We start from the raw sequence: 56,426 nt of genomic DNA on the forward strand, positions 1-56,426 counted from the left end.
AGTACGTCCAGTACGAGGACTTCCGGCCGGCACACCGAGAGCACGCACCGGACGCCGCTCCTTGACGGGCAAACGTTGCCTGCCGCGGCACTAGGACGGGCCGAGGGCATGCTCCTTGAGGAAGGCGCCCACGTGGGCCGCGGCCTCTTCCTTCGTCGCGTACCAGGTGTCGTCGTCGGCCGGGCCGGGCGTTCCGTCGGCGCCCCGGCCGGTCCATGTCCAGCCGCCGGACGAAGGGTCCTGCCTCAGTTCGGCCGCCCCGCCGCACAGTTCGAGCGCGGCGCTCGGCCGCGCTGCCCCGACCGCCGAGCGGCTGACGGCGTCGGGCCACTTCTTGCGGGCGCCCTGCCGGGTGATGCCCCAGACGGCGCCCAGCTGTTCGTAGCTCGCGCCGTAGGCCCCGGCGGTCCCCGCCGCGACGGCGGTCAGCCGCTTGACCTCCGCGTCCACCGCCTTCCAGGCGGCCAGTACGGACAGCGCCACCTCGACCGGATCCGCCTCCCACATGCGGTCCGCGGGCAGCCCTGAGGCTCGCGAGCGCAGCGCCGACGCGAGCGGATGGAGAGCGTCGTAGAGGGCCTTGTCGAGCTCTGTCTGTTCCTCGGGGGTGATTTCGAACGAGGTCATGCGACAACTTTAGTTAACGGAGGGCGACTTGTAAACTTTTGTTTCCGAGTCGGGTCGCCGCGACGTGGGGCCGTGGCCTGCTGAGCGCTGTCGGGAAGTGCTGTCACGAAATGTGTGAGTGGCTGTGTCGATGGTTGCGTGATGGGATCGACCCGTCCCGTCCCGTACGTCGCGTCGGCCGCACGGCGCGTCGACCCCGGTGGAGGAGGGTTGCCGTGAGCGATCGTCAGCACCCGACCGGGCCGGACGACGGTTTCGAACCGCGGTCGGCGTCGGCCGAAGGGTCGAGCGCTCGGGACGTCGTGCGCCTCGCCGTGGTGATCGGCGCCCTCGGCGTCGTGTTCGGCGACATCGGGACCAGCCCGATCTACACCCTCCAGACCGTGTTCAACCCGGACGACCCGCACCCCGTCCCGGTCAGCACGGCGAACGTGTACGGGGTCGTGTCCCTGGTGTTCTGGTCGGTGATGGTCATCGTCATGGTCACCTACGTCCTGCTGGCGATGCGCGCCGACAACGAGGGCGAGGGCGGCATCATGGCGCTGATCACGCTGCTGCGGCGGCAGAGCGCACAGCGAGGACGGCGGGCCGCCGCCTTCCTCGCGGCGCTGGGCATCTTCGGAGCCTCGCTGTTCTTCGGAGACAGCATGATCACCCCCGCGATCTCGGTCCTGTCCGCGGTCGAGGGGCTCAAGGTCGTCGAGCCGTCCATGGACGACATGGTCGTCCCGATCACCGTGGTGATCATCGTGGCGCTGTTCCTGGTGCAGCGCAGGGGAACCGCGGCCGTCGGCCGGGTGTTCGGACCGGTGATGATCGCCTGGTTCGTCGCCATCGGCGCCTGCGGCGTGTACGGCATCGTCGACCACCCGGAGATCCTCAAGGCGCTGTCGCCGTCATACGCACTGGGCTTCCTGACCGGCCACTTCGGCACCGCGTTCTTCGCCCTGGCCGCGGTCGTGCTCGCGGTCACCGGCGCCGAGGCGCTGTACGCCGACATGGGGCACTTCGGCCGCCGGTCGATCACCCGCGCCTGGCTGCTCCTCGTCTTCCCCGCGTGCATGCTCAGCTACCTCGGCCAGGGCGCCCTGATCCTGGGCGACCAGGCCAACGTCAGCAGCCCCTTCTTCCTCCTCGTGCCCGACTGGGGACGATGGCCCATGGTCGTGCTGGCCACCGCCGCGACGGTGATCGCCTCCCAGGCGGTGATCACCGGGGCCTACTCGGTCGCCTCCCAGGCGGCCCGGCTCGGCTACCTGCCCAGGCTGCGGATCGAGCACACCTCCGAGTCCACGATCGGCCAGATCTACGTCCCGTGGATCAACTGGCTGCTGATGGTCTCGGTCCTCACGCTCGTCTTCGCCTTCCGCACCTCCGCGGCGCTGGCCTACGCGTTCGGCATGGCCGTGACCGGGACCATCACGATCACCACCCTCCTGTTCTTCTACGTCGCCCGGGTCAAGTGGGCGACGCCGCGCTGGCTGCTCGCCACGGGCCTGAGCGTGCTGCTGTTCGTGGACCTGCTCTTCGTCGCGGCCAACATGACCAAGCTCGTCCACGGCGCGTGGCTGCCGCTGCTGATCGGCCTCACCGCGTTCACCGTCATGACCACCTGGCAACGCGGCCGCGCGATCGTCACCGAGGAGCGGGTACGGCACGAAGGCCCGTTGCCCGAGTTCATCGACCGCCTGCGCTCCGGGGAGGCGACGACGTTCCGCGCGCCCGGCACGGCCGTCTTCCTCAACCGCGGCCGACAGACCGCGCCGCTCGCCATGCGGGCCAACGTCGAGCACAACCATGTGCGACACGAGCAGGTCGTGATCATCTCCCTCGAGACCGAGCCCGTGCCGAGGGTGCCGGCCGACCGGCGGATGAGCGTGGACTCCCTCGGCTACGCCGACGACGGGATCATCTACGTCACCGCCCGGTACGGCTACCTGGAGACACCGGACGTGCCCGCCGCACTGGCGACGCTCGACCCGGCCCGGACCGAGGGGCGGCTGGAACTGGACCAGGCGTCCTACTTCCTGTCGAAGATCAAACTTCGGCGCGGAGCGGCACCGACCATGGCCCCCTGGCGCAAGCGGCTCTTCATCGCCACCTCCTACATCACCGCCGACGCCGCCGAACACTTCGGCCTGCCCCGTGACCGGACGGTCATCATGGGAGCGCACATCGACGTGTAGAGGATCCCTCGACCGTGATCGTGGTGTCCGCGGGCCTGACCGGACGTCACCTGCCCCAGATCGTCCGGTACGCCTCCTGGTAGCCCGACGGGTCCCAGGAGGTGGCGCCCTGGCTGTTCTCGGCCGTGGAGATGTGGACGGGGGCCACATACCCACTGGCGGGACGGCCGGAGAAGGCGCGGTTGAACTCGTCGACGATCTGCCAGCCCTGGAGGGTCAGCGGCTCGGGCACGGTGGCGGACTGGTACTGCCTGCTGTCGACGCGCTGGAAGGCCGAGGGGTCGCCGTCCCCCGCGCCGACGTTGAAGGGCGGCCCTGAGCCCTTCCGGCCGGCCGCGCGGAAGGCCGGGGCGGCGTCGGCGAAGTACAGGTCGTTGATGGCGACGGAGTGGGTCCACCTTCCCCGGAACCGGGAGAGCAGGGTGGAGATCTCCCACCGGGTGCGGTTGCTCGCGTCCGCGATCGGGATGTTCTCGTACGAGAGCAGCCGCACGCCCGGGCAGGTGGCGAGTTCCTTGCGGATCAGTTCGGACTTGTGCTTGGCGAACGGGATCGAGGCGTCGGTGATGAGCACGACCCCGGCGCGGCCGCCGGAGTGCGCGATGATCCACTGCGCGCTGATGTCGGCGACGTCCTCGACCCGCGTCGTGACGTTGGTGAAGAGTTCGGGGCGCCGGCTGGGACCCGGGGCGGCGACCGCGTGCCAGCCGATCAGCGGGATGCCCTCGGCGTTGGCCCGTGCGACCTGCCGCGACGTCGAGTCGGGGTCGAAGCCGCCGATGACGATGCCGGACGGCTTGAGCGCCACGGCCTCGCTCATGGCCGCCTGGATGCCCGCGGGCGTGCCTGCGCCGTCGATCACCCGGACGTTCCAGCCGATCGCCCGCGCGGCCTCCCGCACCCCCTTCGCGGCGCCCGCCACCCCGGGATTGATCATGGTCTGGGCCACGTAGACGAGGCTCTTGCCGGACGTGGCGGCCGGGCCGGTGGTGGGGCCGTTCCAGGGGACGTCGGTCTGCTCCGCCCGGATGACGGCGGCCTGCGCCCTGCCGCGAACGGAAGGGCAGCCGCCCCTCGAGGTCTCACCCGCCCCACCTGCCGAGTCGCCCTCGCACCCGCCGAGAAGGCTTGCCGCCGCCGCTGTCACCAGCACACCCGCAAGGAACCGGACCCTCGAGGCACCGGCGGCTGCGGCCGCTCCGCGATCGCCCCGCACGGGAACTCCCCGCGGAGACGAGGTTCGCCCGGTCATGGTGCGGGGCCCGTCGACTCGGCGGGTTCCGGTGCCGGGGAGGGGGCCCGACTCCTCTGCGGGCGGTGGCGGGCCGTGTAGCCGGCCAGGCCGACCGCGACCAGGAGGGTGCCGCCGTAGAACAGGGGGACCGTCCAGAAGTCGGCGCCCAGTTGACCGATGCCGGTGAGGCCCACGGCCAGGACCGCGACGGCGACCAGGGTGCCGAAGGCGTTGGGACGGCCCGGCCTGATCGCCGTGGCGCCGAGGAGCGCGCCGACGAACGCGGGCAGCAGATAGTCGAGGCCGACGCTCGGGTCGCCGATCCGCTGCTCGGCCGCGAGCAGCACACCGGCGCAGCCGACGATCAGCCCCGACGCGGTGAACGCGTAGACGGTGTACCTCCGGGTCGGGATGCCGACGAGGTCGGCGGCGCGCGGGTTCGAGCCGACGACGTACAGGTACCGGCCGAGCGGCAGCCGCTCCAGCATCAGCCACAGCACGACCGCGAGGGCGAGCACGTAGTAGGCGGGGACCGGCAGGCCGAGGAACGTGGCGTCGTACAGCTCGGTGAACGCGGGCGGGAGGCCTTGCGGGCCGGGGACGATCCGGCCGCCGTCGGTGACCCAGCCGGTCACGGCGTACAGCATGCTGCCCGTTCCCAGGGTGGCGATGAAGGAGTCGATCCGGCCGAACACGACGATGACGCCGTTGACGACGCCCATGACCGCCCCTGCGACGATCACCGTGAGGCAGGCGAGCGGCCAGGGCCACCCCGCGTGGACCACGAGCTGCATGACCATGACGTGCGCCAGGCCGAGGGCGTAGCCGAGGGAGAGGTCGAAGGAGCCGGTCACGATCGGGACCATGGCGGCGAGCGCGAGGACGGCCGGGATCGACTGGGTGTAGAGGATCGAGTCGACCGTGTCCAGCGTGGGGAAGGTACGGGGCAGGGCCAGGGAGAAGACCAGGAAGAGCAGGGCGGTCAGGGCGAGCAGACCGTACGCGCTGACCAGTTGGCCGACGGAGCGATGCCCCCACGGGCGCCCGCGCGGGGCCGTCATGCCCCCGCCGGGGGGTCGGAAGGGGGCATGTCCGGCGGCACGGACGGCGGCACGGCGGGTACGACGGCAGATGGCACGGCCGAGGCCGTTCGGGTCAGTTCGGCGACCGTGAGGGCCGTACCGCTCAGTTCGGAGGCAACGGCTCCGCGCACGAACACCAGGGCGCGTCGGCACACGGTCGCGACCTCCTCGAAGTCGGTGGAGACCAGCAGGACCGCGAGGCCCGCCGCCACCGCCTCGTCGAGCAGGCGGTGGATCGTGGCCTTCGCGCCGACGTCGACACCGGCGGTCGGCTCCTCGAGGATCAGCAGCCGCAGGTCCACGCGCAGCCATCGGCCGAGCATGACCTTCTGCTGGTTCCCGCCGGAGAGGGTGGCGATGGCCGCCTCGCTGTCGCGGGGGCGCACCGAGAACCGTTCGATCAGGGCGGCGGCCTCGGCGCGTTCGCGGCGGGGGAGGAGCGGGCGCAGCGCGGGCAGGCCTCCCGCGCGGGGATTGGCCAGCAGGTTCTCCCGGACGGTCAGTCCGGCGGCGCAGCCCTCCCGCACGCGGTCGCCCGGCACGAAGCCGACTCCGAGGCCGGCCGCCTGCGCGACCGTGCGGGGGCGGTACGGCCGCCCGCCGAGCAGGGCCCGTCCGCGGAGGAGGGGCCCGGACCCGGCGAGGGCCCGGCCCAGCTCCAGGTGTCCGGCCCCCGAGAGGCCGACCAGACCGAGGACTTCCCCGGCCCGCAGCTCCAGACCGACCGGCCCCACGCCCACGGTCCGTACCCCGTCGAGGGTCAGCAGGGCCGGCCCGTCGACCGGAGCCGTCGCGGGTCGCTGACCGGTCGGTTCCACACCGAAGCCGCCGCCGCCGTTGTCGTCGCCGATGATGTCGTTGACCAGGCGGACCGGGCTGTGGCCCGCCAGTGGGCCGTGGCTGACGAGACGGCCGTCCCGCAGCACGGCGAAGGAGTCGGCGACCCGGTACACCTCGTCCAGCCGGTGCGTCACGTAGAGGATGGCGTGCCCCCGGTCCCGCAGGGCGTGCAGGACGTCGAACAGCCGGGCGCAGTCCGCGGCCGGGAGGCGGGCGGTCGGCTCGTCGAGGACGATGAGCCGCGCGCGGGCCGCCAGTGCCCTGGCGATCGCGACCAGCGAACGCTCGGCCGGGTCGAGCACGGCGATGGGCGCGTCGGGGTCGAGATGTCCGGCGACGGTCCGCAGGGCGTCGGCGCAGCGCTCACGGGTCCGCCGCCAGGAGATCAGTCCGGCGCGGCGCGCATAGCCGGTGCTCAGGGCGATGTTCTCGGCGACCGTCATCCACTCCACGAGACCCAGGTCCTGGTGGATGAAGGACATGCTCCGGGAGGCGGCGTGAGTGCCGAGCGGGTGCCCGTCCACCGTGATCCGCCCCGCGTCGGCGTGGTGGACGCCGGCCAGCACCTTGATCAGCGTCGACTTCCCCGCGCCGTTCGGACCGAGCAGGGCGAGCGTGCGGCCGGCGTGCACGTCCAGGTCGACGTCGTCCAGCGCGACTGTCCCGCCGAACCGTTTGCGGAGCCCGCGGACGCGGACCAGGGGCTCCGACGCGAAGGGACGCATGAGGCGATCCTATAGGGATCATTCATGATATTTAGGACATTCACCTCACGTGCCTGCCGCGCGTGCCTGCCTCACGCCGCGTCGAGCGCGCATTCGGCCCAGATGACCTTGCCCTGCGCGAGGTAGCGGGTGCCCCAGCTCTGGGACAGCTGCGCGACGAGGAACAGGCCCCGGCCGCCCTCGTCGGTTGCGGCGGCCCGGCGCAGGTGCGGGGCGGTGTTGCTGGCGTCGGAGACCTCGCAGATCAGGGCGCGGTCGTACAGCAGCCGCACCCGGATGGGTCCGGAGCCGTGGCGGACGGCGTTGGTGACCAGCTCGCTCAGGATCAGCTCCGCGGCGAACGACGCCTCGTCGAGTCCCCAGTCGGCCAGCTGCCGCATGGCGGCCCCACGGACGTCGCTGACCAGGGCCGGGTCGGCGGGCAGCTCCCACGTCGCGATCCGGCCGGGGTCCAGCGCGTGGGTGCGCGCCACGAGCAGGGCGATGTCGTCGCACGGATGGGCGGGCGCCACGGTGTCCAGGATCGCCTGGCAGGTCTCCTCGGGCGTGCGCCCCGGCTGGGCCAGGGCCACCCGCAGCTGTTCGAGGACGACGTCGACGTCGCGGTGCCGGTCCTCGATGAGCCCGTCGGTGTAGAGGACGAGCTGACTGTCCTGGGGGACGTCGATCTCGACGGCGTCGAAGGGCAGCCCGCCGAGGCCGAGCGGGGGCCCGGCCGGCAGGTCGGGATAGGTCACGGTGCCGTCGGGGCTGACCAGTGCGGGCGGCGGATGGCCGGCGCGGGCCATGACGCACCGCTGCGTGGTCGGGTCGTAGACGGCGTAGAGGCAGGTCGCGCCGATGATGCCGGCGCCCTCGCCGTCGGGGTCCTCCCGGTCCAGCCGTCCCACGAGGTTGTCGAGGTGGACGAGAACGTCGTCCGGCGGGAAGTCGAGTTCGGCGTAGCTGCGCGCGGCGGTGCGCAGCCGGCCCATGGTGGCGGCGGAGAGCATGCCGTGCCCGACGACGTCGCCGACGAGGAGGCCGATGCGGCTGCCCGAGAGGGGGATGACGTCGTACCAGTCGCCGCCGACGTCGGATTCGGCGGGCAGGTAGCGGTGGGCGACCTCGACGGCGTCCTGATCGGGCAGACCGTGCGGGAGCAGCCGGCGCTGCAGGGCGAGGACCATGGCGCGTTCGTGGGTGTAGCGCCGGGCGTTGTCGATGGACAGGGCGGCACGGGTGGCGAGTTCCTGGGCGAGCGAACGGTCGTCGTCCCCGAAGGGCTCCCCGGCGCGGTAAAAGCTGGCGATGCCCAGGAGGACCCCCCGGGCGACCAGGGGGACGGCGATGAGGGAGTGGACGTGCTCCAACAGGTGCCGGGTGTGCTCGGGATCCTGGGCGAGCCAGCCCGCCGCGGCCCTCAGGTCCGGCTCCAGCACCGCCCGTCCGCGGGCCAGGCAACGCAGCTGGGGCGCGGTCGGGCCGAACTCGATCCGCTTGCCGACCGGGGTGAAGGGCAGACCGTCGCGGATGCCGTGGACCACGGTGCGGCGCAGGTCGTCGACGGGGTCGGCGGACTCCTCGCCGCGCAGCACGGCCTCGGGCAGATCGACGGTCACGAAGTCGGCCAGCCGCGGGACCGCCGTCTCGGCGAGCTCCTCCGCCGTGCGGCGCACGTCCAGCGTGGTGCCGATCCGGGCGCTGGCCTCCGACAGCAGCTCCAGGCGACGGCGCGCGGCGACGGCGTACGTCCCCACGTGCGGCTCCCCCAGCAGCACGAGCCCTCTGGCCGCGGGCGACGCCGCCACGCCCGCGGTCGGCCGCGCGGCCCGTACGGCGACGGCGCGTTCGGTGGCGGGATCGGTGGTGGGTACGGCGCCGGGTTCGGCGGTGGAGAAGTCCGACACCTCGTCGACCTGGTGCGGGACGAGAAGGGGCGCTCCCGGAGAAGGGGAGGAGCCGGGGAGCAGCGCCTCGATGGCGATGCCCTGCACCCCGGACCCGCTCGTCATCGGACGGCTCACGAGCGTGACGCGTCGGCCGCCGGGCAGGGAGACGTCGACGGCGGCCCGCTGGGCGTCCGAGATGAGCTCGGCGGCCTTCTCCTTGAGGATCGCCCGGTCGCGGGGCCGGAGATCCAGGACCGGCACCCGGTCCAGGCCGTCGGCGGCGTCGGCGCCCGCCGCATCGGTTCTGGTCGCCAGGTACGCCCGCAGCAGGGCGCGTTCGCGCGTGGAGCTCTGCCGCAGCAGCCGCCGCTCCGTGGCCTGGGCCGCCTTGCGGATCACGGCGGTCAGCGCAGGGGTCTCGGCGCTGAGGGGGTAGCCGAAACAGAGGATGCCCTCGATGCGCCCGCTCAGCGGGTCGCGGACCGGCAGCGCGATGCAGGCGCCCCGCTGGGAGCGCTCCGCGAAGTGCTCGGCGCCGTAGACCCGTATGAGCTGCCGTTCCGCCAGGGCGAGGCCGATGCCGTTGGTGCCGGCGACCTGCTCGGCGAACACGAATCCGGGGACGGTCTGGATCGCCGGAAGCCTTCTGAGCAGCGAGGACTGTCCGAAGCGGCGCAGCAGGACCGTGCCGTTCGCGTCGGCGAGGGAGATGTTCATCTCGCTGCCGGAGAACCTGGCCTGCAGCCGGTCGAGCACCGGCGCGGCGGCGCGGACGAGACGGCCGCCCGGATCGAAGTCCTCCTGGAAGGGCAGGTCGGTCTGGTCCGGCGAGAGGCCCAGGGCCCGGCTGCGCTGCCACGAGTTCAGGATGGAGGGGCGGACGCCCGAGTCGACCGGCTCACCCTGGAGGAACCGCTCACGGAAGCGTGTGGGTCCCGTGCCGCCTGTCGCACGCCCCGTCGGTGTCGCCGTCGCTGTCGGTATCGGTGTCGGTTCGTTGTCGGACCGGACCACGCTCTGCCTCGCTCGCGTCTGCCATAAGCCACTTTCCGGAGGAATCCGGCATTGCCGAGGATACGGTTATTAGTGGCACGAGTCACGGCCGTCGCATCACGCCCGCCTCAGGACGGCCGTCACAGGACGGCGACCGGTGCGACGGGCGAACCCGTGCCGCCCGGCACGTTCAGCGGCGACACGACGAGCAGGAACGTGTAGCGCCCGGCCTCGGCGGTCGCGGCGGACAGGGCCTCCAGATCGAGGTTGTCCAGCAGCGGCACCCCCATCGCGGCGACGGCCAGGGTGTGGACCGGCGAGTGCACGCCGGCCACCGGGGAGGGCCGCACATCGCTGTCGCCGTCGCCGCCGAGCAACGCGATCCCGCGCTCGGCCAGCAGCGGCACGGCGTCCACATGGAAGCCCGCGCTGCCCGCGCCGGAGTCCCAGGCGCCGAGTTCCGTGCGACGGCGGACGTGCCCGGAGCGCAGCAGCACCGCGTCGCCCTCGCCGATCGTCACGCCGAGCGCCTCCTCCGCCGCGACGACGTCCTGCGCGTGCACCGCCTGCCCCGGTTCCAGCCACGGGACGCCGAGGGCGGCGGGCAGGTCGAGGAGCACGCCCGTAGTCACCAGGGGGCCGAGCGCCGACACCGCGCCGAAACGGGCGCCCGCGGCGTCCACGACCTCGTGCGCCGTCCGGCCGTCGTAGAGCCGCCCCCGGTAGGCGATGTGGCACAGGGCGTCCAGATGGGTGACGGCCTTGCCGTGGTGGTCGACGGCGATGAAGTCCTTGTAGGTGGACGGCTCCGGGCTCTCCACGTCACCGAGGTCGGTCATGTGGTGCAGGGCGGGCCGGCGGTTGTCGGGGCCGGGCTCGGTGTTCCAGGGCAGCGCCATCGGGACGACCGTCCCCGACCGCACGCGCGCCGTGGCCCGCCGCACATGATCCGCGGTCACCCGGTTCCAGGCGCCCCGGTCGGCCGGGGTCCAGCGACCCCAGGTGCGCACGGCCTCGAAGAGCGCGTCGAACTCCCGCCGGGAGACGGCGGGCCCGTTGCCGGGGCCGGTCAGCTCGATCCCGGGGTCCCCGGCGGAGCCCGGGCTCATCGGCGCGTGCCGGGACGGGAGGCGTCGTCCGGGCCGGCGGGCAGCGCGAGGTGGGCGAGATCGCCCGGCGGGGGACTGGTCACCGGCCACAGCGGCGCGGCGCCCCCGTCGGCGATCGCGGCCGGGGCGTCGGTGAGATTCATGCGCTCGCGCAGTCGGCCGTAGAAGTCCGTCGGACCCAGCCGGACCGCCCGAAGGCGCCGGGGAGCCGCGTACACCCCGATCCAGTCGCCCGGGTCGAGCACTCCGCGCAGCTGGCCGTCGACGCTGACGGCGGCCTGGCCGGACCGTTCGAGGATCCGCAGCGCCACCGGCTCGTCGGGGGCGGCCACCACCGAGCGGTTGAACGTCATGTGCGGGGCGACCGGAGTGAAGACCAGGCCCTCCGCGCGCGGCGAGACGACGGGACCCCCGGCGGCGAAGCTGTACGCGGTCGACCCCGTCGGCGTGGCCACCAGCAGCGCGTCGGCGTAGTAGGACGCCAGGAGCCGGCCCGCCAGATAGACGCCGACCGACACCTGCCGGTCCCGCGACAGCTTCTCCACGACGATGTCGTTCAGCGCGAAGACGTCGAGGGCGACGCCCCAGTCGTCACCGGACTCGCAGTCGGGGCGCACCGTCGGCGCGGGCAGGAGCGGACCGCGGCCGTACCGCAGCAGCGCCGCCACGTCCGGCGGCACCCGCAGCGGACACGAGGCCCGCATGGTGAGCAGCATCCGGCTCTCGACGGTGAGCCGCTCCTCCCGCACGGCGTCCAGCGCCGACCGGACGGCCGTGGCGGGAACCTCCGTCAGAAAGCCCACCCGGCCGAGATCGACGCCCAGGACCAGGGCGTCGTGCGCGGCGGCCAGCCGGGCGCCGCGCAGGAAGGTGCCGTCGCCGCCCAGCGTGACGACGAGATCGGGGTCCCCCGCGGCGGCGACCTCCTCCCGGGCGCCGCGCCGCGCGCCTTCCCACACGTCGATGTCCGCGCACCCCACGGCGTTCTCGGCGCACCACGCCCGTACCGCCCGCGCGGCGCCCACGGCCTCCGCGCGCCCACCGTGCACGACCAGGCCGATCCGGTTCACCGCCACGACTGCCTCCAAGCCGACTCGCACGGACGCCCAGAAAGCCATAGTCACCGTGAAAGCCCTCGGGCGCTCCCCGCACACCGTGCCGCCGCGCGGTGCCGGGCGCCGTCAGGCGGCGTGCTGCTCGTACCAGCCCTCGAGCAGCGTGGTCCCGAGGTCGGGCGACTTCTTGATCAGCTTCTGGGCGAGCAGGAAGTCGACGATCTTCCGGGACGAGGCGATGTCGGAGTCGTCGATGCCGCGCGCGGCGAAACTGATCTCCGGGAGCACCTGAGTGGTCTGCGCCACCGGGAGCTTGGCCTGCCGGTTCGCCGCCTTCGCCGCGGCGGCGGGGTCCTCGGTCACCAGCTTGTCCGCCTCGGCCACGACCTTGAAGATCTTCCCCGCGACGTCCTCGTTGTCCTTGAGCCAGTTCTGGTCGGCCAGCAGCCACTGCGCATACCGCACGCCGAAGTCGCCGATGCGGCCCGCGACGTGCCCGCCGTCTGCCGCGCCCTTGGCCGCCCACGGTTCGAACAGGACGTACCCGTCGATCGAGCCGCGCTTCAGCATCCCGGGCATCTCGGGCGGCGAGCTCTGCAGGATCTTCACGGACTTCGGATCGATGCCGTTGTGCCGCAGATACGTGTGGGTGGCGTAGAGGCCGAGCCCCTGGATCGACGCCATCGTCCTGATCTGCCCGGGCTCGGTGATGCCGTTGCGCAGGACGACCTTGAGGTAGCGGTCGGACGTCTGGAAGACGCCCAGGGCCCGCAGACCGGGGCTGGTCACCATCAGGGGCAGCGCGGTGGAGTCGGCGTTGGCCGAGATCTGCGCGGTGCCCGCCGTCACCGCCTGGGCGGCGGCCGGCCCGCCCTCCGTCTGCACGAGCTGGACGTCCACCCCCGCCTTGTCGAACAGACCGCGTTCCTCGGCCAGGTAGAACGGGGCGTACGAGGCGTCGACGCCCAGCGCGACGCGGACCGTCGGCCGCCCGGCCGACCCCGCGGACGCCGAGTCCGTCGATCCGGCGGTACAGGCAGCGGTGAGGAGCAGCGCCGCGCAGGCGGCGATCAGGGCACTAAGGGTGCCGGTTCTGACAGTGTGCATGGACGTCCTCCCGGGGGCGGAAAGTTCGAGGGCTCGACGGTCCCAGCGCGGGCCTGTACCGGTAAGCGCGACGTCCTGCTCACCGGACCGACAGCTCCACCGTCCCCGTGACGCACGGCGTGCCGTCCTCCTTGACGATCGACACGTCGAGCGACACCCGGACCCCGCCGTCGGATTCGGGAGCGGAGGCGTCGTCGTCGGCGACCGTGCGGACCGTCGCCGTCCAGGTGAGCGGTTCGTCGGCCGTGGCGGTCGCGGCATTGCGCCAACTCACCGCGAGAAGACGGGCGTTGGGGCCCGCCCAGGCCAGTGCGTGCCGGGTGAGAGCCTCGCCGTGGAGGGTGGACTGGACGACGACGTCCGGGAAACCCTCCGAGACCGCGAAAGCGGTGTCGTAGTGGATGCGGTGGGAGTTCCACGACACCGCGCTGAATCGGAACAGCTGCACCCTGCTGTGCGTGTACCGGCGTGGAGCGCAGACCTCACCGGCGATCGGGGCCCTCACGCCGCTCCTCCCTCAGCCCCGCCGACGGAGCCCGACTGCGGGGTCTCGGGCTCCAGGGTCTCCGGTTCCAGGGCCTCGCGGACGACGATCGTCTCGTCCACCGTCGTCAGCTCGCCGCCGTCCGCCGAGGTGAACCGCGTCGTGAGCGCGAGGAGCACGAACGCGCCCGTGCGGCCGTGCTTGCGCTGGGCGGACACCACCGCCCGGGACGCCGTGACGCGGGTCCCCGCGACCGGCGGCCGCATCAGCCGCACCGACTGACCGCCGTGCACCTGACGCACCGGGAGGCCCCGGGTGCACGGCGACTCCCGCACGGCCAGGCCGTCCGGCCGCAGATCCCGTTCCACCGGCCCGTCCTCCCAGCTCATCGTCCCCGCGAGGAACAGCGGCGGGGCCTCGACGGGCTCTCCGGCCGCCTCCCGGGCGCGTGCCCACCGCACGTACTCGTCGTCGCCCAGCGCCGCCGCGTACCGGCAGAAGTCCCGGACCGTCATCGGGCCGCAGTCCTCGTGGTCCCAGCGGTCGACCAGGCGGCGGGCCCGGGTCAGCACCTCGTCCAGCGCGGATCCCCCACCAGCGCTCACAGCGCCGACCGCAGGGCTCGGCTGATCCCCAGACCCGCGGTGCGCAGCGCGCCGGCGTGTGCGGTGGCGTCGACGCGGTAGGTGGGCGCGGTGATGGAGAGCGCGCCCGCCGGAATGTCCTGGCGTCCGAAGACCGGCACGGCCATGCTCGTGTAGCCGAGCCGGACCTCCTCGGCCTCCGTCGCGACGCCCTGCTCCCGGATCCGCTCCAGCTGACCGCGCAGCCGGCCCGGCGAGGTGATCGTGTGCCGGGTGAACGGCTTCAGCCCGCTCCTGACGACCTCGCCGAAGAGCACGGCGGGGGAGAAGGCGAGGATCGCCTTGCCGGTGGCCGTGCAGTACAGCGGCAGCCGGCCCGCCACCCGGGACTCCTCGCTCAGCCCCCGGTGCGGCAGGATCTTCTCCAGGTAGACCACGTCGAGGCCGTCGTGGATCGCGAAGTGGATCGTCTCGCGGGTGGCCAGCAGCAGATCCTCCATGTACGGCTGGGCCACCTCGCGCAGGATGCGCTGCCGGTGCACCCGCTGGCCGATCTCGAACAGCCGCAGTCCCAGCCGGTAGTTGCAGCCCGCGCGCTCCAGCAGCCCCCAGACGACCAGCTCCTGGCAGAGCCGGTGCACCGTCGCCTTCGCCACGCCCGTGCGGCGCACGAGATCGGCGAGGGACAGCGAGTCGTCGTCGACGGTGAACGCCTCCAGGATGGGCCGCACCTTGCCGAGCACGGAGTTCATCGAGTCGGGGTCGGGCACGGAACCGGGGCCGGGGAGTGCGGAGCGGTCGATCGGGACGACGGTCATGGGAGCACCTCGCGATTCAGTCGACGGAGGACGCCTCGGCGAGGAACGCCAGGCTGAGCGGGTTGTAGAGATCGGCCTTCTCATGCTGCGGCCAGTGCCCGCATTCAGGGAAGACCTCCAGGCGGGCGCCGGGAATCGCCGCGGCGATCGCCTCCGCCTCCGGGACGTCCCCGAGCGGGTTCTTGTTGCCCCACACGACCAGCGTCGGCGCCTTGATCCGCGCCATGCGGTCCGGGCGCAGCAGGTTGCGCTCGCGGGCCTCGACCTCCTGGAGCGCCAGCAGATTGTGCAGGTTCCGCTGGAACTCGGGGTGGTGGTAGATCTCGTACCGCACCCGGGTCAGCTCCTCGCCCAGGTCCTCGTCCCACTCCGCCCACAGCAGCCGCAGCCGCTCCCGGGTGAAGGAGACGTCGTCCTCCAGCGCGGCCGCCCGGGTGGAGGTCTTCAGCCGGTCCATCACCTTCGGGTTGATCTTCGTGCCGCCCATGCACAGGAGCTGCAGCGAGGCCACCCGGTCCGGGTGCTCGCTCGCCGCCCACGACCCCACCCAGCCGCCCAGCGACTCGCCGACGAGGTGCGCGCGGTCGGCGCCGACCGCGTCCAGGTAGGACAGCAGGTGCTCGACGTACGCCGGGATCTCACCGGGACGGTCCGGCTTGCCGGTGTAGCCGTGCCCCAGCATGTCGACGGCGTGGCAGCGGTAGCCGGCCTCGGCGTGCGCCGGGATGTTCCGTACGAACGCCTCCAGATGGCCCGTCGTGCCGTGCAGGAACACCACGTGCTCGCCGTCCTGCGGGCCGGCCTGGAGAGCGCGGGTCCTGAAGTCGCCGGTCTCGACGTACGCGTGGCGGTAGTCGAGGCCCGACAGTTCGGTCCAGATGCTCATGACTGCCTTTCATCGGTCGGTGCGGGGTCGAGGACGGCGACGGCCATCCCGGTGAGCCATTCCGGCATCGGCTCGTAGGCCAGCCGCCGCCCCGGGGCGTGGTCGAGGACGGCGGCCATGAGCAGCCAGGTGCGCAGCTCCTGCGCCCCGTTGCCGGCGGCCTTCTCCAGCTCCTCGGTGGTGAACGCGGTCGTCCGGTGCGCCTGGCCGCGTTCGACGAGCGTCAGGAACTCGTCGTCGAACTCCGGGGTGATCGACGCCTCGGCGGCACGGATGATCTCGCGGCGGCGCGCGTCGTAGTCCTGCCAGTTCTCGCGGCCGTTCAGCCAGGCGCCGACCATGAACTCCTCGTCGTCGCCGTGCGGATCACGCCAGTCGGGCCAGGGCAGCCGGTGCGAGAGCCCACCGGAGCCGATCACCGCGATCCGCCGGTCCCCGGGGAACGCCAGCGCCGCCTCCCGGATCGCCCGGCCCAGCTGATCGCAGCGCTCCATGGTGGGCAGGGGAGGGGCGAACACGTTCACGACGAGCGGCACGATCTCCACGTCCAGCCCGTCGAGCAGGTACTGGATCGCGTGCGACTGGCCGTGGTCGATCTGGAGCCGAGCCGAGAACGCGACGTCGAACCGGCCGCCGTCCACCAGCGAGTCGGCGAGATGCCGGGCGAGCGGGACGTCCACCGGCTGCGGACCCTTCGGCGTGCCGGACTCGCCGCTCGCGACGCATTCGCCGACGCCGATCGTGAACGACGGGATCAGGTCGAGCCAGAAGCCCCGGAAGTGGTTGGAGCCGACCAGGAGCACGGTGTCGGGCCGGGCGGCGGCGAGCTCCTCGCGCGCCTCGGCGAGCGCGTCGCGAAAGCGCTCCGCGCGGTCCTTGTGGAGGGTCTGCTCCCAGTGGGTGTTCATCAGCGTGCTGTGCGACGCGCCCACACCCAGGACGATCTCGGTCATGCCGTGGCTCCTTCCAGTTCGGCGCGCGTGCGGGTGACGGTGTCGAGGGCCGTCCGGATCAGATGGCGCGTCAGCTTCTCCATGGCCTGCACGGAGACGGTGTTCATGCCCCGCGCGAAGTCGATCCCGAAGGGCGCCTCGACGACCTTGGGCATGCCGACCCGAACGGTGGGGATGCCTCGCCCGCGCAGGATGTTGGCGTCGGTGGCGCCGCTGTTGCCCCGGACCGCCTCGTGCTCGCGGCCCTCGAACGCGGCCCAGCCGGCCGTCGCGCTGCGGCAGATCCAGCTCTTCGGGTCCGTCCGCGTGCCGGGGATCGCGACCACCATCTCGGCGCTCACGTCGAGGCCGGGCAGCTTTCCGCGGATCGTGTCGATCGCCGCGAGGAACTCCCGCTTGGCCCGCATCGGAGTCATGTCCGGGCCGATGCGCAGGTCGACCATCAGGGTGCAGGAGGCCGGCGTCACCGCCGCCGTCCGCGGCCAGCCGCCGTGCACGGAGGAGACGATGCCCTGCGGGGCGACCGTGCCCGAGGTGTGCCGCTCGGCGTACTCGGCGAACCACTCCTCCAGGTACCGGGTCACCTCACCGGCGCGGGCGATCGCGTTGTCGTAGGGCAGACGGTGACGGGAGCCGACGTAGGTGTGCGTGCCGCGGACGGTGACCTCGAACCAGACGAGGCCGACTTCCTCCCAGGAGACCGTCCAGCCCGGCTTCGCTATGACCGCGTAGTCGGTCCACACGCCCTGCTCCAGCAGGAACGAACAGCCCACGCCCTGGCCCGTGTTGTGCCGGACGCCGACCGGCCGGGCGTTCGTCGGCATACCGCCCGCGCCGAACGCGGCCACCAGATCGCCGGTGAGCGGGATGCCCGCCAGCCCGATCGCCTCGGCGGCCATCATCACGCACGCGGCGTGCCCCTTCGGGTTGGAGGCTCCGAGGCCGACGACGAGATCGTCGTAGACCGTGGCCTGCGGGCGCATGTCGTCCCGCAGCTCAGGGCCGATCCAGGGGACGTCCTCGCTCTCCTCGCCCACCGTGAGGGTGTCGATCGGCGCGTAGAGCATCAGGTCGGGGCCGGTGCCGTCGCCCTCCAGCCGGGCCCAGGCGTTGGCCTGCCGGTCGTCGAGCGGCTGAACTTCCGTGCGGCATCCGGAGATCGCGAGCGTGTCCGCGATGTGCGCGGCGAGCGGCCCCTCCTCGCCGGTGGGGCTCGGGATGTCGACGAGCCCGATGATCAGTTCGCGCAGCCGGTCGCCGGTCACGTGCCGCCAGGCCTCCTCGGCCCAGCCGCGCCGCCGGTCGTCGAGGCCCGCGAGTGCGTCGGCGCTCACTGGTTGATCCGGTGGACCTGGGTCATGGCGGTGCGCGCGAGGCGCTTCCTCGCGAGGGGGATGCCGACGGCGATCGCGGCCCCGGCCAGCAGGGTGAGCAGGGTACGGCCCATGGTCATGCCTTCTTCTCGGTGGGGGAGTTCACGCCAGGCGGGTTCCCGCCCGCCGCCGCGAGCTTCTTGGCGTACTCCTCCTCGCTGAGGTTCCGCCAGGCGGTCAGCGAGATGTCGGGGCGGTAGAGCTTCTCCGGCGGCGCGTCCGTGATGTCGACCATCCACGCGTCCTGGCCGGAGAACTGGCCGTGGAACAGCCAGCGGATCGCGCCCAGGTACTTGGCGTAGAACCGGAGCGTGTTCCAGCCCTCGGTGAAGTTGACCATCACGCCGACGTAGCGGTGGTTGTCCTCGTCGACCGGGACGTAGAACTCGTAGTGGATGAAGTTCGGGTAGGCGATCCGCAGCACCCCCGGCATGGACAGGGAGGCGAAACCGGGGAACTCCTGCGCCTCGATGACCGGGTCCACCTTGTCCGGCTTGCCGGTGTTGCCGATGTTGAAGGTCTCCTTCGGCGGCTGCTGCTTCCACCAGCGCTTGTTGCTCCAGCGGCCCACACCGGGGAAGTCGGCCTCCCAGTGCACCTCGTCCTGCACCCGGAAGATCCACCGGTCCTTCGGCACGATCCGGGTGATGTTCCAGGTCGGCATCGGCTTGAACAGCCGCCACAACGCCGTGCGGTGCAGATACTTGGCGTGCCCCTCGTCGAAGCCGTTCTCGCAGGCGAAACGCCAGTTGCCGGAGCGCGGGTCGATCCGGCCGCCCATCACGAAGGCGTTCTCCACCAGTTCCTCGGGGAGCTGCGAGTCGATCGGGTGCGGTTCCTCGTCGGCGATCGGGATGTACACCCACACCATGCCGAGCCGCTCCTCGACCGGGTACGTGCGCACCGAGACCTTGCCGGTGAGCCGGCAGCCCGGCCCGTCGGTGATGACCGCGCTCAGCTTCCCGGTCGGCAGGTCGAAGGTCCAGCCGTGGTACGGGCAGCTGACGGTGCCGGGAAACTGCTGATCGCCCTCCGACAGCGGCACCCCCCGGTGCGGGCAGCGGTTGTGCAGCGCGTACGCCGTGCCGTTGTCCCTGATCAGGGTGATCTTCTCGCCGCAGAGCGTGAACGGCAACGGTTTCCCGGTGATCTGGCTGGACCAGGTGACCGGATACCAGTAGCCGCGGAAGCCCGCCCCCGCCGCGTCGTAGTGCGGCCAGGACCGCCAGTCCTGGCGGCCGGGCTCGCCGGATGCTCTGCGGCGCCCGCGGACGGGAGTCTGTGCCTCGGGTGAGTCCTCGACCGTCATCGTGCGTGTCCTCCTGCTGCCGTGCGAACAGTCGACCCGAGCATGCGTGCGCCGACGGATCTGCCCAAGGGACCCGTCCCGCTGAGCAGAACGCACCCTCGACGACGGCGGCGGAGGGGTCCTGGGGCCGTGTCCCGCTCAGCGGACCCATGCCGATGCAGGGAGGCCGGGCCGAGGTCTACGGTGCGCCAATTCGGGCCGCTCTTCGACGACCCGCCTCGACCGGCGGTCTCTTCTCAATCACCGAGGTGCGCATGCAGACACCGTCCCGACCAAGACGTCTCCTCGCAGGTTCCGCTGCCCTGACCGCCGCACTCCTCACGCTCGCCTCGTGCGGCGCCGGCACCACCGACTCGACCGCGGCCGGCGGCGAGAAGGACGCCGGCGGCCCCACGATCCGGATCGCCGTCGGCATCGACCCCTCCTTCGCCCCCCTCTTCCTCGCCGACGCCCAGGGACTGTGGGCGGAGCACGGAGTCAAGGTCCAGCTGGTCCAGTTCGGCAAGGGCGGTGAGGGCGTGGACGCCCTGGGCGCCGGCCAGGTGCAACTGGCCGGCAACTCCGACACCACCACCATCGGGGTGCTCCAGCAGACCCCCTCGCTCCGGTCGCTGCTGGTGTACGAGCAGTCCGGCCGCTATCTGAAGGTCGTCCTCGGCCCCGAGATCAAGTCGGCCGCGCAGATCAAGAAGATGGCCGTCGTCCCCGGCCTCTCCGAGCTCGCCGCCACCCGGTTCCTTGAGTCGAAGGGCATCGACCCCGAGACGGTCGACCTGGTCACCGCCGACCCGCCCGAGATCCCGGCGCTGACGCGGAAGGGAGACGTCGACGCCTACGTCCTGTGGGAGCCCTGGCCCACGAAGGGCGTGGCGCTCGGCGAGCAGATCCTGGAGACCACCGGCGACTTCGGCCTGTCCTACTCCCACTGGCTGCTGACGACCGACACCTGGCTCAAGGACAACACCGCGACCGCCGTCAAGGTCGCGCAGGCGCTCCAGGAGGCCGCCGAGAAGACCGAGAACGACCCGGACGCGGCGGCCGAGGCCACGAAGAAGGCCACCAAGATCCCGACGGCCCAGACCGTGAACGCGATCAAGGAGATCGACTTCGCGGTCCGTGACTTCACCGCCGAGGACCTGAAGGCGTACGACGACACCGCCTCCTTCTATCTGGGCACCGGCAAGGTCAAGGCGAAGCCGGACGTGTCCACGGCCGTCCTGCGCGGCTGGTCCACCGAGCACCTGAAGGGATCCTGATGACCAAGGCCATCGAGACCACCAAGACCGAGACCACCGAAGCGGCGAGCGAGCGGACGGTCGGGCGCGGCGCCGCGCTCCGCGCCGACGGCGTCGGCATCCGCTTCGGCTCGTTCCAGGCGGTGCGGGACATATCCCTGGACATCGCCGCCGGTGAATTCCTCTGTCTGCTCGGACCGAGCGGCTGCGGCAAGTCCACCCTGCTGTCGGCGATGGCGGGGTTCGTGACGCCGAGCGAGGGCAGTCTCACCGCGGGCGGCGCCGAGATCACCGGGCCCGACCCCGAACTGGGCATGGTCTTCCAGAGCAGCGAGGCGCTCTTCGACTGGACGACAGTCCGGCAGAACGTGATGTTCGGACCGCGCATGCGCCGAAAATCACGAGCGGTGCAGGCGGAACTCGCCGACGAATACCTGAGGCTGGTCGGGCTGCGGCACTGCGCCGACCACTTCCCCGGCCAGTTGAGCGGCGGCATGCGGCAACGTGTGCAGATCGCCCGCGTGTTGGCCAACGAACCGAGCGTCGTCCTCATGGACGAACCGTTCGGCGCGCTCGACGCACAGACCCGGCAGGTGCTCCAGGAGGAGACGGACCGCATCTGGCGGGCCTCGGGCTGCACCGTCGTGTTCGTCACCCACGACATCGACGAGGCGATCCTGCTCGCCGACCGCATCGCCGTGATGACCGCGGGACCGGCGGCGAGGATCAAGTCCGTCTATCCGGTGGACCTGCCGAGACCACGCGACGAGGCCGACCCCGGCGTCGTCGCACTGCGCCGCAGCCTCCGGGAGGACATCGGCGAAGAGGTGCGCAAGGCCCTGCGCGACCAGGGCCTGGACACGGAGGAGGACGTCCGATGACGGTTGCCACGGCGGGCAGCGCCGCCACCCCACAGGCCCGGCGGCGCTCCGACCGGGCGAGCGCCCAGAGCCTGCGCACGATCGGCCTGTACACCCTGTCCGTCCTCATCGGCGTCGGCGTCTGGCAGTTGCTGGCGATGAAGTACGGACCCTCGCTGGTCGCCTCGCCCGGCGAGACCCTCTCCGCCGCCGAGGAACTGGCCCGGGACGGCACGCTGACCAACTCGATCATCGCCTCCAGCCGGCGCATCCTGATCGGCTGGGGACTCGGGATCGTCGTCGGCGTGCCGGTCGGCCTGCTGGTGGGACAGATCAAGGTCGTACGCCAACTGCTGGACCCGTACATCGAGTTCTTCCGGTTCATCCCGCCGGTCGCCTTCGTCACCCTGGCCGTGGTGTGGCTGGGCATCGGCGAGTCGTCGAAGGTGGTCCTGATCTTCTACACGGCCGTCTTCATCGTCACGCTCAACACGAGCGCCGGCGTCATGGCGGTGAGCGAGTCCAAGCTGCGGGCCGCGGCGAGCCTGGGCGCGAGCCGACGGCAGATCCTCCAGCGGATCGTCCTGCCGTCGACCGTGCCGCACATCATCACCGGGGCACGGCTGGCCATGGGCAACAGCTTCCTGACCATCGTCTCCGCCGAGATCGTCGCCGCCCAGGTCGGTCTCGGCTCGTTGATCTGGACCTCCCGCAACTACGGCCGGATCGACTGGGTCTTCGTCGGAATCATCACCTTGGGCATCCTCGGGTTCGTCTTCGACCGCGTCCTGCGGATCGTCGCCTCCCGGGCCCTGCGTCGATATGGAGTGAAACTGTGAGTCGTGCTCTTGTGCTCGAGACGTTCGGCGCGCTGCCGAGGCTCGTGGAGCGGCCGACACCGGAGCCGAGGCCCGGCCACACCCTCGTACGGCTGAGCGCCGCCGCCGTCACCCACCTCGATCTCAACGTCGTCGACGGCGCGTTCGGCATCCTCCCCGACCTGCCGTCGGTGCCCGGAACCGCGGGCAGCGGAACCGTCCTGGCCTCCGACACCCACCCGGAGGGCAGCCTCGTCCACCTCCGCGGCAAGGCGCTCGGGCTGCGCAGGGACGGCTGCTGGGCGGAGCACGCCCTGGTGCCGGACGCGGCCGTCGAGGCCGTGCCGGCGGGCACGGACCCCGCGCTCGCGTGCAGCTACTTCTCCCCCGTGGGCACGGCCTGGGCGGCGGTGCACCCGGTCGCGGCCGTGCTGCCGGGGGAGCGGGTCCTGGTGACCGGGGCGGCGGGCGCCGTCGGCGCGCTGACCGTGCAGCTCGCCGCGCGGGCCGGGGCGGAGGTGGTCGGCGTCGTCGGCCGCCCGGCCAAGCTCGCGCACGTCCCGTCGCCCGCGAAGGCCGTGCTCGCGGCCGAGCTGTCGCCGGAGACGGTCGGCGGACCGATCGACGTGCTGATCGACACCGTGGGCGGCCCGGTGCTGCGGGACGCGCTGCGGCTGGTCCGTCCGCGCGGACGCGCCGCCCTCGTCGGCTACACCGCCGGACGCGAGTTCACCGTGGACCTCGCGGACTTCCTCCTCGCCGACGTGTCGCTCCGGACCGTCAACCTGATGTCACGGGCCCCGGAGGTCGCCGGCGACGCGCGGCGACTGCTCGCCGATCTCACGGCGGGCGAGCTGACCCTGCCGATGGAGCGGTACGCCATCGACGACCTCGCCGAGGCCGTCGAGCGGCTGCGGACCGGGGAAGCGGTCGGCAGGGTGACGCTCGACCTGGGGTGACGCCCCGGTCCTACGCCGGTACGACCACCGCACGGCCCCGGCAGCACACCGTGCCGCCGGGGCCGCAGTGTTCGACGAGGTCCAGCGTGACCGCACCGCTCGCCGGATCCACGGCACGCACCGAGCCGGTCACGACGAGCCGTTCCCCGGCGTGCGCGGGCGCCCGGTTCTGCCACCCGACCTCCAGGACGCGTCCGGCGTCGCCCGCGAACCGCGCTGCCGCGCGATGGAACAGACAGCCGTGCAACTGCGCCATGACCACCGGCCCGGCCAGCCCCTCCGAGCGCGCGAACTCGCCGTCGTAGTGGATGCGGTGGGCGTTGCGGGTGACCGCGCCGAAGCGGAGCAGGTCGACCGCGCTCGGGGTCAGTTCGACGGCCGGCACCGCCTGCCCCACGGTGATCTGCCGGACCTGAGCCGTCATCGGACGATGAACCTCTCCGTGACGTCGACGACGTCGACGATCTCGACGGCCTCGCCGAGGGCGTCCCGGTGCGCCGCGTACGTCTTCTCGACCGTCAGCAGCAGGAACCCCGCGCCGTCGCCCTTGCGTTCCACTCCCGTGAGGGCCCGGCGCATCCTGATCCGGTCCCCGGGCCGCACCTCGGCCCGCAAGCGCACGTCCTGGCCGCCCGCCATCAGCCGGACGTCGAGTCCGTCGGCGCCGGGCACCTCGTCGCGGTACATGCCGTCCGGCCGGAACTCGGCCGGTTCGGCGCCGGGCGCGCCGCGCAGCAGACTCACCGCGTACAGGGGATGGACGCGGAAGCCGGGATGACCGGGATCGACCAGGTGCGGTGCGCTCTCGCCGGCGGCGCGGGCGAACTCCGCGGCGTCCTCGGCCCGTACGACCCCCAGGGACCGCTGCTCCGGGACCCCGAGCGCCGCCCGGGCCCTGTGCTCGGCCAGTTCCAACGCCGACATACGCCGCCTCCCCGCTCACGTCACCGGCTGTGCACACTAAAGTCCGGTTCCGCGTGACGGACACGGAACCGGACCGTTCAACGGACCGATCCGCTTGGGCGGCGATCACCGCCGCTCCACCATCGGTCCATGGACACGGACAGGGACCTCATGCACATCCAGACGCCCCCGGAGGGCGCCTACGCGGAAGCGGACGGCGTCAAGTACCACTACGTCGAACTGGGGGAGGGCAGTCCGACCGTGTTCCTGCACGGCGGCGGGCCCGGCTGCACCGGCTGGTCCGACTTCGGGCAGGTGGCCCCGCTGTTCGCCGCCGACCGCCGCTGCCTCCTCGTCGACATCCTCCAGTACGGCAAGTCCGCCAAGCCCGTCATCGAGGGGCCCATGTGGGACTACCACGCCGCGAAGACCGTGGCCCTCCTCGACGCCCTCGGCGTGGCGCGCGCCGACTTCGTGTGCAACTCGTGGGGCGGCACCATCGCGCTCAACCTCGCCGCCAAGTACCCCGAGCGCGTGAGGTCGTTGGTCATCACCGGCAGCATGCCCGTGTTCCACGGCCCCCTCGCGCCCCTCCCCGAGGGCGGCCGCCGCGGCCGCAACGCCCGCGACGTGTACTACGGCGGCACCGGGCCGTCCTGGCAGAAGATGCGCGAGCTGATCGCCCGCCTGGAGTGGTACGACCCGCAGGCCGTCCCCGACGCCACCGTGACCCTGCGCCACGAGCAGAGCCTCGACCCCGAGGAGACCGCCCTCGCGGGCGCCTCCGACAACCCGCGCGGCGACTGGCAGGACCTCACCGCCGAACTCGGCCGCATCCAGGCCCCCACCCTCTTCCTGTGGGGCATGTACGACGCGTTCCTCACCCCCGACTACCCGCTGATGCTGGCCCGCATGATCCCCAAGGGCAACCTCCATGTGATCAGCGAGGCCTCGCATCACCCTCAGGAGGAGCGGCCGTACGACTATCACAGCGTCGTCAGCGGCTTCCTGAACCAGCGCCACCAGTGACCTACAGGGGAGGAAACGTGAGCGGACCGGCTCTGCGCGTCGTCGAACTGTCCAGTCCCTTCGTCCGGTTCGCCGGCCGGCTGCTGGTCGGCCTCGGACACGAGGTCGTGCTGGTCGAACCCCCGGACGGCGACCCGACCCGGCGTGAGCTCGACGGAGACGCGTTCGCCCACTGGCACGCCGGGAAGCGATCCGTCGTCGTCGGCTCCGCGCAGGAGCTGCGCCGACTGCTCGAAGGCGCGGACGTGCTGCTCGACGGGACGCCGGACGGCGTGGACGCCCCCGACCATCTGGTGCACGTCCGCGTCACGCCCTTCGGGCTCGTCGGGCCGCGCTCCCACTGGCAGGGCACCGACCTGGTGGTGGCGGCGCTGGGCGGCATGCTGGCGCAGGTGGGCGACCCGGACGGGCCGCCGCTGAGGCTGCCCGAGAACCAGGCCGAGCAACTCGCGGGCGTCAACGCGGCGATCGCCGCCCTCCTCGGACTCCGCGCCCGCCGCCGGGGCCCCGGCCAGCTGATCGACGTCTCCGCGCAGGCCTGCGCGGCCGCCGCCCTGGAGGCGGGCACCCTGGCCTATCTGCACGAGGACCGGGTGCCGCCCCGGCCGGGAGCCGTGCACCCGCTCGTGCCGCACGGACTGTTCCGCGCCGCCGACGGCCACCTGGGCGGCGGGCTCGGCGGCAGCCCCCGCATGTGGGACGCGCTGCTGGAGTGGCTGCGGGAGGAGGGCGCCGAGGCCGATCTCGGCGAACCGCGCTGGCAGGACCCGGTCGAGCGCAAGAAACACCAGGAACATGTCTTCAAGGTCGTCCAGGACTTCGCGGGCGCCTGGCCGAAGGCCGAGTTCGCCGAGGCCGCCCAGGCCAGGAAGCTGCCCTGGGCCGCCGTCGACCTGCCCCCCGAACTGCCGGACAACCCGCAGCTCAGGGCCCGCGGCTTCTTCACCCGGGTGGCCGGGCGGACCGACGTCGGTTTCCCCTTCGCGTTCCCGGAGGGCCGGCGGAGGCAGGAACTCGACGTCCCCGGACTCGACGCCGACCGCGCCCTCCTCGACCCGCCCCGCCCGGCGCCCCGGGTCGTCGCGGCACAGGACCCCGGGCGCCGGGCGCTGGACGGCGTCCGCGTCCTGGACCTGACCTGGGTGCTCGCCGGCCCGTACTGCACGAAGGTCCTCGCCGACCACGGGGCCGACGTCATCAAGGTCGAGTCGGCGGGCCGCCCCGACCCCACCCGGTTCGCCCCCTTCATGCACCTCTCCCGGGGCCCGCACACGGACCCGGACACCAGCGGCTACTTCAACGACGTCAACCGCAACAAACGCAGCATCACGCTGGACACCCGCTCCGCGGACGGCCTCGCCGTGCTGCGCGACCTCATCGCGTCCTGCGACGTCCTCGTGGAGAACTTCAGCTCCACCGTCATGACCCGGATGGGGCTCGGCCCCGACGAACTCGCCCGGATCAACCCGGGCATCGTCTACGTCAGCATGTCGGGCATGGGGCACACCGGCCCCCGCAACGGCTGGGTGTCGTACGCCGACACGGTCTCGGCCGCCTCCGGACTGACCGGGCTGACCGGCTGGGGGCCGCAGGACGTGGTCGGCGTGATCTACGGCCACGGCGACATCGTCGCGGGACTCCAGGCCGCGCTCGCCACCCTCGCCGCCCTGGAACACCGGGAGGAGACCGGCCGCGGACAGCACATCGACCTGTCCCAACTCGAGGCGATCGCCGCGCACATGGGCACCAGCCTGCTCACCGGCACCCCGGCGGAGCCGACGGGCAACACCCACCCCGAGTGGAGCCCGCAGGGCGTGTACCGATGTCTCGGCGCCGACCGCTGGCTGGCCGTCAGCGTGCGCACGGACCCGGAGTGGGCGGCCCTGTGCGAGGTCGTCGGCCGCCCCGACCTCGCCGCCGACGCACGGACCCGGACGGCGCGGGCGCGCCGACGCGAGAGCGCCCTCGTCGACGAAGCGCTCGGCGCCTGGGCCCGAGCGATGCCGGCCGACCTCGCCGCCGAACTCCTCCAGGAGGCCGGCGTCCCGGCCGGGGCCGTGCAGGACGGGCGTGAACTCGTCGAGCACGACCCGCAGTTGCGGGCGCGCGGCTTCTACGTCCGCCGGGAGCACCCGGCCGCGGGCGCCTTCCTGCACGAGGGCGTGCCGATCCGGCTCACCCGCACACCCGGCGCCGTCCGCGAGCCCGCGCCCCTGCTCGGCGCCGACACCGACGCCGTGCTGCGGGAGGTGGCGGGGTACTCGCCGGAGCGGATCGGGCAGCTGCGGGACGCCGGGGTGCTGCGATGATCCGGGCCGTCTCCGTCCCCGGGCTGCTGGAGGCGGCCGCCGAGGAGTTCGGCGACCGGGTCTTCCTGCGCGTGGGCGAGGTGGCCCGCACCTACCGGGAGACCCGCCGGGCGGCGGCCACGACGGCCGGGGCGCTCGCGGCCCGGGGCTGCCGTCCCGGCGACCGCATCGCCGCCATGACCGGCAACCGGATCGAGCTCGTCGACCTGATCCTCGGCAGCGCGTGGCTGGGCGCGGTCCTCGTCCCGCTCAACACCGGCCTGCGCGGCCCCGGCCTGCGGCACGTGCTGCGCCAGGCGGAACCCGCGTTCCTGCTCGCGGAGCCCGAGCCGGCCGCACGCGTGGTCGAGGCCGGCTACCGGGGAACGCTGTGGGTCACCGACGGGCCCGACGCCATCCCCACGCCCGAGGACGGCGCGCCGGAACTCCCGCCCGCCCGGCCCCGCGCCGAGGACACCGCGTTCGTCCTGTTCACCTCGGGCACCACCGGGACCTCGCGGGGCGTGCGCAGCCCGCACGCCCAGTTCGCCTGGTGGGGCCGCAACGTCGCCGACTCCCTGCGGCTGACCGCCGACGACGTCCTGCACACCTGCCTGCCCCTGTTCCACACCAACGCCCTGAACGCGCTGGCCCAGGCCATGACCGTGGGCGCGGCCTACTCGCTCGCGCCGCGCTTCTCCGCCTCCCGGTACTGGACGCAGGTCGCGCAGGCCGAGGCGACCGTCGTCTACCTGCTCGGTGCGATGGTCCCGATGCTGCTCGCCCGGCCCCCCGGCCCCGAGGACCGCGCACACCGCGCCTGGCGCGGCCTCTCACCGGCCACTCCCGGCCCCGCATGGCAGCCGTTCCGTGAGCGCTTCGGCGTCACCCTGGTCGACGGATTCGGCTCCACCGAGACCAACCTCGTCATCGGGTCCACCCCCGAGGAACAACGGCCCGGCCGTCTCGGCACCGTCCGCGAGGGGTTCTCGGCGCGCGTGGTCGACGAGCTCCTCGCCCCGGTCCCCGACGGCACACCGGGCGAACTCGTCGTCCGCAGCCACCAGCCGTTCGCCTTCGCCACCGGCTACCTGGGCGACGCCGAGAGCCCGGCCCCGGCCGACTGGCGGCGCACCGGCGACCGCGTCGTCCGGGAGCCGGACGGCTCGTTCCGGTTCGTCGACCGCGTCAAGGACGTGATCCGCCGCCGCGGCGAGAACATCTCCTCGCAGGAGGTGGAGTCCGCCGTCCGGGCCCATCCGGCGATCGCCGACGCCGCCGCCTTCCCGGTGCCCTCGGAGCTTGCCGAGGACGAGGTCATGGTGGCGGTGGTCCTGCGCCCGGACCGCACGCTCGACCCCCACGACCTCGTACGGCACTGCGAGCGCGAGCTGCCCCCGTTCGCCGTGCCCCGCCACGTCGACGTCGTGGCGGAGCTGCCGCTCACCGAGACCGGCAAGGTCCGCAAGGCCGACCTCCGCGCCCGCGGGATCACGGCGACGACCTGGGACCGTACGGCCCGGCTCAGCCCTTCGCCACCCACTCCCGGATGACCTCGGCGAACTCCTGCGGAAGCTGCTCCGGCACGGGTACGTGACCGCCCGACAGCACCCGGGTCTCCCAGCCGAGGGCCGCGAACTTCTCCAGCGCGGACAGCGAGTAGTGGTCGCCCGGGGCGCAGACCGCGAGGGCACGGGCGGTGACGTACGGCAGCCGCTCCTCCATCCGGTACCGCGTCACCGCCAGGTGGCCCTCCTCCACGCGGTCCAGGACGGTGAGCGCGTCCACCATGAACCGGTGCAGCGCGGCCTCCTCGCCCGGCCGGTAGAAGCCGCGGCGCCGGTTCCACAGCTCCAGCAGGTGCGAGCCGTCGGGTCGCGGGTCGACATGGTCGACCGGCTTGCGCGTCGCGGCCCGGCCGCGTCGCTCCTCGTCGACGAAGGGCGTGCCGGACAGCAGCAGGCTCGCCACCCGGTCCTGGAGCCGGGCTGCGACCTCCACCGCGATCACTCCGCCGGTGTGATGGCCCACCAGGTGGAAACGGTCCAGGCCGAGCGCGTCGACGAGCGCGAGCACACCGTCCGCGAACCGCTCGACGGAATGCGGCCCGGCGGGCTTCGCGGAGGCGCCGAAGCCCAGGGTGTCCATGGCGATCGCCCGGTGCCCGGCCGCCCCCACCAGCGGCAGCACGTCCAGGTACTCGGTCCAGGAGCGCGGCGTCTGGTGCAGCATCAGCACGGGCTCGCCGGCGCCGCATTCGACGTGGTGCAACTGCCCGAAGGGACTGGGGACATAGCCGCGCCGCAGGACGTGCGTCATGGTGACCTTCTTTCGTACAGGGGAGGGCGGACCGCACGACCACTGTGGTGAGCGTCGGAGCGGCGCACCAGGCCGGCGGTCCGGTCTCCGGACCCGTCCTGCGGTCTCCGGATCCGTCGAGGTCTCTGGAATCCCGGGGGACTCCAGAGACCTCGTCCTGCCCTGCCGCTCTTCACGGCCCGGTCGGGGCCCGAGCCGTGACCGGTTCGCCGGCGAAGAACCGGCACCTCGCCCGCCGGATCGCCGATGCCGGATTCGGAGAGACCCGCCGCCGGCTCACCTACAAGACGACCTCCTGTCCGGCGTGCGTGCCGTGGTGTACGAGCGCGCCCTCCCCCTGACCACGCGCAAACCGCCCGTCACCACAGCCCGCCCCGACGGCGCCTGCGCGATCCACGGCGGCATCGCCCTCGCCCTGCGGGACGTGTTCAGCGGGCAGGGCATCGCCCGGATGCTCGTGGACGACCGGAAAGGCTGAGGCCGTCAGCCCGGCGGGGCCGAGCGTGAGGTCGTCGTACTGGACGGCGCCCGCGACGAGCCTGGCCCCCCTGACGTCTCACGCCGCTCCGCTCGGCGCCCGGGGCGTGTCCTGGGGCAGCCGGAGCGGCACGACGCCCACGCTGTGGCCGTCGCGGTCCAGCAGCCGTCCCATGTGCTTGACCGTGCGCAGCACCACCGAGCGGTCCTCGACCGTGAGCCGCGGCAACCGCCGGGACAGATGCGCCTCGAAGGCGTGCACGTCGTGCAGATCGCGCAGCCAGACGTCGACCACCAGGTTGTGCGGGCCGGCCGTGATCGCGCAGGAACGCACCTCGCGCACCCCGGCCAGCACCCGGCTGGTCTCCTCCACGAACTGCCCCGGCACCGAGGCGAAGTACACGGCGGACAGCGGCCAGCCCGACAGCGGCCGGGCCAGGTCGCAGCGCAGGCTGAGCCGGGAGGCGAGCAGCGACTGCAGACGCCGGCGCACGGTGGTCAGGCTCGCGCCGGTCGCCGCGGACAGGTCCCGCAGCGACATACGCCCGTCCACGCTCAGCAGTTCCAGCAGTCGGGCGTCCAACTCGTCCCACCTGGCCTCCGCGTCGGACAGCAGCGCGGGGGCCGCGACGGCCTGCTCGACGCGTGCGACCTGAGCCGCGTCGAGGCTGCGCAGCCGCCAGCGGCTGCCCTCGGCCGGGATCCCCGTCGACACATGCGTGCGCGTCGCCCGCACCCCGGGCGTCCGCTGGAACAACAGCGTGGTCAGCCGGCCCAACTCGTCGAGGCTGCGGGCCTGTACGGCCGCCACCAGGTCCCGGCCGCCGGCCGTGAGCTTGATGTTGGCCACCGACGGGTCGGCCGCCAGCGCCTGCGCCACGTCCTCGGCGACTCCCGGCTCCGTGTCCACCTCCACCACCGCGCTCACCACGAGCCGCGAGTTCGTCAGCCGGGGATAGGCGGTCACCCACGCCAGACCCGCTTCCTCCAGCCGCTGCCAACGCCGGGCGGCCGTCACCGGATTGACCCCCAGTACCTCACCGACCAGTCTCCACGGGGCCCTGGGATGGATCTGCAGGGCATGGACCACTCCCCGGTCGATCTCGTCGAGCCCCGAGGCGGCACAATTCTGCACCCCCCGGTGCGGCGCTTCCCTGCGCACATCGACGGAATCCGGCGTGAAAACTGCACAGTGACACGAGGTTTTCTCGCGCATTCCACACTCCGTTCGCCTGTCCCCGACACCGGAGGAGTGACCGCACCCCATGACGGACACCCACACGAAAACCCGGACCGCCCTGCGGATCCACCACGCCCGGCTGATCGACGGCACCGGCTCGTCCCCGGTGGACGACGCGGTCGTCATCGTCGACGGCGACGGCATCATCTCCTACGCCGGAGCCGCCGCGACAGCCCCCGAGGCCACGGGCGACGCCTGCGACGTCCGGATCATCGACGCCGGCGGCCGCACCCTGCTCCCCGGGTTCTTCGACTGCCACGTCCACCTGGCCTACGCGCAGGGCTCGCCGCCCGGCCGCCGCGCCGAACTCGACCCGGTCCTGGTTACCCTGGACACCGCCGCGCGGCTGCGGCAGACCCTCGACGCGGGCATCACCAGCGCCCGCGACCTCGGCGGCCTCTCCGCGGGCTACCGCACGGCGGTGGAGAGCGGCCGGATCGTCGGCCCGCGCCTGCACACCGCCGTCCGGATCATCAGCCACACCGGCGGGCACGCCGACGTACGGCTGCCCGACGGCACCGACCTGAGCGCCGGCATGTCGGAGATCGCCGACACCGCGGACGAGGCCCGGCTCGCCGTGCGCCGCGTGCTGCGCGAGGGCGCCGACCTGGTCAAGATCTGCGCCACCGGCGGCATGGGCAGTCCCTACGACCAGCCCGACGACGAAGGCCTGCTGGAGGAGGAGATCCGGGCCGTCGTCGACGAGGCCCGCCGACACGGCGGCAAGCCCGTCGCCGCGCACGCCCAGGGCAACGCGGGCATCCTCAACGCGCTGCGCGGCGGCGTCACCAGCATCGAGCACGGCTACGGCCTCGACGCACGCGCCCTGGACATGGCCGGCGAGCAGGGCACCTTCGTCGTCCCCACCCTCTCCACCGTGTACGCCGGCATCAACAAGGACACGATGCCGCACTACCACTACGAGAAGAAGGTCCGCTGGTCCGGCATCACCAAGGAGAACATCGCCCGCGCCATCGAGTACGGCGCCCGGATCGCGCTCGGCACCGACGCCGCCGTCGGCCCGCACGGCGTGAACCTCATGGAGCTGACCTACCTCGTGGACCTGGGCATGGACCCCATGGCCGCCATCGTGGCCGGCACCCGCACCTCCGCCGAACTCCTCGGCGTCGCCGACCGGCTCGGCACCCTCACCCCCGGCCGCACCGCCGACCTCGTCCTGTGCGAGGGTGACCCGCTCACGGACATCGGCGTCCTCGGCGACCCGGCCAACATCGTCTGCGTCGTCCAGGACGGCGTCGTCCGCAAGGACCTCCTCCTCCCAGCGGCCCTCACGGGAAGGCAGCCCTGATGTCCTCACTGACCGACCTCCCGACGCCCGACAGCAAGTCGCCCGACACCGGGCGCCCCGGTCTCCTCGACCGCGTCCTGGCGTTCATCGAGCGGGCGGGCAACGCCCTGCCCCACCCGATCGTCCTGTTCGCGGGACTCTTCGCCCTCCTGGCCGTCGTCTCCACCGGGCTGGAGCTGGCCGACGTCTCCGTCGAGGTCCCCGGCACCGGCGAGACCAAGCAGGTGGGCGGGCTGTTCACCGGCGACGGGCTGCGCTGGCTGGTGGAGAACCTGATCCCCAACTTCGCGACCTTCCCGCCGATCGGCGCCGTACTGGTCCTGATCATGGTGGTCGGACTCGCGGAGCGGACGGGGCTGCTGGAGACGGTCATGCGGGCCACCCTGGCCCGCGTGCCCCGCGCGGCGCTGCCCTACGCGGTCGCGCTCATCGCCAGCCAGGCGCACATGATGAGCGACGTGGCCGCCATCGTGCTGCCGCCGCTCGCGGCCCTCGTCTTCAAGAGCGCCGGACGTCACCCCGTGGCCGGCCTCATCGGCGGCTTCGCCTGCGTCACCGCGGGCTATGCCGCCGGCTTCACCATCGGCTCGCTCGACGCCCTGTACGTCGGCATCACCCAGCAGGCGGCGTCGGTGCTGCCGGCCGCCGACGGGCTCCACATCCACCTGCTCATCAACTACTTCTTCACCGCGGCGAGCAGCGTCGTCCTGGCCGCGCTCGGCGGATTCCTCATCGGCCGCGTCCTGGAGCCGCGCCTCGGGGTGTACGAGCCGACCGGCGAGGAGCCGCAGGAGCAGGAAGACCTGACCCTCACGCCGATCCAGCGCCGGGGTCTGCTGGCCACGACCGTCGTCGTCCTGCTCTACGTGGGCGGGGTCCTCGCCCTGTGGCTGCCGTCCGGGGCCCCGCTGCGCGGCGAGGGCGGCGCGTTCGTGCCCTCGCCGGTCCTCAGCGGCATCGTGCCGGTCCTCTTCGGCGCGTTCCTGCTGGCGGGACTCACCTACGGCTTCACGGTCAAGAAGCTCACCGGCACCGAGGACGTGGTCACCGCGGTGACCGACTCGGTGAAGAGCATGTCCGGCTACATCGTCATGATGTTCGTCGCCGCCCAGGTCATCGCGCTGTTCACCTGGTCCAACGTGGGCATCCTGCTCGCGGTCAAGGCCGCGGCGCTCTTCAACGACCTCGGTGTGACGGGCTTCGGGGCGATCGTGGTGTTCGTGCTGCTGGCGTCCTGCCTCAACCTCTTCATCGTCTCCGGCTCCGCCCTGTGGTCGCTGGTCGGACCCGTCTTCATCCCCGCGTTCATGCTCATGGGCATGAGCCCGGCGCTCAGCCAGGCGGCCTTCCGCATCGGCGACTCCGCGACCGGCGCGATCACCCCGATGAACCCCTACCTCTTCCTCATCCTGGCGATGCTCCGCCAGTACGAGCCCGACGCGAAGCTCGGCACGCTGATATCCCGGCTCGCCGTCTTCGTCATCCCGTTCATGGTCGTGTGGCTGGTGATCCTGGCCGTCTTCTACGGCTTCGACCTGCCGCTCGGCCCGGGTGCGCACATCGGCCTCAAGTGAACGCCTTACGCACGCGGCCGACCCCGCCGGGACGAACCGGTGGGGTCGGCCGCTGCTCATCGGGCGTCCGCGGTTCAGGCCGGGCGGGGGAGGGCGAGCGCCGGCAGCACCGACGATCCGACCGCTTCGATCAGCTCGGTCGGCGGATGGTACGAGCCGACGTGCTGCAGGAGAACCCCGGTGACTCCGGCGGCGTGCAGGGCGCGGAGCCGTTCGGTGAGCTGCTCGGCCGTCCCGAACAGACAGAACTCCTCGGCGAAGCGCAGGGCCGCCGCGTCGCTGATCCAGGCCGAACAGATCTCGACGGCCGCGTCCCAGTCCTCGGCGTGCACCAGGTCCGGGTAGACGCCCGCCACCGTCGCGGGGACGTCCACGTCGATCCCCGCGAGTGCGAGGAACGGCGCTCCGCCGTTCTGGGCGATCGACGCGCAGACGGGCTTGAGCCGGCGCGCCGCGGACTCGACGTCGTCGGTCACCGCGCAGAACGCGGACGCGGTCAACGGGATCGTGTCGTACGCCCGGCCGGCCGCCTCCGCGCCTTCCCGCACCCGGGCGGTCGCGCCGGCGAGGGTCGCCGGTGAGACTCCGCTGAGGAGGATGACGCCGTCGGCGACCTCGCCGGCCAGCCGCAGGTTCCGCGGCCCGCTCGCCGCGAGATGCAGCGGCACCCCGGCCTGCGGATCGCGGAGCCGGGAGCGGACCTTGCCCTCGAAGTCCCATTCCTGACCGTCCAGCAGGGCGCGCAGCATGCCCAGGCCTTCGCGCATCGACGCCGACGTGGTCTGCCGCAGGCCGATCGGCCCGACCGAGCTGTTGCCCACGCCGAGGCCGAGCGTGAACCGGCCCGGGGCGAGCTCCGCGACGCTGCGGGCGGCCGAGGCGACGACGGCCGGATGCCGGGTCGCCAGGTTGGTGACCGCGGTGCCCAGACCGATGCGCCCGGTGCCCAGGGCCGCGGCGGTCAGCGTGGTGAACACATCCCGCCACAGCAGCTGGGAGTCCGGGAACCAGACGTCGTCGAAGCCCAGTTCCTCCGCCCGGCGCACGGTCTCGACCACCCGGTCCGCCCGGTCGCAGGGCGGGACACGGATCCCGATCCGCGGGGCCGTCGCCCCTGCGCCGGTCACCGCGAGCCGCTCGGCGACGCGCTGACGAGGGGCGTGTCGGCGCCCACCGGACCGATCCCTGCGGCACCGCCCGGGGCGCCCAGGGGCGCGCTGCGGCCCGGCAGGGTCTCGTCGAAGAAGCGCCGGTTGTCGGCGCGGAACTCCGGGTCGGCGAGCCGGTCCACGGTGATCGCCAGCTCGGGGCAGGCCGTCTCGCAGGCGCCGCAGTCGATGCACTCCACCGGGTTGATGTAGAGCTTGCGCTCGCCCTCGTAGATGCAGTCGACCGGGCACTCCTCCATACAGGACCGGTCCATGATGTCGACGCAGGCCGGGCCGATGACATAGGCCATGTCAGTGCTCCTTCTCGGTGGAATGCCCGGGGAACAGCTGCGCCTCCGGGTCGATGACGGTGGCGGCGTTGTTGACGGCGGTGGCGACCTCGCCGAAGCCCACCGAGATCAGCCGCACCTTGCCCGGGTAGTCGGTGATGTCCCCGGCGGCGAACACCCGCGGCAGATTCGTGGCCATGCGGGTGTCCACCGCGATCTTCCGGGCGTTGAGGGTCAGCCCCCAGTGCTGGAGCGGGCCGAGGTCGGCGAGGAAACCGAGCGCGGCGACGACCGTGCGCGCCGGCAGCGGACGGGTGTCCTGGGTGACCCGGTGCCGGACCTCCACCCGCTCCAGGCGGTCGTCGCCGTGCAGCGCGCTCACCTCGGAGTCGGTGATGAGCTCGATGCCGAGGGCGCGGACCTTGTCGACCGACGCGCGGTGCGCACGGAACCGGGCGGTGCGGTGGACGAGCGTGACGGACCGGGCGACGGGGGCGAGCAGCGCGGCCCAGTCGAAGGCGCTGTCGCCGCCGCCGACGACCACGACGTCGTGATCGACATGGGCGGCCGCGTCCGGCACGAAGTACACCTGGCCGCGACCGAGGTAGTCCTCACCGGCCGGCAGGGGTCGCGGCGTGAACGTCCCCACACCGCCGGTGATCACCACCGCCCCCGCCCTGACGACCGTCCCCTGATCGCCGCGGACGACGGGCCGCCCGTCGGAGTCGTAGGTCAGTTCCACCGCACGCTCCCCGAGGAGGTAGCGGGGGCCGTACGGCTCCGCCTGGGCGACCAGGGCGGCGACCAGATCCCGCCCGCGCACCGACGGAAAGCCGGCGATGTCGAAGATGGGCTTCTCCGGGTACATCGCGCTGATCTGGCCGCCGCGCAGGGGCAGGACGTCCATGACCGCGACGCGCAGCCCCCGGAAACCCGCGTAGTAGGCGCCGTAGAGGCCCGACGGGCCGGCGCCGATGATCAGGACATCGGTCTCGACCACCCGCGAGGCGTCCGTGGCGACCGGCTCATCTGAAAGAACGCTCATGGGGCAGGAGCGTATGAACGCTCCCGCCGCCGCCCAACGGAACCGGTCCGCCTGCCGGTACGCCCCACCGGAACACATCACAATCTGCGGCGCGTGGCGTGTCTGCGGGCTGGGCGAAACCTGGTGCGGCCTTTGCCGCGCCATTCTTGTACCTGCAACTACTTTGCAGAAGCCTTGTGGGTGCGGCTGAAAACGGCCGTCCGCCGACAGGTAAGGCCCACGTCCCCATGACCACGGTGCACCGCATCCGTACATCGATGACCCGCAAGGAGTGGGCGAGCCTCGGCGGGATGGCCGCGTTCATCCTGGCGTTGCACGTCATCGGCTGGTTCACGCTCGTCGTGCTCGTCGCCCCCGAGCACTACAGCCTGGGCGGCAAGACGTTCGGCATCGGGATCGGCGTCACCGCCTACACGCTGGGCATGCGGCACGCCTTCGACGCCGATCACATCGCGGCGATCGACAACACCACCCGGAAGCTGATGAGCGAGGGGCAGCGGCCGCTGTCGGTCGGCTTCTGGTTCTCCCTCGGCCATTCCAGCGTCGTCTTCGCCCTGACCTTCCTGCTCTCCCTGGGCGTCAGGGAACTGGCCGGGCCGGTCCAGGACGACGGCTCGGCGCTGCACAGCGTCACCGGCTGGATCGGCACGACCGTCTCCGGGACCTTCCTCTACCTGATCGCGATCATCAACCTCGTGATCATGGCGGGGATCTGGAAGGTCTTCCGGCAGATGCGCTCCGGCCACTTCGACGAGGCCGCTCTCGAGGAGCAGCTCGACAACCGGGGCTTCATGAACCGCCTCCTCGGCCGTCTGATGAAGTCGATCACCGCGCCCTGGCAGATGTATCCCCTGGGCATCCTCTTCGGCCTCGGCTTCGACACGGCCACGGAGGTCGCGCTGCTGGTGCTGGCCGGTTCGGGCGCGGCCTCGGGCCTGCCCTGGTACGCGATCCTGTGCCTGCCGGTCCTGTTCGCGGCCGGCATGTCGCTGCTCGACACCATCGACGGCTCGTTCATGAACTTCGCCTACGGCTGGGCCTTCTCCAAGCCCGTCCGCAAGGTCTACTACAACCTCACCATCACCGGCCTGTCCGTCGCCGTCGCGCTCGTCGTCGGCACCGTCGAACTCCTCGGCCTCATCGCGGACCGGGCCGGCCTGCACGGCCCGTTCTGGGACCGGGTCTCCGGCCTCGACCTCAACATCATCGGATACGTCATCGTCGGCCTGTTCTTCGCCACCTGGGCGGTCGCCCTGCTGGTGTGGAAGGTCGGCCGGATCGAGGAGAAGTGGACGACTGGCCTGGCCCGGCCCGCGCCCGTCGAACAGTGCGACGCCTAGGGGGCTTCTGATGGATCTCCGTGGGAGAGTGCGTGCCGGGCGTCGCGACGCCGCGGAGATCCATCAGAAGCCCCCTAGCCCGGCCGCCGTCCCGCCTGTCGGCCGAAGGCGTCCAGGATGCGTTCCGCGGCCAGGGTCGCCGTCAACTCGCCCTCCCTGACCTGCTGTTCCAGGGCAGGCGCCAGGGCCCGTACCGCCGGGTCGGCGTGCAGGCGGCCCAGGAGGTCGTCGCGGACCATGTTCCAGGTCCAGTCGACCTGCTGGTCGCGGCGTTTGGCGGCGAGCCGCCCGGTGGAGTCCAGCAGCGTGCGGTGCTGTTCGAGGCGCTCCCAGACGGTGTCCAGGCCGGACCCTTCCCGCGCACTGCAACTCAGCACCGGCGGTGACCAGAACGCGTCCGCGCCGTGCATCAGGCGCAACGCGCCCGCCAGTTCACGTGCGGCGGAGCGGGCGTCGCGTTCGTGCGGGCCGTCCGCCTTGTTGACGGCGAGGACGTCGGCCAGCTCCAGGACGCCCTTCTTGATGCCCTGCAACTGGTCTCCGGTGCGGGCCAGGGTGAGCAGCAGGAAGGAGTCGACCATGTCGGCGACGGCGGTCTCGGACTGTCCGACGCCCACCGTCTCCACCAGGACGACGTCGTAACCGGCAGCCTCCATCACCACGATCGACTCGCGGGTCGCCTTCGCCACCCCGCCCAGCGTCCCGGCGGTGGGGGAGGGGCGTACGAAGGCCGCGGGGTCGACGGCGAGGCGTTCCATCCGGGTCTTGTCGCCGAGGATCGAACCACCGGTACGGCTGGACGAGGGGTCCACGGCCAGGACCGCCACCCGGTGCCCGAGCCCGGTCAGCATGGTGCCGAACGCGTCGATGAACGTCGACTTGCCCACGCCGGGCACCCCGCTGACGCCGATCCGCCGCGCCCGGCCGCTGTGCGGCAGCAGCTCGGTCAGCAACTCCTGTGCCAGCGACCGGTGTTGGGGGCGGGTGGACTCGACGAGCGTGATGGCGCGGGCGACGACCGCCCGCTTCCCGTCGAGTACACCCTTCACATACGTGTCGAGGTCGAGTGCCATGGTCCGCGCGGGCCTCAGAGTTCGTGCCCGAGACCGGCGGACAACCGCTCGACGAGGTCGTATGCCGCGTCCGGGATCACCGTGCCGGGCGGGAACACGGCCGCCGCGCCCATCTCCAGGAGTGTGGGAACGTCCTGCGGCGGGATCACCCCGCCGACCACGATCATGATGTCCTCGCGGCCCTCCTCGGCCAACTGCTCGCGCAGCGCCGGGACGAGGGTGAGGTGCCCGGCGGCCAGCGAGGAGACCCCGACGATGTGCACGTCCGCCTCGACGGCCTGGCGGGCCACCTCGGCCGGGGTCTGGAACAGCGGGCCGACGTCGACGTCGAAGCCGAGGTCGGCGAAGGCGGTCGCGATCACCTTCTGGCCGCGGTCGTGGCCGTCCTGGCCCATCTTGGCGACCAGGATGCGCGGCCGGCGGCCCTCGGCCTCCTCGAAGGAGTCCACCAGCGCGCGGGTGCGGTCGACGGACGGGGACTCGCCTGCCTCGTTGCGGTACACGCCGGAGATGGTACGGATCTGGCTCGCGTGCCGCCCGTACACCTTCTCCAGGGCGTCGGAGATCTCCCCGACGGTCGCCTTCGCGCGCGCCGCGTTCACGGCCAGCTCCAGCAGGTTGCCCTCGCCCCCGGCGGCCCGGGTGAGCGCGTCCAGCGCGTCCTGGCAGGCCCGCTCGTCGCGCTCCGCCCGCAGCCGCCGCAGCTTCTCGATCTGCTGGGCGCGCACCGAGGAGTTGTCGACCTTGAGGACGTCGATCGCCTCGTCGGTCTCGACGCGGTACTTGTTGACGCCGATGACCGGCTGGCGTCCCGAGTCGATGCGCGCCTGGGTGCGGGCGGCCGCCTCCTCCACGCGCAGCTTGGGGATGCCGGCGTCGATGGCCTGCGCCATGCCGCCCGCCTGCTCTACCTCCTGGATGTGCTGCCAGGCCCGGCGGGCGAGGTCGTAGGTGAGCTTCTCGACGTAGGCGCTGCCGCCCCACGGGTCGATCACCCGGCAGGTCCCCGACTCCTGCTGGAGCAGCAGCTGGGTGTTGCGGGCGATGCGCGCCGAGAAGTCGGTGGGCAGGGCGAGGGCCTCGTCGAGCGCGTTGGTGTGCAGCGACTGGGTGTGGCCCTGGGTCGCCGCCATCGCCTCCACGCACGTGCGCGTGACGTTGTTGAACACGTCCTGTGCGGTCAGCGACCAGCCCGAGGTCTGCGAATGGGTGCGCAGCGAGAGGGACTTGGCGTTCTTCGGGTCGAACTGCTTCACCAGCTTCGCCCACAGCAGGCGGGCCGCGCGCAGCTTGGCGACCTCCATGAAGAAGTTCATGCCGATGGCCCAGAAGAACGACAGCCGGGGCGCGAACGCGTCCACGTCCAGGCCCGCTTCCCGCCCGGCCCGGAGGTACTCCACGCCGTCCGCGAGGGTGTACGCCAGCTCCAGGTCGGCCGTCGCGCCCGCCTCCTGGATGTGGTACCCGGAGATGGAGATCGAGTTGTAGCGGGGCATCCGCTGCGAGGTGAAGGCGAAGATGTCGGAGATGATCCGCATCGACGGCTTCGGCGGATAGATGTAGGTGTTGCGGACCATGAACTCTTTGAGGATGTCGTTCTGGATGGTCCCCGCGAGCTTCTCCGCCGGTACGCCCTGCTCCTCCGCCGCCACGATGTACAGCGCGAGGACGGGCAGCACCGCGCCGTTCATCGTCATCGACACGGTCATCCTGTCCAGCGGGATGCCGTCGAAGAGCTGCCGCATGTCGTAGATCGAGTCGATCGCCACGCCCGCCATGCCGACGTCACCGGTCACCCGCGGGTGGTCGCTGTCGTAGCCGCGGTGCGTGGGCAGGTCGAAGGCGACCGACAGGCCCTTCTGGCCGGCGGCCAGATTACGCCGGTAGAAGGCGTTGGACTCCTCGGCCGTGGAGAAGCCCGCATACTGGCGGATCGTCCACGGCTGGTTGACGTACATCGTCGGATACGGGCCGCGCAGATACGGGGCCATGCCCGGGTGGGTGCCCAGGAAGTCCAGGCCCTCCAGGTCCTGCCCGGTGTAGAGCGGCTTGACCGCGATGCCCTCCGGGGTCTCCCAGAGCAGGTCGTCCCCGTCGGCGGCCCGCTTGACGGCCGAACGCCACTCGTCGGGGCCGCCGTCGGCGGTCGGGGTCCCCAGCTCGATGCCGGAGAAATCGGGGATCGCCCCCATCGGACGGTCTCCCATCAGGACACTCCCATACGGTCGAGGGCGGCGGACAGGACGGCGACCGCGTCACATCCCGCGAAGACATGGCTGTCCACCCCGGTGTACTGCCCGGGGCGGCCCGCCAGGAACACGTGCGAGGCACCGGCGGCCTTCAGCTGCGCGGCCACGGACTCGGCCTGCTCCCCGTACAGCGCGTCGCTGGAGCACAGGCAGGCCTCCCGCGCCCCGCTCTCCTCGAACCCGCCCTCCGTGACGGGCTCGATGCCGCCCGCCTGGAACAGGTTGGCGGCGAAGGTGAGACGGGCGGTGTGCGCGGCCGCCGGGCCGAGGGCGGCCAGATAGACCCGGGGCCGGGCGCCGGTCGCGGCGAGGTGGGCGTCGGAACGGGCGCGCAGCGCCTCGAACGCCTCGTCGCGCCGCACGCGCGGCAGTCCGCCGGACGGCGGCGCGGGCGCGGGCGCGCGGACGACCGGCTTCTCCGCCAGGTGCGGGAACTCGCTGACGCCGGTGACGGGCTCGCGGCGCTTGGCGAGCTTCGCGCTGCGCACCGACCACGTCTCGGCCAGCCGCTCACGGATCGCTCCGGAGCGCAGCGCGGCCGCCTGGCCGCCGGCCTGCTCGATGCCCTGGAAGAACTCCCAGCCCGCGTGGGCCAGTTCGTCGGTGAGCCGCTCCACGTACCAGGAGCCGCCTGCCGGATCGATCACCCGGGACAGATGGGACTCCTCGATGAGGATCGTCGAGGTGTTGCGGGCGATGCGCCGCGCGAACGCGTCCGGAAGACCGAGGGCGTCGTCGAAGGGCAGCACGGTGACGGAGTCGGCGCCGCCGGCCCCGGCGGCCAGCGTGGCGATCGTGGTGCGCAGCATGTTCACCCACGGGTCGCGGCGCGTCATCATCACCGGCGAGGTCACCGCGTGCTGGCGCTGGGCGCCCGCCTCCGGGGCCCCGCAGGCCTGGGCCACCCTGGCCCACAGCCGGCGCGCCGCCCGCAGCTTGGCGATGGTCAGGAACTGGTCGGCGGTGGCCGCGTACCGGAACTCGAGCTGCGCACACGCCTGGCCGACGCTCAGCCCGGCTTCGGTCAGCTCCCGCAGACAGGCGACCCCGGTCGCCAGCGAGCAGCCCAGCTCCTGGGCGGCCGAACCGCCGGCCTCGTGGTACGGCAGCGCGTCCACGGTCAGCGCCCGCAGCCCCGGATACCCCTCGGCGCACCGCCGCGCGAGACGGGCCGTCGGCGCGAACTCCAGCGCCTCGCCCGTACGGGCCTCATGGCCCAGCGGATCCGCGCCCAGGTTCCCGCGCGCGGCCTCCGCGCCGACGCCCCGCTCCGCGTAGATCCGCAGCAACTCGCCCGCGGCCGACTCGACTTCACGGCCGGCGTCGAGGACGACCGGCGCCAGATCGAGATAGACGCCGTCCAGCGCCTTGTCGAGCGACGACACCGGGACGGCGTCCCGGCCGACGACCAGCCAGAGCGAGGTGACGCCGTTCTCCAGGTCGGTCAGGACCGCGGAGCCGTCCGCCGAGGCGTGCCGCTGGCGTACGTCCCAGCCGCCTACGGTGTTCCCCTCCGCGCGGCCCCCGCGCACGAACGGAGCGAAGCCGGGAAGGCCGGGATCCGGGGCGGTCTCGCGCGCGGTGTAGAGGGGTCGGGTGCCGAGCCCGTCCTCCAGCACGGTGGACAGGGCGTCCTCCGCCGCTGCTCCGGAGACCTCCTTGCCCGACTTGCTCAGGACGCCTTCCACGAGACGTTGCCACTGTTCACGTGTCGTGTCGGGGAACTCGGCGGCGAGCGAGAGCCCGTCGTCAGGCAGCACTGTCATGCTCGGATGCTAGGCCAGATCTCTAAAGCCGCAGCAGAGCGCGGGGCTGTGAGCTTGTTCTCCCGAAAAGTGTGGTGTGGATCACCCGTTCGGCCGGTCCCTAGGATTCCTGGCAGAAACCGACGAGATCATGCGCGTCAACGTGGCGCGCGGCCCCTGACGGAGGCGAACCGATGAACGGCCCGACCAGCCCGACCAGCGCGACGAACACGTCCGGAACGATCGCGGACGAGGAACCCGTCCTGCTGCACACCGACGGACGAGCCGCCCACATCACTCTCAACCGCCCCAAGGCCCTCAACGCCCTGAACCATCTCATGGTGCGCCGCATCGACGAAGCCCTCACCGCCTGGGAGCACGACCCGGCGGTCGAGACCGTCGTCATCACCGGCGCCGGGGAGCGCGGCCTGTGCGCGGGCGGCGACATCCGCGCCGTCCACGACGACGCCCGCGACGCGGACGGCGCCGCCTCGGCCGCGTTCTGGCGCGACGAGTACCGCCTCAACGCACGCATCGCCCGCTACCCCAAGCCGTACGTCGCCGTCATGGACGGCATCGTCATGGGCGGCGGCGTCGGCGTGTCCGCGCACGGCAGCGTCCGGATCGCCACCGAGCGCTCGCGCATCGCCATGCCCGAGACCGGCATCGGCTTCGTCCCGGACGTGGGCGGCACCCACCTCCTCGGGCTCGCACCCGGCGAACTGGGCACCCACCTCGCGCTGACGGGCGCGCAGATCGGCGCCGAAGACGCGGTGCTGTGCGGGCTGGCCGACCACTACGTGCCGTCCCCCTCCCTGCCCGACCTAGTCGGCGACCTTGGGCGCCTGCCCGTCCGGGAGGCCCTCGTGCCTCATGTGCGGCCTGCTCCGGAGGGGGCGTTGACCGGCCACCGGGAGTGGATCGACGACTGCTATGCCGCCGACACGGTCGAGGAGATCGTCCGGCGACTGTTCGCGCACGGCGACCCGGCCGCGAAGGAGGCCGCGGAGACCCTGCTCACCAAGTCGCCCACCACACTGAAGGTCACGTTGACGGCGCTGCGGCGCGCCCGTCGGCTCGGCTCGCTGGAGCGGGTGCTGGAGCAGGAGTACCGCGTGTCCTGCGCGGCCCTGTCCACCGCCGACCTGGTCGAGGGCATCCGCGCCCAGGTCATCGACAAGGACCGCACCCCGCGCTGGTCGCCGGCCACCCTCGCCGAGGTCACCGACGCCGATGTCGAGCGCTACTTCCGCCCCCTCGGGGAACGACGGGGACTCGGGCTCGACGGCTGAGAGCCTGGTCAGCCGGAAGCGTCGGCCCGGCCGAGTGCTCGGCGGGGTGCTCGGCCGGGTGCCCGCTCGCCCCCCGCGCGAGGGGCGAGCGTGCCGGCCGGGACGACTCGGGCTAGGTGTTCTGTCCCGGGAGGTTGCGGCCGCGGCGACCAGGTTCTCCAGCGAGGTGCGGGTCTCGGGCCAGCCGCGGGTCTTCAGTCCGCAGTCGGGGTTGACCCACAGCCGTTCGGCGGGGATCGCCCTGAGACCGGTGCGCAGCAGTTCGGCCGCCTCCCGCACGCTCGGGACGCGCGGGGAGTGGATGTCGTACACGCCGGGACCGGCCTCGCGCGGGTAGCCGTGGGCGGCGAGTTCACGGGCGACCTGCATGTGCGAGCGGGCGGCCTCCAGGCTGATCACGTCGGCGTCGAGGTCGTCGATGGCCTGGACGATGTCACCGAACTCGGCGTAGCACATGTGGGTGTGGATCTGGGTGTCCGGACGGACGCCGCTCGTCGTCAGCCGGAACGCCTCCGTGGCCCACGCGAGGTAGGCGGGGTGGTCGGCGGCGCGCAGCGGGAGCGTCTCGCGCGGGTGACGAACTGGGCGGCGACCGACTGCGCGCAACACGGCGCGGTCGTCCGTCCCGTATGTACGCCGACCCGCCCACGAGGTCACCGGGATGTCCGCGCACGAGTGGCTCGCGCGCGGGCAGTCGGCAGGTCTTCGGACTCGCGGGCACGTCCTCCTGGTCGGAGGACACCTAATGGCCGTCGCTTCCCAGATCCCGTTCACGGGGTCCAGTGCTCATGACGGCGGTCGTTCCCGCTCACCGCTGCGGGCAGTCCCGGATTCACACCGGGTTCCCTCTTGCGACGCATCCCGTCCGGCTGACGGGGCGAACCAGCTGCACCGGCCACCCTACGCTCACTTCCCGGCGACCGTCCCCAGGAAGCGGATGAAGGGCCTGTCGTCGCCGGGGTCGGGGCGGGTGACCGTGGCGCGCACGCCGTAGACGTCGGCGATCAGGGACTCGGTGAGGGTGGCGGCAGGGGTGCCGGCGGCCACCACCCGGCCCTCCCGGAGCACGACGACCTGGTCGCAGTACATGGCCGCCAGGTTCAGGTCGTGCAGGGCGACGACGCTGGTGACGGGCAGTTCTGCGACCAGGTTCAACAGGTCGAGCTGGTGCTGGATGTCCAGGTGGTTGGTCGGTTCGTCCAGCAGCAGTTCGCGCGGCTCCTGGGCGAGGGCACGGGCGATCTGGACGCGCTGGCGTTCCCCGCCGGAGAGCGTGTGCCAGGGCTGGTCCAGACGGTCGGTGAGCCCGGTGCGTTCGAGGGCGGTGCGGACAGCCCTCTCGTCCGCCCCGGTCGTCGGCGTCCAGGCGCGGCGGTGCGGGACACGGCCCAGGCGTACGACGTCGGCCACGGTCAACTCGACCAGCGTGTCGGCCTGTTGCTCGACGACGGCCACGCGCCGGGCGACGGCTCGGCGGCCCCAGTCGCCCAGCGGGCGGCCGTCGAGCGTCACCACGCCCGAGGCGGGGGACAGGACGCCGGACAGCACGCGCAACAGGGTCGACTTGCCGGATCCGTTGGGGCCGAGCAGCCCGGTCACGGAGCCGGGCCGAGGGGCGAGGCTGACGCCGTCGAGGATCAGCCGTCCGTCGGCGGAGCGGCTGACCCGGTCGGCGCCGAGGGTGGGTGACCGACCCTCGGCGGCGTGCGTCCCGCTCAACGCGTCCTCCTCATGGGGTCCCCCTCATCGTGTCCCTCTCGTGCGGTACAGGACCAGGACGAACGCCGGGACGCCGACGAGCGACGTCACCACGCCCACCGGCACCTCCTGCGGGTCCAGGACGGTACGGGCCAGGGTGTCGGCCCACACCAGGAACACCGCCCCGGCGAGCGCGCCGACCGGCAGCAGCCGGGTGTGCCCCGGGCCGACCAGGGCGCGGGCCGCGTGCGGCAGGACGAGCCCGACGAAGCCGATCGCGCCCGCCGCGCTCACCAGCACGGCCGTCAGCAGCGCCGTCACGCACAGCAGCACCAGCCGGGTCCGGACCACCGCGACCCCGAGCGTGGCCGCCGCGTCCTGGCCGAAGGCGAACGCGTCCAGGGTGCGCGCGTACCCGAGGCACACCGCCAAGGCCCCGGTCAGGACGGTCAGACAGAGCCACACCTCGGTCCAGCCGGCCCCGCTGAGCGACCCGAGCAGCCAGAACAGCACGCCCCGGGTGGTCTCCGCGTCGGCCGCCGTCATCACGACGAACGAGGTCACGGCCGAGAACAACTGCATCGCGGCCACACCGGACAGCACCACCCGGTCCGTCGTACCGCCGAGCGTGTGGCTGAGCAGCAGCACCAGCGCGAACGAGCCGAGCGCGCCCACGAACGCGCCCCCCGACACGGACACGACGCTCCCGCCGACTCCGAGCACGACCACGACGACCGCCCCGGTCGACGCCCCGGAGGAGACCCCCAGGACGAAGGGGTCGGCGAGCGGGTTGCGCAGCAGCGACTGCAGCACCGCCCCGCACACGGCCAGCCCGGCACCGCACACCGCGGCGAGCAGGGTGCGCGGCAGCCGCAGGTTCCAGACGATGCCGTCCCGGATGGGGGACAGGTCCGAGGCGCCCCAGCCCAGATGGGAGGCGACCGTGGACCAGACGTCCCCGACGCCGATGTCCGCGGGCCCGATCGTGATGGCCACGGCGACGGACACCGCCAGCACCGCGAGCCCGGCGACCGGACCGGCCACGCCCCGCAGCACCCCGGCGGCTGCCCGGAGCCGTCGGACCCCGGGCGACCGCAGGGCGGTGGTCATCCGGCGAGCCCGTACGCGCGCAGCGCCGCGGCGACCTTCTCCACGCCTTCGACCGTGCGGATCGTGGGGTTCATGGCCTGCCCGCTGAGCAGCACGTACCGCTTCTGCTTCACCGCGTCCATGTTCTTGGTCGCCGGGTCGGACTCCAGGAACGCGATCTTCCGCGCGGCGGTCTCGGCCGTCTGCGACTTACGGGTGAGGTCGCCGATGACCAGTACGTCGGGGTTGCGGTCGGCGACGGTCTCCCAGTTGACCTGCGGCCATTCCTGCGTGCTGTCGTCGAAGACGTTCTTCGCGCCGAGCGCGTTCGTGATGATGCCCGGCGCACCGCAACAGCCCGCCAGGTAGGGGGACTCCTGGTTCGCGAACCAGTACAGGACGGTGGCGTTCTCGGCGTCGATCCCGGACGTGGCCTCGGCGACCCGGCCCTCGAGCTGCGTGACCAGCTTCTCGCCGCGCTCCTCCACCCCGAAGATCCGCGCCAGGTCGCGCACCTCGCGGTACACGGTGTCCATGGCCAGCGGCTCGGTCCGTGAGCCGTCGCCGTCGCCGCTGTTGTCCTTGCCCTCGCAGTCGGCGGGCGAGAGATACGTCGGCACCCCCAGCTCCTCGAACTTCTCGCGGGGAGCCACTCCGCCCTTGCTCAGCGTGGACGCGAAGGACGAGGCGACGAAGTCCGGCTCGGCGGCCAGCACCTTCTCGAACGACGGCTGGTTGTCGGCGAGCCGGGGCACCTTCGCGTCGGCCTTCTCCAGCCCCTTCATGACCGGGTCGGTCCAGGTGGCGGTGCCTGCCATCCGGTCGGCCAGGCCGAGCGAGAGCATGATCTCGGTGGTGCCCTGGTTCAGCGAGACGGCCCGCTTCGGAGGCGACTCGACGGTCACCTTCTGCCCGCAGTTGTCCAGCGTGACGGCCTTCGCGGACGCGGCGGCGCCCGAAGCCCCCTCGGACGACGAGCCCGAACCGCAGGCGGACAGCAGCAGTGCCCCGGACAGGAGCAGGACGGAACGGCGGGCGGGGCGTGACAGATGCACGAGGCGGCTTCCTAGGCGTCGAGGCCCATGCGCGGGGCCCGTTCGGACGGTCGGTTGCCAGCAGGTCTTCGGACTCGGGATCACCCCGGCGGGGCACCTTCCCAGACCCGGCCGTGGCCGTCGTCCAGTGGTTGCCGCCCCGCCCGTCACCCTTACCGCTGCGCGTCAGTTCCGGACTCCCACCGGATTCCCTGACCCGTGCACGCGTACGACCGCGTGTACGAATACGACTGGCGTCCGGAAATTACCATAGCCTTACCTAATCGCCCTACCTGCAACGTTCGTTTGCCCTACGGCGCTGCACCGGGGACGTAGTGGGCGTTGCGGTCGACCGAGCGGTAGACGTCGGGCGCGATGGGCCGGCGCAGTTCCTCGGCGAGGTGCCCGAGGAGCCCGGCCGTCCGGGCGAGCAGGGCGAAGCCGCGCAGCAGTTCGAGGGGGAGTCCGAGATCGGCGAGCGCCGCCCCGCAGACTCCGGCGCCGTTGAGGGGCAGCGCACGGCCGAGGACGTCCGGCGCCGTGCGCCCGACGGCCTCGAACAGGGCGAGGTGGGGGCCGTGGACGCCTTCCTCGTGGGCGATGCGGATGATGACCGGCGTCCGTGGGTCGCCCTCCTTGTGCACCGGGTGGCCGAGGCCGGGCACGAGCTGCTTCGCCGCCTTGCGTTCCGTCAGCGCTTCCCGTGCGAGCGCGTCCCATTCGGCCTCGGTGGCGGGGAGGGGCTCACCCGCCGCGTTCACCGCGGCGAGCACCTCGGCGAGGAAGCGGCCGGTGTCCTCGGTGACGCCCAGGAAGCGGGAGCCGCCGCCGAGCAGCCCGGCGGCGAGGGCCCCTTGCACGGACTCCGGCGCGGAGTACAGGGTCATGCGCGCGGCGATGGCGGTGGGGGTGAAACCGTGGTCGGCCAGCGCGACCAGCACCGTTTCGAAGAGCCGCACCTCGCCCGCGGTCGGGCGGCGCTGGGTGGCGAGCCAGAACGCGAGCTCGCCGAAGCCGACCTTGCCCATCAGGTCCTCCGCCAGGTTCTGCCCGAGGAGGCTGATGGTGGCGGCGTCCGAGGTCCCGAGACCGGTCGGGTATCGGGGCGGGTACTCGGGCTGGGGCTGGGGCTGTCCGGCGGTCATCGGTCCGTCTCCCTTTCCTTGTCCGCCGCGAGCCAGGCCCGCAGCTCTTCGCCGTGCTGGTCGAGGGCGGGGGGCGGAAGGTCGTGCCGGGGCGGGGTGCCGCTGAAGGTGATCGGGTTGCGGATCATCGGCACGGAGCCCGGCCCGCTGCCCAGGGTGACCACCGGGTCGAGCCCCAGGTCCGCCGCGAGCGCGACGCCTCCGTCGACGTGGTTGATCGGTCCGCAGGGCACACCCGCCGCGGACAGTCTCCTGAACCAGTCGTCCGCCGGGCGCTGTGCGAGCTTGGCGACCAGCAGCGGACGCAGTTGCTCGCGGTTGCGGGTGCGGGCCTCGTTGCCGGCGAACCGAGGGTCGTCGACCAGCTCGTCCAGGCCCAGTTCGACGCAGAGTCTGCGGAACTGGCCGTCGTTGCCCGCGATGACGATGAGGTCCTTGTCGGCCGTGGGCAGCGGTTCGTAGGGGAACAGGCTGGGATGTGCGTTGCCCATCCGGTGCGGGACGACCTCCCCGGCCACGTGGGCCGAGGTGTGGTTCACCAGTCCCGACAGTGCGGAGGAGAGGAGGTTGACCTCGACGTGCTGTCCGGCCCCGGTCGCGTTGCGGTGGTTGAGGGCGGCCAGGATCCCGATGGCGGCGTGCATGCCGGTCATGACGTCGAACACCGAGATCCCCGCCCGGTACGGCGGACCGTCCGCGTCCCCGGTCAGGCTCATGAGTCCGGACGCCGCCTGGACCAGCAGGTCGTAGCCGGGCAGGGACGCCCCGCCCGCCGTGCCGAACCCGCTGATCGACGTGTAGATCAGCCCGGGGTTGTCCGTGCGGACCGTGTCGTAGTCCAGGCCGAACCGGGCCAGACCGCCCGGCTTGAAGTTCTCGATCATGATGTCCGCACGCGAGACCAGTTCCTGGGCCAGGCGCAGATCCTCGGCGTTCTTGAGGTCCAGGGCGAGGGAGCGCTTGTTGCGGTTGACGCCGAGGTAATAGGTCGACACCCCGTCCCGGACCGGCGGCATCCAGGTGCGCGTGTCGTCGCCGGACGGCGATTCCACCTTGATCACCTCGGCGCCCAGGTCCGCCAGCAGCATGGTGGCGTACGGCCCGGCCAGGATGCGGGAGAAGTCGGCGATCAGCAGCCCGTCGAGGGCGCCGGCTGTGACGGTCATCGAGCGACACCTTTCACTGTGTCCGGCAGGCGGACCAATGTCCGCCAGTGTGGTTCCTCGGTCCGTCCACTGTCAATCACGAGAGGTGCCGGCGCGAGAAGCGGCGATACAGTGGCGGACGACCATCCGCTGGGCGTACGGAGGGACGAAAGATGCGCCGGGACACCGGCCCCGACTTCATCGAGGCCCTCGCGCGAGGGCTCGACGTGCTGCGGGGCTTTCAGCCGGGCAGGCCGTGCATGACGCTGAGCGAGGTCGCCGCCGAGGCGCAGCTGGCCAGGCCCACGGCCCGCCGGATCCTCATCACGCTCCAGGAACTGGGGTACGTGCGCAGCGGCGAGGGCGGTTTCTCGCTGACGCCCCGGGTGCTGGAACTCGGGATGACCTACATCGGTTCGCAGAACATCTGGGAACTGGCGGAACCGCACCTGCGCGCCCTGGTGGCCCGTACCCGGGAGTCGTCCTCGATCGCGCAGCTCGACGGCTCCGACATCGTCTACGTCTGCCGGGTCGCCATGCCCAAACTGGTGACGCTGTCGGTGACCGTCGGCACCCGTTTCCCCGCCGCGCAGACCTCCCTCGGGAAAGTGCTCCTCGCGGCCCTCGACGAAGCCGAACTCGACCGCGTGCTCGCCCAGCCCGGCAGGTCGGGCATCGAGCCCCGGCACCGGCCGCAGCGCGAGGAACTCGACGAGATGCTGCGCGACGTACGGGCCAAGGGCTGGGCGGTCACCGACGAGGAACTCGCCCTCGGCATCCGGTCCGTCGCCGCGCCCATCCGCAACGGCCAGGGCCGGACGGTCGCGGCGGTGAACGTGAACGCCCACGCCGCCGAGACCTCGGTCGAGCACCTCCTGGAGCACCACCTCCCCCCGCTGCTCCGCACGGCCGGCGACATCAGCTCGGACTGGGCGGCATGGGAAGGGCGTCCCATCGCCATGCTCGCCCCCCGGGCCGGCTGAGACCAGATCCTTGTGAAACCCCTGATCGTCCTCGTGCACGGGGCCAACCACGACGGCTGGTGCTGGAGTCCGGTCCTGGAGCGGCTGGACCGGATCGGGGTCGCGGGCCGGGCGATCGATCTGCCGCTCACCTCCTTCGAGGAGGACACCGCCGCCGTGCGAGCGGCGGTCCGCGAAGCCGCGGGGGCACGGCCCGTGGTGCTCGTCGCGCACAGCTACGGCGGCCTCCCGGTGGCGGCCGGCGGGCACGAGGCGGACCGGCTGGTCTTCGTCGCGGCGCGGATGCCGCTGCCCGGAGAGTCGCCCGCGGAGCGCACACCCCGGTGGGGCCACCCGGAGTTCCGGGCGGCCTGGGACACGGACGACGACGGAGCCGTCGTCCTGCGTGCGGAGGCCCGCGAGGTGCTCTACTCGCACTCGCCGCCCGACCTGGCCGAGGCGGCGGCGCGGCGCTGGCGGCCGATGCGGAGCCGGGTGCCGCGGGCGCCGATCGCCCACCCCGCGTGGACGTCCGTGCCCACTGCCTACGTGGTCTGCGCGAAGGACCGCACGGTACGGGTCGAGGCCCAGCGCGCATGCGCGGCGCACGCGAGCGAGAGCGTCGAGATCGACTGCGACCATTCCCCCTTCTTCTCGGCCCCGGACCGGCTGACGGCGATTCTCGCCGAGCAGGCGACCGGTGGCTTCCCCGCCCTGCCGGGCTATTGACAGCGGGAAGAGCCTCGCGCGATCGTCGATCCGTGCCCGCCTGACGGACAGGTGTCCGAAGATTCCTCCGGTTCGGTCGACCGCCGCCGCCCGGAAGCGGGAGATCGCGAAGGAGAGTCAAAGATGACGCAGTCGACGCAGTCACTGCCGACGCGGCTTCACCACAACGCCTACGTCACGCGGGACCAGGAGGCGACCCGGGCGTTCTACGAGGACCTCATCGGGCTGCCGCTGGTCGCGACCTGGAAGGAGTCCGACGAGCTCTTCGGGGCCGTGCGCACCTACTGCCACACCTTCTACGGCCTCGGAGACGGCAGCGCGCTCGCCTTCTTCCAGTTCGCCGACCCCGCCGACCAGGAGGAGTTCGGCCCGCGGATGCCGCACTCGCCGTTCCAGCACATCGCCCTCAAGGTCACCGAGGAGGTCCAGAAGAACCTCGCCCAGCGCCTCGAGGACGCCGGCTGGAAGCCCGACGAGACCTATGTCCTGGAACACGGATACTGCCGCTCGCTCTACACCAGCGACCCGAACGGCCTCCTGCTCGAGTTCACCCTGGACGCCCCCGGCATCGAGGAGTCCGACGAGGAGCGGCGGCGCACCGCACGCGCCGAACTCAAGTCCTGGCTCGACGGCGACCACGTCAGCAACAACACCTACCGCTGAGCCGCCTTCCGGACGAGTTCGCAGATCTGCGCCTCCGTGGCGGCGGTCAGTTCCGTCAGGGCGTAGGCGGTGGGCCACAGGGCGCCCTCGTCGAGCTTCGCCTGGTCGCTGAAGCCGAGCGTGGCGTACCGGGTCTTGAACTTCTGCGCGCTCTGGAAGAAGCAGACGACCTTGCCGTCCCTGGCGTAGGCGGGCATCCCGTACCAGAGCTTCGGCGAGAGGTCCGGGGCGGCGGACCTGACGATCGCGTGGAGCCGCTCGGCGAGCACGCGGTCCGCGTCCGCCATCCCGGCGATCTTCGCGAGGACGTCGCCTTCCGCCTCGGCCTTGGCCGTGCGCGGGCTGCGGCGCGCGGACGTCTTCAACTCCTGCGCGTGCTCCTTCATCGCGTCGCGTTCCTCGGTCGTGAACCCGTCGAACTTCGTGGCGGGCGTGGCGGTGCTCCGGGCGGAATTCCGGGTGTTCGTCATGACAGATTCCCTCTGCTGTGAAGTGTGGTCAGGCCCTGTGAAGTGTGGTCAGGCCCTGTGACGTGTGGTCAGGCCCGGTGGAATGCGGTCAGGCGAGCCAGCGGCCGTCGCGCATCAGCTCGCGGCCCGGCAGTTCGTCCGCCTCGCGCCAGCTCTGGACGCGGCGCGGGGTGATCCGGAACCAGCGGTACGGCGTCGCCGATGCGCGCGGGTCGAAACCGGTGCGTGCGGCGAACCGGTCACCCGACTGCCGGGGCAGCGCGTCGATCTCCAGGACCTCGACCTCGCCCTCGATCATGGACACGTCGCGGGTGTGGCCCAGGCCCAGCCGAGTGGTCCGGCCGGCGGTCAGGTTCCTGCCGGTCGGGCTGCCGGCCGGGGTGGCGACCAACAGCGTCCCGCCGTCCCAGTCGAACGACAACGGCACGAGATACGGCACGCCGTCCGCCGAGGCGCTGGACACCCAGACGTCGACGTCATGGGTGAGCCGGTGCTCGGTGTCCCGGCGACGCACGGCGCGGGGGCGCGCCCGGGTGGACGAACCGGTCATGGTCACTCCTGTGGTCGTGGGTCCCGATCGACCCGGCGGCCGTGCCCTGCCGGGTCGATCGCCGTGGTCAGAGGCTCTCCCGGCCTGGGCACGGGCCGCCTCCGTGCCCACCACGGAAAGCGCCACGGATAATGACTCGGTGTCCAGTCCAGTGGTCCCAGGGGTGCCGGCGGTCTCGAGCCGGGAAGCCGAAGTGCTCGCGCTGCTCGGCGAACACCTCAGCAACGCGGAGATCTCCGCGCGGCTGTTCATCTCCGTGCGCACCGTCGAGTCACATGTCTCCGCACTGCTGCGCAAGTTGGGGGTGCCGGACCGGCGGGCGCTCTCCCGGCGCGCGGCCGAATCCACCCGCGCCGACCGGTCGCGCCCGGCACCCGCCCTCCCCGCGCCGCTGACCGCGTTCGTCGGCCGGGTCCGGGAGTGCGCGGAGCTGGCCGAGGCGGTGAAGACGCGCCGTCAGGTGACCGCCGTCGGTCCGGGCGGCGTGGGCAAGACACGACTCGCCTTGGCGGTGGCGGCGGAGGCGGCCGACGACTTCGCCGACGGCGTGTGGTTCGTCGACCTGGCCCCGATCACCGATCCCGGGCGGGTCGCAGCGGCGGTCGCGGCGGCCGCGGGCGTGGGCGAGCAGCCCGGTCGCGGCATCGACGAGGCGGTGCTCGCCGCACTGGCGGACCGCGAGGCGCTGCTGGTGCTGGACAACTGCGAGCAGATACGCGACGGGGTCGCGCCGTTCCTGGAACGGCTGCTGGTGGCCTGCCCGCGGCTGCGCGTGCTCGCGACCAGCCGGGCCCGGATGATGGTGCCGTTCGAGTGGGCCTTCCCCGTTCCGCCGCTGTCCTGGGCCGGCGGTGGCGACTCCGAGGCCGTGACCCTGTTCATGGAACGCGCGGCGGCGGCCGGCCCGCCCCCGGACCCGGCGCTGCGCGGCCGGATCGCGGCCGTGTGCGAACGCCTCGACGGCATGGCGCTGGCCATCGAACTGGCGGCGGCCCGCTGGCCCACGCTCGGACTGGACGGTCTCACGGCCGGCCTGTCCGACCAGCTGCGGATCCTCTCCGGCGGACCCCGCGCCGACGACAGACACCGGTCGGTGCGGGCCGCGCTGGACTGGAGCCATGACCTCCTCCAGCCGCGGGATCGGGCGCTGCTGCGCCGGATCTCGGTGTTCGTCATGCCGTTCACCGCTGACGCGGCCACGGTGGTGGCCGGCTTCGCCCCGCTGGAGCCGGCCGCGGTCACCGACGGACTCGGCAGACTCGCCGAACAGAGCCTGCTCACGGCGACACCGTCCGCCACCGGCACCCGGTACCAGGCGCTGGAGACCATCCGCCAGTACGGGACGCAGCGGCTCGACGCCGCCGGTGAGCTGACGGACGTCCGCTCTCGCCATGTCGGCTGGTGCCTGGCGGGAGCGTCCGCCCTCACGGGAGGTCAGGGCGCGGACTGGCGTCCACGGTTCGACGCGCTGGCGGAGGATCTCCGAGCAGCCCTCACCTGGGCCGCCGACCGGCCGGAACAGCGCGGGGACGCCCATCGCCTCGCCCTGGCCATGGGCGGGCTGACCTTCACCCGCAACCTGCTCGGCGAGGCCCAGCAACGCTTCGAACAGGCCGCCGCGCTCGCCGCCGAAACCGATGGGTCCGACGGGTCCGACGGATCCGCTGAAGCCGCGGCGCTGCGGGAGGCCGCCGGGGTGGCCGGTTGCCGCCGACTCGGCGACGACATGTTCCGCCTGCACCGGGCCGCCGCGGAGGCCGCCCGCCGAGCCGGCGACACCGCGGGGGCCGGCCGGGACCTCGCCGCCGCCGCGACCGTCGCGTACCGCTTCTCCAGCGAGTTCACACTGATCCCCACGGTGGACGAGGCGACCGCAGTGCTCACGGCAGCGCGCGAGCTGTTCGACGGCGACCGGGACGACGGTAGTGGCGACGGCGATCCGGCTGCCGAGGCGGCCGTCGCGCTGGCCGAGGCGGCGGTGATCGCGGACGCGTTCGGCGCGGTCCAGGGCGCCGCGGACAACACCGCGCACGAGACGGTCGAGTACGCCGAACGGGCCGTCGAACTCGCCCGGGGGACAGGCGACCCGGTGGCCGAGTCCGCCGCCCTCGACGCGCTCTCCGGCGCGCGGACCTGGGCCGGTGACTCCTTCGGCGCGGCGGCCGCCGCCCGGCGGCGGATCGACCTCCTGGCCTCGGTACCGCGCACCCCCGCCGGCACCCACGAGCGGATGGACGCCCTCGCCATGGCCGCCGGCACCGCCCTCGGCGTGGGTCGGTTGCCGCAGGCCCGCCGGTGGGGCAGGGAACTCGCCGACCAGCCGCTGTTCGCCGAGGTGGGCCACCACGCCACGTCCTGGCTCCTGGTCGCGGACGCGTTCGCGGGCCACGGCGACGCAGTACGCGCAGGCAGCGTGCGATTCCTCGACGCGTGGCAGCGGAGCGGTCGGCAGCGGTCGTTCTCGCTCGGCCCGGCCGCCGCGTCGGTCGCGATGATCCACGGCCTGCGCGGC

The 56,426-nt window shown here is 72.5% G+C and carries 50 protein-coding genes, 1 pseudogene and 2 riboswitches (1 of these 53 running past the window's edge); of the genes and pseudogenes, 17 read left to right on the forward strand and 34 right to left on the reverse strand.

Annotation, left to right across the window (positions count from 1 at the left end; all coding sequences use genetic code 11):
* Window positions 1-90: 90 nt before the first annotated feature.
* On the reverse strand, window positions 91-627 hold the full coding sequence (locus AB0J04_RS17370) for a hypothetical protein (RefSeq protein ID WP_363169302.1): 537 nt from the start codon (window positions 625-627) through the stop codon (window positions 91-93).
* 215 nt (window positions 628-842) lie between these two features.
* Here AB0J04_RS17370 and AB0J04_RS17375 point away from each other — a divergent pair, with 215 nt between their 5' ends.
* Complete coding sequence (locus tag AB0J04_RS17375) at window positions 843-2,813, forward strand: KUP/HAK/KT family potassium transporter (protein ID WP_363169303.1); 1,971 nt, start codon at window positions 843-845, stop codon at window positions 2,811-2,813.
* 46 nt (window positions 2,814-2,859) lie between these two features.
* On the opposite strand, the gene AB0J04_RS17380 is transcribed toward AB0J04_RS17375, so the two are convergent.
* The 15 genes from AB0J04_RS17380 to AB0J04_RS17450 form a co-directional block, all read right to left on the reverse strand.
* Window positions 2,860-3,966, reverse strand: coding sequence for a substrate-binding domain-containing protein (locus AB0J04_RS17380; RefSeq protein WP_363169304.1), 1,107 nt, complete (start codon window positions 3,964-3,966; stop codon window positions 2,860-2,862).
* A gap of 95 nt (window positions 3,967-4,061) precedes the next feature.
* On the reverse strand, window positions 4,062-5,108 hold the full coding sequence (locus AB0J04_RS17385; protein WP_363169305.1) for an ABC transporter permease: 1,047 nt from the start codon (window positions 5,106-5,108) through the stop codon (window positions 4,062-4,064).
* Window positions 5,105-6,694, reverse strand: coding sequence for a sugar ABC transporter ATP-binding protein (locus tag AB0J04_RS17390; protein ID WP_363169306.1), 1,590 nt, complete (start codon window positions 6,692-6,694; stop codon window positions 5,105-5,107). The genes AB0J04_RS17385 and AB0J04_RS17390 overlap by 4 nt, the downstream gene beginning before the upstream one ends.
* 71 nt (window positions 6,695-6,765) lie before the next feature.
* Window positions 6,766-9,579: a SpoIIE family protein phosphatase gene (locus tag AB0J04_RS17395; RefSeq protein ID WP_363169307.1), complete on the reverse strand. Its 2,814-nt coding sequence runs from the start codon at window positions 9,577-9,579 to the stop codon at window positions 6,766-6,768.
* A 119-nt stretch (window positions 9,580-9,698) separates the two neighbouring features.
* A complete protein-coding gene (locus AB0J04_RS17400) occupies window positions 9,699-10,667 on the reverse strand; it encodes a cyclase family protein (RefSeq protein WP_363169308.1) in 969 nt (322 codons plus the stop codon).
* Entirely contained in the window at window positions 10,664-11,743 is a 1,080-nt protein-coding gene (locus AB0J04_RS17405; protein WP_363169309.1) for an NAD(+)/NADH kinase, read from the reverse strand. The genes AB0J04_RS17400 and AB0J04_RS17405 overlap by 4 nt, the downstream gene beginning before the upstream one ends.
* Before the next feature lie 105 nt (window positions 11,744-11,848).
* A complete protein-coding gene (locus AB0J04_RS17410) occupies window positions 11,849-12,829 on the reverse strand; it encodes an ABC transporter substrate-binding protein (RefSeq protein WP_363169311.1) in 981 nt (326 codons plus the stop codon).
* 79 nt (window positions 12,830-12,908) lie between these two features.
* Window positions 12,909-13,334 carry an acyl dehydratase gene (locus AB0J04_RS17415; RefSeq protein ID WP_363169312.1) on the reverse strand — a complete coding sequence of 142 codons (426 nt, stop codon included), beginning with the start codon at window positions 13,332-13,334 and terminating at the stop codon, window positions 12,909-12,911.
* Complete coding sequence (locus tag AB0J04_RS17420) at window positions 13,331-13,918, reverse strand: MaoC family dehydratase N-terminal domain-containing protein (protein ID WP_363169313.1); 588 nt, start codon at window positions 13,916-13,918, stop codon at window positions 13,331-13,333. The genes AB0J04_RS17415 and AB0J04_RS17420 overlap by 4 nt, the downstream gene beginning before the upstream one ends.
* Entirely contained in the window at window positions 13,915-14,715 is an 801-nt protein-coding gene (locus AB0J04_RS17425) for an IclR family transcriptional regulator (protein WP_363169314.1), read from the reverse strand. Before AB0J04_RS17425 ends, AB0J04_RS17420 begins: the two co-directional genes overlap by 4 nt.
* A 16-nt stretch (window positions 14,716-14,731) precedes the next feature.
* Entirely contained in the window at window positions 14,732-15,601 is an 870-nt protein-coding gene (locus AB0J04_RS17430) for an alpha/beta fold hydrolase (RefSeq protein ID WP_363169315.1), read from the reverse strand.
* Entirely contained in the window at window positions 15,598-16,554 is a 957-nt protein-coding gene (locus AB0J04_RS17435) for a catechol 1,2-dioxygenase (RefSeq protein ID WP_363169316.1), read from the reverse strand. Before AB0J04_RS17435 ends, AB0J04_RS17430 begins: the two co-directional genes overlap by 4 nt.
* The gene (locus AB0J04_RS17440; RefSeq protein WP_363169317.1) at window positions 16,551-17,888 is read right to left on the reverse strand and encodes a deacylase; all 1,338 of its coding nucleotides are present in this window, start codon (window positions 17,886-17,888) and stop codon (window positions 16,551-16,553) included. The genes AB0J04_RS17435 and AB0J04_RS17440 overlap by 4 nt, the downstream gene beginning before the upstream one ends.
* Window positions 17,885-18,007 (reverse strand): hypothetical protein, encoded by a 123-nt coding sequence (locus AB0J04_RS17445; RefSeq protein WP_351907440.1) that lies wholly within the window; start codon window positions 18,005-18,007, stop codon window positions 17,885-17,887. Before AB0J04_RS17445 ends, AB0J04_RS17440 begins: the two co-directional genes overlap by 4 nt.
* Complete coding sequence (locus AB0J04_RS17450; protein ID WP_363169318.1) at window positions 18,004-19,236, reverse strand: Rieske 2Fe-2S domain-containing protein; 1,233 nt, start codon at window positions 19,234-19,236, stop codon at window positions 18,004-18,006. The genes AB0J04_RS17445 and AB0J04_RS17450 overlap by 4 nt, the downstream gene beginning before the upstream one ends.
* A gap of 254 nt (window positions 19,237-19,490) precedes the next feature.
* On the opposite strand from AB0J04_RS17450, the gene AB0J04_RS17455 reads away from it, so the two are divergent.
* Genes AB0J04_RS17455 through AB0J04_RS17470 form a run of 4 tightly spaced genes read left to right on the forward strand, consistent with a single transcriptional unit; the run spans window position 19,491 to window position 23,108 of the window.
* Complete coding sequence (locus AB0J04_RS17455; RefSeq protein WP_363169319.1) at window positions 19,491-20,492, forward strand: ABC transporter substrate-binding protein; 1,002 nt, start codon at window positions 19,491-19,493, stop codon at window positions 20,490-20,492.
* Window positions 20,492-21,352: an ABC transporter ATP-binding protein gene (locus tag AB0J04_RS17460; protein ID WP_363169320.1), complete on the forward strand. Its 861-nt coding sequence runs from the start codon at window positions 20,492-20,494 to the stop codon at window positions 21,350-21,352. Before AB0J04_RS17455 ends, AB0J04_RS17460 begins: the two co-directional genes overlap by 1 nt.
* Window positions 21,349-22,170: an ABC transporter permease gene (locus AB0J04_RS17465; protein WP_363169321.1), complete on the forward strand. Its 822-nt coding sequence runs from the start codon at window positions 21,349-21,351 to the stop codon at window positions 22,168-22,170. Before AB0J04_RS17460 ends, AB0J04_RS17465 begins: the two co-directional genes overlap by 4 nt.
* On the forward strand, window positions 22,167-23,108 hold the full coding sequence (locus AB0J04_RS17470; protein ID WP_363169322.1) for a zinc-binding alcohol dehydrogenase family protein: 942 nt from the start codon (window positions 22,167-22,169) through the stop codon (window positions 23,106-23,108). Before AB0J04_RS17465 ends, AB0J04_RS17470 begins: the two co-directional genes overlap by 4 nt.
* A 10-nt stretch (window positions 23,109-23,118) precedes the next feature.
* Here AB0J04_RS17470 and AB0J04_RS17475 read toward each other — a convergent pair whose 3' ends face one another.
* Window positions 23,119-23,532, reverse strand: coding sequence for an acyl dehydratase (locus AB0J04_RS17475; protein ID WP_363169323.1), 414 nt, complete (start codon window positions 23,530-23,532; stop codon window positions 23,119-23,121).
* On the reverse strand, window positions 23,529-24,032 hold the full coding sequence (locus AB0J04_RS17480) for a MaoC family dehydratase N-terminal domain-containing protein (RefSeq protein WP_363169324.1): 504 nt from the start codon (window positions 24,030-24,032) through the stop codon (window positions 23,529-23,531). The genes AB0J04_RS17475 and AB0J04_RS17480 overlap by 4 nt, the downstream gene beginning before the upstream one ends.
* Window positions 24,033-24,161: 129 nt before the next feature.
* On the opposite strand from AB0J04_RS17480, the gene AB0J04_RS17485 reads away from it, so the two are divergent.
* The 3 genes from AB0J04_RS17485 to AB0J04_RS17495 are packed head-to-tail and all read left to right on the forward strand — an operon-like array spanning window position 24,162 to window position 28,881.
* On the forward strand, window positions 24,162-25,040 hold the full coding sequence (locus AB0J04_RS17485) for an alpha/beta hydrolase (RefSeq protein ID WP_363169325.1): 879 nt from the start codon (window positions 24,162-24,164) through the stop codon (window positions 25,038-25,040).
* A 17-nt stretch (window positions 25,041-25,057) separates the two neighbouring features.
* The gene (locus tag AB0J04_RS17490; RefSeq protein ID WP_363169326.1) at window positions 25,058-27,349 is read left to right on the forward strand and encodes a CoA transferase; all 2,292 of its coding nucleotides are present in this window, start codon (window positions 25,058-25,060) and stop codon (window positions 27,347-27,349) included.
* Window positions 27,346-28,881 (forward strand): AMP-binding protein, encoded by a 1,536-nt coding sequence (locus AB0J04_RS17495; RefSeq protein ID WP_363169327.1) that lies wholly within the window; start codon window positions 27,346-27,348, stop codon window positions 28,879-28,881. Before AB0J04_RS17490 ends, AB0J04_RS17495 begins: the two co-directional genes overlap by 4 nt.
* Here the strand turns inward: AB0J04_RS17495 and AB0J04_RS17500 are convergent.
* Window positions 28,853-29,647: an alpha/beta hydrolase gene (locus tag AB0J04_RS17500; RefSeq protein ID WP_363169329.1), complete on the reverse strand. Its 795-nt coding sequence runs from the start codon at window positions 29,645-29,647 to the stop codon at window positions 28,853-28,855. The two genes, AB0J04_RS17495 and AB0J04_RS17500, sit on opposite strands and share 29 nt — an antisense overlap.
* A 304-nt stretch (window positions 29,648-29,951) precedes the next feature.
* On the opposite strand from AB0J04_RS17500, the gene AB0J04_RS17505 reads away from it, so the two are divergent.
* Window positions 29,952-30,125, forward strand: coding sequence for a hypothetical protein (locus AB0J04_RS17505; protein WP_363169330.1), 174 nt, complete (start codon window positions 29,952-29,954; stop codon window positions 30,123-30,125).
* A gap of 78 nt (window positions 30,126-30,203) precedes the next feature.
* Here the strand turns inward: AB0J04_RS17505 and AB0J04_RS17510 are convergent, their stop codons facing one another.
* The gene (locus AB0J04_RS17510; RefSeq protein ID WP_363169331.1) at window positions 30,204-31,259 is read right to left on the reverse strand and encodes an Lrp/AsnC family transcriptional regulator; all 1,056 of its coding nucleotides are present in this window, start codon (window positions 31,257-31,259) and stop codon (window positions 30,204-30,206) included.
* Window positions 31,260-31,389: 130 nt separating this feature from the next.
* On the opposite strand from AB0J04_RS17510, the gene AB0J04_RS17515 reads away from it, so the two are divergent.
* Together AB0J04_RS17515 and AB0J04_RS17520 are read left to right on the forward strand one after the other, a co-directional pair.
* Window positions 31,390-32,673: an amidohydrolase family protein gene (locus tag AB0J04_RS17515; RefSeq protein ID WP_363169333.1), complete on the forward strand. Its 1,284-nt coding sequence runs from the start codon at window positions 31,390-31,392 to the stop codon at window positions 32,671-32,673.
* Window positions 32,673-34,247: an AbgT family transporter gene (locus tag AB0J04_RS17520; protein WP_363169334.1), complete on the forward strand. Its 1,575-nt coding sequence runs from the start codon at window positions 32,673-32,675 to the stop codon at window positions 34,245-34,247. Before AB0J04_RS17515 ends, AB0J04_RS17520 begins: the two co-directional genes overlap by 1 nt.
* A gap of 74 nt (window positions 34,248-34,321) precedes the next feature.
* On the opposite strand, the gene AB0J04_RS17525 is transcribed toward AB0J04_RS17520, so the two are convergent.
* From AB0J04_RS17525 to AB0J04_RS17535, 3 genes are read right to left on the reverse strand one after another with little or no spacing between them, the layout of a single operon-like run.
* Window positions 34,322-35,374: an LLM class flavin-dependent oxidoreductase gene (locus AB0J04_RS17525; RefSeq protein ID WP_363169335.1), complete on the reverse strand. Its 1,053-nt coding sequence runs from the start codon at window positions 35,372-35,374 to the stop codon at window positions 34,322-34,324.
* The gene (gene fdxA, locus AB0J04_RS17530; protein ID WP_363169336.1) at window positions 35,371-35,706 is read right to left on the reverse strand and encodes a ferredoxin; all 336 of its coding nucleotides are present in this window, start codon (window positions 35,704-35,706) and stop codon (window positions 35,371-35,373) included. Before fdxA ends, AB0J04_RS17525 begins: the two co-directional genes overlap by 4 nt.
* 1 nt (window position 35,707) lies before the next feature.
* Entirely contained in the window at window positions 35,708-36,730 is a 1,023-nt protein-coding gene (locus AB0J04_RS17535) for an NAD(P)/FAD-dependent oxidoreductase (protein ID WP_363169337.1), read from the reverse strand.
* A gap of 227 nt (window positions 36,731-36,957) precedes the next feature.
* Here AB0J04_RS17535 and AB0J04_RS17540 point away from each other — a divergent pair, with 227 nt between their 5' ends.
* A complete protein-coding gene (locus AB0J04_RS17540; RefSeq protein ID WP_363169338.1) occupies window positions 36,958-38,070 on the forward strand; it encodes a HoxN/HupN/NixA family nickel/cobalt transporter in 1,113 nt (370 codons plus the stop codon).
* A gap of 74 nt (window positions 38,071-38,144) precedes the next feature.
* Here the strand turns inward: AB0J04_RS17540 and meaB are convergent, their stop codons facing one another.
* From meaB to AB0J04_RS17555, 3 genes are read right to left on the reverse strand one after another with little or no spacing between them, the layout of a single operon-like run.
* A complete protein-coding gene (gene meaB / locus AB0J04_RS17545; RefSeq protein WP_363169339.1) occupies window positions 38,145-39,143 on the reverse strand; it encodes a methylmalonyl Co-A mutase-associated GTPase MeaB in 999 nt (332 codons plus the stop codon).
* Window positions 39,144-39,157: 14 nt separating this feature from the next.
* The gene (gene scpA / locus AB0J04_RS17550) at window positions 39,158-41,335 is read right to left on the reverse strand and encodes a methylmalonyl-CoA mutase (protein ID WP_363169373.1); all 2,178 of its coding nucleotides are present in this window, start codon (window positions 41,333-41,335) and stop codon (window positions 39,158-39,160) included.
* A gap of 14 nt (window positions 41,336-41,349) precedes the next feature.
* Window positions 41,350-43,158 carry a methylmalonyl-CoA mutase family protein gene (locus tag AB0J04_RS17555; protein WP_363169340.1) on the reverse strand — a complete coding sequence of 603 codons (1,809 nt, stop codon included), beginning with the start codon at window positions 43,156-43,158 and terminating at the stop codon, window positions 41,350-41,352.
* Window positions 43,159-43,331: 173 nt separating this feature from the next.
* On the opposite strand from AB0J04_RS17555, the gene AB0J04_RS17560 reads away from it, so the two are divergent.
* Window positions 43,332-44,429 carry an enoyl-CoA hydratase/isomerase family protein gene (locus AB0J04_RS17560; RefSeq protein ID WP_363169341.1) on the forward strand — a complete coding sequence of 366 codons (1,098 nt, stop codon included), beginning with the start codon at window positions 43,332-43,334 and terminating at the stop codon, window positions 44,427-44,429.
* Window positions 44,430-44,573: 144 nt separating this feature from the next.
* Here the strand turns inward: AB0J04_RS17560 and AB0J04_RS17565 are convergent.
* The 6 genes and pseudogenes from AB0J04_RS17565 to AB0J04_RS17590 all read right to left on the reverse strand — a co-directional run.
* Window positions 44,574-44,999: pseudogene (locus tag AB0J04_RS17565) on the reverse strand (5-methyltetrahydropteroyltriglutamate--homocysteine S-methyltransferase); the annotation flags it as partial.
* A 122-nt stretch (window positions 45,000-45,121) separates the two neighbouring features.
* Window positions 45,122-45,316: riboswitch (cobalamin riboswitch) on the reverse strand.
* 19 nt (window positions 45,317-45,335) lie between these two features.
* The gene (locus tag AB0J04_RS17570; protein WP_363169342.1) at window positions 45,336-46,148 is read right to left on the reverse strand and encodes an ABC transporter ATP-binding protein; all 813 of its coding nucleotides are present in this window, start codon (window positions 46,146-46,148) and stop codon (window positions 45,336-45,338) included.
* Between the two features lie 24 nt (window positions 46,149-46,172).
* A complete protein-coding gene (locus tag AB0J04_RS17575; RefSeq protein ID WP_363169343.1) occupies window positions 46,173-47,237 on the reverse strand; it encodes an iron chelate uptake ABC transporter family permease subunit in 1,065 nt (354 codons plus the stop codon).
* Complete coding sequence (locus tag AB0J04_RS17580; protein ID WP_363169345.1) at window positions 47,234-48,271, reverse strand: ABC transporter substrate-binding protein; 1,038 nt, start codon at window positions 48,269-48,271, stop codon at window positions 47,234-47,236. The genes AB0J04_RS17575 and AB0J04_RS17580 overlap by 4 nt, the downstream gene beginning before the upstream one ends.
* Window positions 48,272-48,312: 41 nt before the next feature.
* A riboswitch (cobalamin riboswitch) is annotated at window positions 48,313-48,521 on the reverse strand.
* A 40-nt stretch (window positions 48,522-48,561) separates the two neighbouring features.
* The gene (locus AB0J04_RS17585; RefSeq protein ID WP_363169346.1) at window positions 48,562-49,395 is read right to left on the reverse strand and encodes a citryl-CoA lyase; all 834 of its coding nucleotides are present in this window, start codon (window positions 49,393-49,395) and stop codon (window positions 48,562-48,564) included.
* Window positions 49,392-50,561, reverse strand: coding sequence for a CoA transferase (locus AB0J04_RS17590; protein ID WP_363169347.1), 1,170 nt, complete (start codon window positions 50,559-50,561; stop codon window positions 49,392-49,394). Before AB0J04_RS17590 ends, AB0J04_RS17585 begins: the two co-directional genes overlap by 4 nt.
* Before the next feature lie 152 nt (window positions 50,562-50,713).
* Here AB0J04_RS17590 and AB0J04_RS17595 point away from each other — a divergent pair, with 152 nt between their 5' ends.
* The 3 genes from AB0J04_RS17595 to AB0J04_RS17605 all read left to right on the forward strand — a co-directional run bounded on the left by AB0J04_RS17595 (window position 50,714) and on the right by AB0J04_RS17605 (window position 52,894).
* Complete coding sequence (locus AB0J04_RS17595; protein WP_363169348.1) at window positions 50,714-51,523, forward strand: IclR family transcriptional regulator C-terminal domain-containing protein; 810 nt, start codon at window positions 50,714-50,716, stop codon at window positions 51,521-51,523.
* Window positions 51,524-51,535: 12 nt separating this feature from the next.
* Window positions 51,536-52,231 (forward strand): alpha/beta fold hydrolase, encoded by a 696-nt coding sequence (locus AB0J04_RS17600; protein WP_363169349.1) that lies wholly within the window; start codon window positions 51,536-51,538, stop codon window positions 52,229-52,231.
* A 123-nt stretch (window positions 52,232-52,354) separates the two neighbouring features.
* Window positions 52,355-52,894: a VOC family protein gene (locus tag AB0J04_RS17605; RefSeq protein WP_363169350.1), complete on the forward strand. Its 540-nt coding sequence runs from the start codon at window positions 52,355-52,357 to the stop codon at window positions 52,892-52,894.
* Here the strand turns inward: AB0J04_RS17605 and AB0J04_RS17610 are convergent.
* Together AB0J04_RS17610 and AB0J04_RS17615 are read right to left on the reverse strand one after the other, a co-directional pair.
* Window positions 52,885-53,364, reverse strand: a complete 480-nt coding sequence (locus tag AB0J04_RS17610; RefSeq protein ID WP_363169351.1) for a DUF1801 domain-containing protein — start codon at window positions 53,362-53,364, stop codon at window positions 52,885-52,887. The genes AB0J04_RS17605 and AB0J04_RS17610 overlap by 10 nt on opposite strands.
* Before the next feature lie 88 nt (window positions 53,365-53,452).
* Entirely contained in the window at window positions 53,453-53,914 is a 462-nt protein-coding gene (locus AB0J04_RS17615) for a pyridoxamine 5'-phosphate oxidase family protein (protein ID WP_363169352.1), read from the reverse strand.
* Window positions 53,915-54,053: 139 nt separating this feature from the next.
* Between AB0J04_RS17615 and AB0J04_RS17620 the strand changes: the two genes are divergently transcribed.
* On the forward strand, window positions 54,054-56,426 hold the 5' portion of the coding sequence (locus AB0J04_RS17620) for a LuxR C-terminal-related transcriptional regulator (protein ID WP_363169353.1). 486 nt of this gene lie beyond the right edge of the window; the window shows 2,373 of its 2,859 coding nt (coding positions 1-2,373); its start codon is at window positions 54,054-54,056; the stop codon falls past the right edge of the window.

This window comes from Streptomyces sp. NPDC050263 (assembly GCF_040655955.1).
In the GTDB taxonomy this organism is placed as follows: domain Bacteria; phylum Actinomycetota; class Actinomycetes; order Streptomycetales; family Streptomycetaceae; genus Streptomyces.

Bases quoted from the DNA above. Each gene is read 5' to 3' on its own strand.
- AB0J04_RS17370 (WP_363169302.1), bottom strand. From the start codon at position 627: ATGACCTCGTTCGAAATCACCCCCGAGGAACAGACAGAGCTCGACAAG.
- AB0J04_RS17385 (WP_363169305.1), bottom strand. From the start codon at position 5,108: ATGACGGCCCCGCGCGGGCGCCCGTGGGGGCATCGCTCCGTCGGCCAA.
- AB0J04_RS17390 (WP_363169306.1), bottom strand. From the start codon at position 6,694: ATGCGTCCCTTCGCGTCGGAGCCCCTGGTCCGCGTCCGCGGGCTCCGC.
- AB0J04_RS17400 (WP_363169308.1), bottom strand. From the start codon at position 10,667: ATGAGCCCGGGCTCCGCCGGGGACCCCGGGATCGAGCTGACCGGCCCC.
- AB0J04_RS17410 (WP_363169311.1), bottom strand. From the start codon at position 12,829: ATGCACACTGTCAGAACCGGCACCCTTAGTGCCCTGATCGCCGCCTGC.
- AB0J04_RS17425 (WP_363169314.1), bottom strand. From the start codon at position 14,715: ATGACCGTCGTCCCGATCGACCGCTCCGCACTCCCCGGCCCCGGTTCC.
- AB0J04_RS17430 (WP_363169315.1), bottom strand. From the start codon at position 15,601: ATGAGCATCTGGACCGAACTGTCGGGCCTCGACTACCGCCACGCGTAC.
- AB0J04_RS17435 (WP_363169316.1), bottom strand. From the start codon at position 16,554: ATGACCGAGATCGTCCTGGGTGTGGGCGCGTCGCACAGCACGCTGATG.
- AB0J04_RS17445 (WP_351907440.1), bottom strand. From the start codon at position 18,007: ATGACCATGGGCCGTACCCTGCTCACCCTGCTGGCCGGGGCCGCGATC.
- AB0J04_RS17450 (WP_363169318.1), bottom strand. From the start codon at position 19,236: ATGACGGTCGAGGACTCACCCGAGGCACAGACTCCCGTCCGCGGGCGC.
- AB0J04_RS17455 (WP_363169319.1), top strand. From the start codon at position 19,491: ATGCAGACACCGTCCCGACCAAGACGTCTCCTCGCAGGTTCCGCTGCC.
- AB0J04_RS17460 (WP_363169320.1), top strand. From the start codon at position 20,492: ATGACCAAGGCCATCGAGACCACCAAGACCGAGACCACCGAAGCGGCG.
- AB0J04_RS17465 (WP_363169321.1), top strand. From the start codon at position 21,349: ATGACGGTTGCCACGGCGGGCAGCGCCGCCACCCCACAGGCCCGGCGG.
- AB0J04_RS17475 (WP_363169323.1), bottom strand. From the start codon at position 23,532: ATGACGGCTCAGGTCCGGCAGATCACCGTGGGGCAGGCGGTGCCGGCC.
- AB0J04_RS17480 (WP_363169324.1), bottom strand. From the start codon at position 24,032: ATGTCGGCGTTGGAACTGGCCGAGCACAGGGCCCGGGCGGCGCTCGGG.
- AB0J04_RS17485 (WP_363169325.1), top strand. From the start codon at position 24,162: ATGGACACGGACAGGGACCTCATGCACATCCAGACGCCCCCGGAGGGC.
- AB0J04_RS17495 (WP_363169327.1), top strand. From the start codon at position 27,346: ATGATCCGGGCCGTCTCCGTCCCCGGGCTGCTGGAGGCGGCCGCCGAG.
- AB0J04_RS17500 (WP_363169329.1), bottom strand. From the start codon at position 29,647: ATGACGCACGTCCTGCGGCGCGGCTATGTCCCCAGTCCCTTCGGGCAG.
- AB0J04_RS17515 (WP_363169333.1), top strand. From the start codon at position 31,390: ATGACGGACACCCACACGAAAACCCGGACCGCCCTGCGGATCCACCAC.
- AB0J04_RS17520 (WP_363169334.1), top strand. From the start codon at position 32,673: ATGTCCTCACTGACCGACCTCCCGACGCCCGACAGCAAGTCGCCCGAC.
- fdxA (WP_363169336.1), bottom strand. From the start codon at position 35,706: ATGGCCTATGTCATCGGCCCGGCCTGCGTCGACATCATGGACCGGTCC.
- AB0J04_RS17535 (WP_363169337.1), bottom strand. From the start codon at position 36,730: ATGAGCGTTCTTTCAGATGAGCCGGTCGCCACGGACGCCTCGCGGGTG.
- AB0J04_RS17540 (WP_363169338.1), top strand. From the start codon at position 36,958: ATGACCACGGTGCACCGCATCCGTACATCGATGACCCGCAAGGAGTGG.
- meaB (WP_363169339.1), bottom strand. From the start codon at position 39,143: ATGGCACTCGACCTCGACACGTATGTGAAGGGTGTACTCGACGGGAAG.
- scpA (WP_363169373.1), bottom strand. From the start codon at position 41,335: ATGGGGGCGATCCCCGATTTCTCCGGCATCGAGCTGGGGACCCCGACC.
- AB0J04_RS17555 (WP_363169340.1), bottom strand. From the start codon at position 43,158: ATGACAGTGCTGCCTGACGACGGGCTCTCGCTCGCCGCCGAGTTCCCC.
- AB0J04_RS17560 (WP_363169341.1), top strand. From the start codon at position 43,332: ATGAACGGCCCGACCAGCCCGACCAGCGCGACGAACACGTCCGGAACG.
- AB0J04_RS17575 (WP_363169343.1), bottom strand. From the start codon at position 47,237: ATGACCACCGCCCTGCGGTCGCCCGGGGTCCGACGGCTCCGGGCAGCC.
- AB0J04_RS17585 (WP_363169346.1), bottom strand. From the start codon at position 49,395: ATGACCGCCGGACAGCCCCAGCCCCAGCCCGAGTACCCGCCCCGATAC.
- AB0J04_RS17590 (WP_363169347.1), bottom strand. From the start codon at position 50,561: ATGACCGTCACAGCCGGCGCCCTCGACGGGCTGCTGATCGCCGACTTC.
- AB0J04_RS17595 (WP_363169348.1), top strand. From the start codon at position 50,714: ATGCGCCGGGACACCGGCCCCGACTTCATCGAGGCCCTCGCGCGAGGG.
- AB0J04_RS17605 (WP_363169350.1), top strand. From the start codon at position 52,355: ATGACGCAGTCGACGCAGTCACTGCCGACGCGGCTTCACCACAACGCC.
- AB0J04_RS17610 (WP_363169351.1), bottom strand. From the start codon at position 53,364: ATGACGAACACCCGGAATTCCGCCCGGAGCACCGCCACGCCCGCCACG.
- AB0J04_RS17615 (WP_363169352.1), bottom strand. From the start codon at position 53,914: ATGACCGGTTCGTCCACCCGGGCGCGCCCCCGCGCCGTGCGTCGCCGG.